The organism is Pseudomonas sp. PDM24, assembly GCF_019218905.1.
GTDB lineage: Bacteria > Pseudomonadota > Gammaproteobacteria > Pseudomonadales > Pseudomonadaceae > Aquipseudomonas.
Window position 1 is genome coordinate 115,343 of record NZ_JAHUWR010000002.1, and the last position, 57,671, is coordinate 173,013.

General features: G+C 60.3%; 46 protein-coding genes (2 of these 46 running past the window's edge). 22 read left to right on the forward strand and 24 right to left on the reverse strand.

Features of this window, described 5'->3' with window-relative positions:
• The 9 genes from KW837_RS08395 to KW837_RS08435 all read right to left on the reverse strand — a co-directional run.
• Positions 1–155, reverse strand: partial view of a DUF2780 domain-containing protein gene (locus KW837_RS08395; RefSeq protein ID WP_192344839.1) — the beginning only. 472 nt of this gene lie to the left of the window's left edge; 155 of the gene's 627 nt are visible here — the first part of the coding sequence; its start codon is at positions 153–155; its stop codon lies beyond the left edge, outside the window.
• Between the two features lie 241 nt (positions 156–396).
• Positions 397–1,596, reverse strand: a complete 1,200-nt coding sequence (gene fdhA / locus KW837_RS08400) for a formaldehyde dehydrogenase, glutathione-independent (RefSeq protein WP_007907573.1) — start codon at positions 1,594–1,596, stop codon at positions 397–399.
• Between the two features lie 205 nt (positions 1,597–1,801).
• On the reverse strand, positions 1,802–2,659 hold the full coding sequence (gene purU, locus KW837_RS08405) for a formyltetrahydrofolate deformylase (protein WP_007907570.1): 858 nt from the start codon (positions 2,657–2,659) through the stop codon (positions 1,802–1,804).
• A 142-nt stretch (positions 2,660–2,801) separates the two neighbouring features.
• Positions 2,802–3,434, reverse strand: a complete 633-nt coding sequence (locus KW837_RS08410) for a sarcosine oxidase subunit gamma (protein WP_218395228.1) — start codon at positions 3,432–3,434, stop codon at positions 2,802–2,804.
• A 133-nt stretch (positions 3,435–3,567) separates the two neighbouring features.
• On the reverse strand, positions 3,568–6,585 hold the full coding sequence (locus KW837_RS08415; RefSeq protein WP_218395229.1) for a sarcosine oxidase subunit alpha: 3,018 nt from the start codon (positions 6,583–6,585) through the stop codon (positions 3,568–3,570).
• The gene (locus KW837_RS08420; RefSeq protein ID WP_008008142.1) at positions 6,582–6,911 is read right to left on the reverse strand and encodes a sarcosine oxidase subunit delta; all 330 of its coding nucleotides are present in this window, start codon (positions 6,909–6,911) and stop codon (positions 6,582–6,584) included. The genes KW837_RS08415 and KW837_RS08420 overlap by 4 nt, the downstream gene beginning before the upstream one ends.
• Positions 6,912–6,925: 14 nt before the next feature.
• Positions 6,926–8,176: a sarcosine oxidase subunit beta gene (locus KW837_RS08425; RefSeq protein ID WP_007907561.1), complete on the reverse strand. Its 1,251-nt coding sequence runs from the start codon at positions 8,174–8,176 to the stop codon at positions 6,926–6,928.
• A gap of 23 nt (positions 8,177–8,199) precedes the next feature.
• Positions 8,200–9,453 (reverse strand): serine hydroxymethyltransferase, encoded by a 1,254-nt coding sequence (gene glyA / locus KW837_RS08430; protein ID WP_008076466.1) that lies wholly within the window; start codon positions 9,451–9,453, stop codon positions 8,200–8,202.
• Between the two features lie 284 nt (positions 9,454–9,737).
• On the reverse strand, positions 9,738–10,454 hold the full coding sequence (locus tag KW837_RS08435; RefSeq protein ID WP_218395230.1) for a TraX family protein: 717 nt from the start codon (positions 10,452–10,454) through the stop codon (positions 9,738–9,740).
• A gap of 131 nt (positions 10,455–10,585) precedes the next feature.
• Between KW837_RS08435 and KW837_RS08440 the strand changes: the two genes are divergently transcribed.
• Together KW837_RS08440 and KW837_RS08445 are read left to right on the forward strand one after the other, a co-directional pair.
• Positions 10,586–11,626: a low specificity L-threonine aldolase gene (locus tag KW837_RS08440; protein ID WP_218395231.1), complete on the forward strand. Its 1,041-nt coding sequence runs from the start codon at positions 10,586–10,588 to the stop codon at positions 11,624–11,626.
• Between the two features lie 204 nt (positions 11,627–11,830).
• Positions 11,831–12,655: an NAD(P)-dependent oxidoreductase gene (locus KW837_RS08445; protein WP_218395232.1), complete on the forward strand. Its 825-nt coding sequence runs from the start codon at positions 11,831–11,833 to the stop codon at positions 12,653–12,655.
• A gap of 105 nt (positions 12,656–12,760) precedes the next feature.
• Here KW837_RS08445 and gbcB read toward each other — a convergent pair whose 3' ends face one another.
• Positions 12,761–13,861: a glycine-betaine demethylase subunit GbcB gene (gene gbcB / locus KW837_RS08450; protein ID WP_123497283.1), complete on the reverse strand. Its 1,101-nt coding sequence runs from the start codon at positions 13,859–13,861 to the stop codon at positions 12,761–12,763.
• Positions 13,862–14,145: 284 nt separating this feature from the next.
• Here gbcB and gbcA point away from each other — a divergent pair, with 284 nt between their 5' ends.
• A complete protein-coding gene (gene gbcA / locus KW837_RS08455) occupies positions 14,146–15,441 on the forward strand; it encodes a glycine-betaine demethylase subunit GbcA (RefSeq protein WP_218395233.1) in 1,296 nt (431 codons plus the stop codon).
• Between the two features lie 123 nt (positions 15,442–15,564).
• Here gbcA and KW837_RS08460 read toward each other — a convergent pair whose 3' ends face one another.
• From KW837_RS08460 to KW837_RS08505, 10 genes are all read right to left on the reverse strand, one after another.
• The gene (locus KW837_RS08460; RefSeq protein WP_218395234.1) at positions 15,565–16,809 is read right to left on the reverse strand and encodes a metallophosphoesterase; all 1,245 of its coding nucleotides are present in this window, start codon (positions 16,807–16,809) and stop codon (positions 15,565–15,567) included.
• A 26-nt stretch (positions 16,810–16,835) separates the two neighbouring features.
• Entirely contained in the window at positions 16,836–18,704 is a 1,869-nt protein-coding gene (locus tag KW837_RS08465) for a hypothetical protein (RefSeq protein WP_218395235.1), read from the reverse strand.
• Positions 18,705–18,843: 139 nt separating this feature from the next.
• The gene (locus tag KW837_RS08470) at positions 18,844–22,302 is read right to left on the reverse strand and encodes a GMC oxidoreductase (protein ID WP_218395236.1); all 3,459 of its coding nucleotides are present in this window, start codon (positions 22,300–22,302) and stop codon (positions 18,844–18,846) included.
• A 1,135-nt stretch (positions 22,303–23,437) separates the two neighbouring features.
• On the reverse strand, positions 23,438–24,004 hold the full coding sequence (locus KW837_RS08475) for a GNAT family N-acetyltransferase (protein ID WP_218395237.1): 567 nt from the start codon (positions 24,002–24,004) through the stop codon (positions 23,438–23,440).
• A gap of 188 nt (positions 24,005–24,192) precedes the next feature.
• On the reverse strand, positions 24,193–24,963 hold the full coding sequence (locus KW837_RS08480) for an electron transfer flavoprotein subunit beta (protein WP_030128552.1): 771 nt from the start codon (positions 24,961–24,963) through the stop codon (positions 24,193–24,195).
• Between the two features lie 15 nt (positions 24,964–24,978).
• On the reverse strand, positions 24,979–26,199 hold the full coding sequence (locus KW837_RS08485; RefSeq protein WP_218395238.1) for an electron transfer flavoprotein subunit alpha/FixB family protein: 1,221 nt from the start codon (positions 26,197–26,199) through the stop codon (positions 24,979–24,981).
• Complete coding sequence (gene dgcB / locus KW837_RS08490; RefSeq protein ID WP_218395239.1) at positions 26,199–28,148, reverse strand: dimethylglycine demethylation protein DgcB; 1,950 nt, start codon at positions 28,146–28,148, stop codon at positions 26,199–26,201. Before dgcB ends, KW837_RS08485 begins: the two co-directional genes overlap by 1 nt.
• A 173-nt stretch (positions 28,149–28,321) precedes the next feature.
• Positions 28,322–30,382, reverse strand: coding sequence for a dimethylglycine demethylation protein DgcA (gene dgcA / locus KW837_RS08495; protein ID WP_008008115.1), 2,061 nt, complete (start codon positions 30,380–30,382; stop codon positions 28,322–28,324).
• 15 nt (positions 30,383–30,397) lie between these two features.
• Entirely contained in the window at positions 30,398–30,928 is a 531-nt protein-coding gene (locus KW837_RS08500; RefSeq protein WP_007926354.1) for a DUF5943 domain-containing protein, read from the reverse strand.
• Positions 30,929–31,090: 162 nt separating this feature from the next.
• Positions 31,091–32,068: a dipeptidase gene (locus KW837_RS08505; RefSeq protein WP_007907542.1), complete on the reverse strand. Its 978-nt coding sequence runs from the start codon at positions 32,066–32,068 to the stop codon at positions 31,091–31,093.
• A 236-nt stretch (positions 32,069–32,304) separates the two neighbouring features.
• Between KW837_RS08505 and KW837_RS08510 the strand changes: the two genes are divergently transcribed.
• The 4 genes from KW837_RS08510 (at position 32,305) to KW837_RS08525 (ending at position 33,930) form a co-directional block, all read left to right on the forward strand.
• Entirely contained in the window at positions 32,305–32,706 is a 402-nt protein-coding gene (locus tag KW837_RS08510) for a lysozyme inhibitor LprI family protein (protein ID WP_218395240.1), read from the forward strand.
• 213 nt (positions 32,707–32,919) lie between these two features.
• Positions 32,920–33,174 (forward strand): type II toxin-antitoxin system RelE/ParE family toxin, encoded by a 255-nt coding sequence (locus KW837_RS08515; RefSeq protein WP_123497261.1) that lies wholly within the window; start codon positions 32,920–32,922, stop codon positions 33,172–33,174.
• Complete coding sequence (locus KW837_RS08520; protein ID WP_123719627.1) at positions 33,158–33,481, forward strand: helix-turn-helix domain-containing protein; 324 nt, start codon at positions 33,158–33,160, stop codon at positions 33,479–33,481. The genes KW837_RS08515 and KW837_RS08520 overlap by 17 nt, the downstream gene beginning before the upstream one ends.
• A 32-nt stretch (positions 33,482–33,513) precedes the next feature.
• Positions 33,514–33,930, forward strand: coding sequence for a DUF3010 family protein (locus KW837_RS08525; protein WP_218395241.1), 417 nt, complete (start codon positions 33,514–33,516; stop codon positions 33,928–33,930).
• Positions 33,931–34,046: 116 nt separating this feature from the next.
• Here the strand turns inward: KW837_RS08525 and KW837_RS08530 are convergent, their stop codons facing one another.
• Positions 34,047–34,994 carry a GlxA family transcriptional regulator gene (locus KW837_RS08530; RefSeq protein ID WP_218395242.1) on the reverse strand — a complete coding sequence of 316 codons (948 nt, stop codon included), beginning with the start codon at positions 34,992–34,994 and terminating at the stop codon, positions 34,047–34,049.
• Positions 34,995–35,217: 223 nt separating this feature from the next.
• On the opposite strand from KW837_RS08530, the gene KW837_RS08535 reads away from it, so the two are divergent.
• The 6 genes from KW837_RS08535 (at position 35,218) to KW837_RS08560 (ending at position 40,674) form a co-directional block, all read left to right on the forward strand.
• Positions 35,218–36,162 (forward strand): choline ABC transporter substrate-binding protein, encoded by a 945-nt coding sequence (locus KW837_RS08535; RefSeq protein WP_218395243.1) that lies wholly within the window; start codon positions 35,218–35,220, stop codon positions 36,160–36,162.
• A gap of 97 nt (positions 36,163–36,259) precedes the next feature.
• Entirely contained in the window at positions 36,260–37,147 is an 888-nt protein-coding gene (locus tag KW837_RS08540; protein WP_008008106.1) for a 3-keto-5-aminohexanoate cleavage protein, read from the forward strand.
• A gap of 141 nt (positions 37,148–37,288) precedes the next feature.
• The gene (locus KW837_RS08545; protein WP_218395244.1) at positions 37,289–38,254 is read left to right on the forward strand and encodes an L-carnitine dehydrogenase; all 966 of its coding nucleotides are present in this window, start codon (positions 37,289–37,291) and stop codon (positions 38,252–38,254) included.
• Between the two features lie 129 nt (positions 38,255–38,383).
• Positions 38,384–38,860 (forward strand): thioesterase family protein, encoded by a 477-nt coding sequence (locus KW837_RS08550; protein ID WP_218395245.1) that lies wholly within the window; start codon positions 38,384–38,386, stop codon positions 38,858–38,860.
• A gap of 13 nt (positions 38,861–38,873) precedes the next feature.
• On the forward strand, positions 38,874–40,037 hold the full coding sequence (locus KW837_RS08555) for a gamma-butyrobetaine dioxygenase (RefSeq protein WP_218395246.1): 1,164 nt from the start codon (positions 38,874–38,876) through the stop codon (positions 40,035–40,037).
• Positions 40,038–40,410: 373 nt separating this feature from the next.
• Positions 40,411–40,674 carry a hypothetical protein gene (locus tag KW837_RS08560; protein WP_095633693.1) on the forward strand — a complete coding sequence of 88 codons (264 nt, stop codon included), beginning with the start codon at positions 40,411–40,413 and terminating at the stop codon, positions 40,672–40,674.
• 115 nt (positions 40,675–40,789) lie between these two features.
• Here KW837_RS08560 and KW837_RS08565 read toward each other — a convergent pair whose 3' ends face one another.
• Together KW837_RS08565 and KW837_RS08570 are read right to left on the reverse strand one after the other, a co-directional pair.
• Positions 40,790–41,893 carry a GlxA family transcriptional regulator gene (locus KW837_RS08565; protein WP_008072536.1) on the reverse strand — a complete coding sequence of 368 codons (1,104 nt, stop codon included), beginning with the start codon at positions 41,891–41,893 and terminating at the stop codon, positions 40,790–40,792.
• 532 nt (positions 41,894–42,425) lie between these two features.
• Positions 42,426–43,802: an L-serine ammonia-lyase gene (locus KW837_RS08570; RefSeq protein WP_123497247.1), complete on the reverse strand. Its 1,377-nt coding sequence runs from the start codon at positions 43,800–43,802 to the stop codon at positions 42,426–42,428.
• 437 nt (positions 43,803–44,239) lie between these two features.
• Between KW837_RS08570 and KW837_RS08575 the strand changes: the two genes are divergently transcribed.
• The 3 genes from KW837_RS08575 to choV all read left to right on the forward strand — a co-directional run bounded on the left by KW837_RS08575 (position 44,240) and on the right by choV (position 47,273).
• Positions 44,240–45,187: a choline ABC transporter substrate-binding protein gene (locus KW837_RS08575; RefSeq protein WP_008072543.1), complete on the forward strand. Its 948-nt coding sequence runs from the start codon at positions 44,240–44,242 to the stop codon at positions 45,185–45,187.
• A 65-nt stretch (positions 45,188–45,252) separates the two neighbouring features.
• Positions 45,253–46,098: a choline ABC transporter permease subunit gene (choW, locus tag KW837_RS08580; RefSeq protein WP_218395247.1), complete on the forward strand. Its 846-nt coding sequence runs from the start codon at positions 45,253–45,255 to the stop codon at positions 46,096–46,098.
• Positions 46,095–47,273 (forward strand): choline ABC transporter ATP-binding protein, encoded by a 1,179-nt coding sequence (gene choV / locus KW837_RS08585; protein ID WP_218395248.1) that lies wholly within the window; start codon positions 46,095–46,097, stop codon positions 47,271–47,273. Before choW ends, choV begins: the two co-directional genes overlap by 4 nt.
• Positions 47,274–47,491: 218 nt before the next feature.
• On the opposite strand, the gene KW837_RS08590 is transcribed toward choV, so the two are convergent.
• Positions 47,492–49,441 (reverse strand): BCCT family transporter, encoded by a 1,950-nt coding sequence (locus KW837_RS08590; RefSeq protein WP_238541979.1) that lies wholly within the window; start codon positions 49,439–49,441, stop codon positions 47,492–47,494.
• A gap of 379 nt (positions 49,442–49,820) precedes the next feature.
• Here KW837_RS08590 and betI point away from each other — a divergent pair, with 379 nt between their 5' ends.
• From betI to mdtD, 6 genes are all read left to right on the forward strand, one after another.
• Positions 49,821–50,414, forward strand: coding sequence for a transcriptional regulator BetI (gene betI, locus KW837_RS08595; RefSeq protein ID WP_192344858.1), 594 nt, complete (start codon positions 49,821–49,823; stop codon positions 50,412–50,414).
• Between the two features lie 106 nt (positions 50,415–50,520).
• Positions 50,521–51,993, forward strand: coding sequence for a betaine-aldehyde dehydrogenase (gene betB, locus KW837_RS08600; RefSeq protein ID WP_218395249.1), 1,473 nt, complete (start codon positions 50,521–50,523; stop codon positions 51,991–51,993).
• Positions 51,994–52,174: 181 nt separating this feature from the next.
• Positions 52,175–53,878 (forward strand): choline dehydrogenase, encoded by a 1,704-nt coding sequence (betA, locus tag KW837_RS08605; protein ID WP_218395250.1) that lies wholly within the window; start codon positions 52,175–52,177, stop codon positions 53,876–53,878.
• A 283-nt stretch (positions 53,879–54,161) separates the two neighbouring features.
• Positions 54,162–55,604 (forward strand): TldD/PmbA family protein, encoded by a 1,443-nt coding sequence (locus KW837_RS08610; protein ID WP_218395251.1) that lies wholly within the window; start codon positions 54,162–54,164, stop codon positions 55,602–55,604.
• The gene (locus KW837_RS08615) at positions 55,604–56,953 is read left to right on the forward strand and encodes a TldD/PmbA family protein (protein ID WP_218395252.1); all 1,350 of its coding nucleotides are present in this window, start codon (positions 55,604–55,606) and stop codon (positions 56,951–56,953) included. Before KW837_RS08610 ends, KW837_RS08615 begins: the two co-directional genes overlap by 1 nt.
• Before the next feature lie 163 nt (positions 56,954–57,116).
• A protein-coding gene (gene mdtD, locus KW837_RS08620; RefSeq protein WP_218395253.1) for a multidrug transporter subunit MdtD crosses the window boundary here: on the forward strand, positions 57,117–57,671 show its 5' end (the start). It continues 873 nt past the right edge of the window; only the first 555 of its 1,428 coding nucleotides appear in the window; it begins with the start codon at positions 57,117–57,119; the stop codon falls past the right edge of the window.

Here is a 57,671-nt window from a genome sequence, read left to right on the forward strand (position 1 = left end):
TCGCCGCTCTCATCGTCCTCGTTACCCTGCATCGCCGTAACCGCATTGGCCGCATCGCTGAGGCTGAACTGTGCAAAGGCCGGGCTGGCGGCCAGCGTCGTCAACGAAGCAACAGCCATGAGCGATGCCAGCGCAAAACCGCGTGAAACGTTCATCCAGACATCCTCTTGTGCCATGAGAACCACCCGGCAGGGCAGCAAAACTGCCGATTTGACCGGGCATCTGCTGGCATGTTCCCCCCCAGTCGTGGAACCCCGAATCCATACGATGAATGGCACGCCTGCTCCCGCCAAACTGGCCTGTGAACAACCCGGCAGAACCTGAAAGCGCAGGCTGCGGTGCTCCATAAAAAAGGGCGACATCACTGTCGCCCTTCTTCCCGTCTTGCTCCCAGCCTTACGCCGCGCTGAACATCTTGTGCGGATCGATCACAAACTTCTTCGGCACGCCCGCATCGAACTCGCCATAACCACGCGGGGCGTCGTCGAGGCTGATGACTTCGACACCCACGATGTCGGCAATCTTGATGCGGTCCCACATAATGGCTTGCATCAGTTGGCGGTTGTACTTCATCACCGGGGTCTGGCCGGTGTGGAAGCTGTGGGATTTGGCCCAGCCCAGACCGAAGCGAATGCTCAGGCTGCCCATTTTCGCGGCGGCATCCACCGCACCCGGGTCTTCAGTGACGTAGAGGCCGGGGATACCGATTTTGCCCGCCACGCGAACCACGCCCATCAGCGAGTTGAGCACGGTGGCCGGAGCCTCGTGCTTCACGCCGGCATGGCCGTGACCGCGAGCTTCGAAGCCTACGGCATCGACGGCGCAGTCCACTTCCGGTTCGCCCAACAGTGCAGCGATTTGTTCGTGCAGTGGGGTGTCTGTCGACAGGTCGGCGATTTCGAAACCCTGAGCCTTGGCATGGGCCAGGCGGATCGGGTTGACGTCACCGATGATCACCACCGCAGCACCCAGCAGACGAGCGGAAGCGGCAGCTGCCAGGCCAACCGGGCCGGCGCCGGCGATGTACACGGTGCTGCCAGGGCCAACGCCGGCAGTCACTGCGCCGTGGTAACCAGTGGGCAGGATGTCGGAGAGACAGGTCAGGTCACGGATTTTTTCCATGGCCCGGTCGCGATCTGGAAGTTTCAGCAGGTTGAAGTCGGCATACGGCACAAACGCGTATTCGGCTTGGCCACCGGTCCAGTCACCCATGTCGACGTAACCATAGGCACCGCCCGGACGCGCCGGGTTAACGCTCAGGCAGACGCCAGTATGTTGCTCTTTGCACGAACGGCAACGGCCACAGGCAACGTTGAAAGGAACCGACACCAAGTCGCCGATCTGCAGGTTCTCGACACCGCTGCCCTTCTCGATCACTTCACCCGTGATCTCGTGGCCCAGCACCAGACCGGTCTGAGCGGTGGTACGCCCGCGCACCATGTGCTGATCGGAACCACAGATGTTGGTGGACACTACGCGCAGGATGACGCCGTGCTCGATCTTCCTGCCGCGCGGGTCCTGCATTTTGGGATAGTCGATTTTCTGTACTTCGACCTTGCCAGCGCCGAGATACACCACACCACGATTACCAGACATGCTTTCACCTCGCTGTTGTTTTTATGTAGCGGTCGCGTCGCCATGGATCGGCGGCGCGTTGATTGCTCGGGTTATTGCCTGTGTCTTTTTGCGTTGTCTGTAAGGGCCTCTTCGCGAGCAAGCCCGCTCCCACATTGGATCGGGTAGGCATAAGGTCTGTGAACAACACAAAACCTGTGGGAGCGGGCTTGCTCGCGAAGGCGATCTAAAGAACGACGGTGCGATTGGCGTTCAAAAACACCCGTCGTTCAATGTGATAACCAACGGCCCGCGCCAGGGTCAGCCCTTCGATATCCCGCCCTTTGGCGATCAAATCTTCGGGGTAATGACTATGATCCACAGCCTCCACGCCCTGGGCGATGATCGGGCCTTCGTCCAGGTCGTTGTTGATGTAATGCGCCGTGGCGCCGACCAGTTTCACGCCCTTGTTGTAGGCCTGGTGATAGGGCTTGGCACCCTTGAAACCCGGCAGCAGGGAGTGATGAATGTTGATCGCCTTGCCGTCGAGTTTGCGGCACAACTCTGGGGACAGAACCTGCATGTAGCGCGCAAGAATCACCAGTTCGGCGCCGGACTCTTCGACCACCTGCCAGACCTGACGCTCCTGGGAGGGCTTGTCGTTCGGGTCCAGCGGAAAGTGGTAGTACGGAATCTGATGCCAGTCGGCCAATGGCTTGAGGTCCGGGTGGTTGGAAACCACGGCGACCACGTCCATCGACAACTGGCCGATGCGCTGACGGTAGAGCAAGTCGTTGAGGCAGTGATCAGCCTTGGACACCATGATCACCACTTTTGGCCGGTGGTGCGGCGGGGTCAGCTCGAAAACCATCCCGAAGGCGTCACCACGCTCTGCCAAACCTGCGCGGAAAGCTTGCTCATCGAAGCCATCAGGCTGACGAAATTCCACGCGAATAAAAAAACGACCCGAGAGCCGGTCATCAAAGGAATGGTGCTCGGTGACGTAGCAGCCCTGCTCGAACAGAAAGCGGGTCACCGCATCCACGGTGCCGAGGACGCTGGGGCAATCGGCGGTCAGAATCCATGTGTCTGGGGCGCGGCTCATAGTGCGGTGACTCCTGTTGTTATGGGCAACCGCTTCGCGGTTGATCGCGGGCAAGCCTCGCTCCTACAGGGTTGATGTCGGCCATGAAATAACGGGGCGACACGGTCAATTGTAGGAGCGAGGCTTGCCCGCGAAGGCAATCTCAAGCCTGGACGCTAAGCCCGTACTCAGCCGCCGCATCCTGCAACCACAACCACCAGTAATCCGAGAAGCTGCGACGAATCAGCAGTTCCCAGGTGTCTTCGGCGGTGTGGCGGATCATCAATTGCGACTTGGCGAACACCGTGCCGACAGCCTTGCCCACCGGGAAGTTGTTGGGGTGCACGTCATAGCTGGTGGATTTCATCAGCACCTGACGCACGTTCGGGCCGCTGAGTTCGAGGATCTGCTGGCCGCCGCTGACGTTGACGATCTGGATGTGCAGGTCGCCCAGCGCTTCACGCAGTTTCTGCTCGGCGGCGAATTCTTCACCGGTCGGGACGATCAGCAGCCATTCATCTGGCCCCATCCATTGCAGGCTGGTTTCGCCTTTGATCACCACGGTCAGCGCGGCCGGCAGTTCCAGGCCGAGGGCCTTGTGCACGCCAGCGGCGAACGCGGCATCGTGGCCATCGCCACGGATGGTCAGGTGACCGAGGAGTTTTTTCTCGCGCACGATCACGCCGGCGTTCTTGCGGCCCTTGCCCACCAGGCTGGCGAGGTCGGCGTGATGCAGCGACGACTCGGCCTTGGCCCCGGTGGTTGGGCGTTGTTGGTAAACATTGGCTGCGGTCATAAAGCACCTGTCTTGAATTCGTACGACACACCGTAGGAGCGAGGCTTGCCCGCGAAGGCAGCGACGCGGTTTATCTGAGGGACCGCGTTATCGTTCTTCGCGGGCAAGCCTCGCTCCTACGGGAGCTGTGGTGTTACACGTTCTGGCGATCGCCTTTCGGATCGAAGAACACCGAAGAAACGATTTCCGCCTCGATCACGCTGCCGTCGGCCAGCGGTGCGAACACCCGCTCACCCATGCGCTTCAAGCCGCCCTTGACCACACCCATGGCAAACGAATAGCCCAGGGAGTTGTGCAGGTAACTGGAAGTCACGTGACCGACCATGGTCATCGGGATGGTTTGCTTGGTGTTGAACACCAGTTGCGCCCCTTCCGGCAGCCATTTGGTTGGATCGATCGGCTTCAGACCGACCAGCTGTTTGCGTTGATCACGCACGCAGTCTTCGCGGTTCATGCCACGCCAGCCGATCCACGAGAACGGTTTGGTGCGACCAACACACCAGCCCATGTTCAGGTCGTCCGGGGTCATCGAGCTGTCAGTGTCCTGACCGACGATGATGAAGCCCTTCTCTGCCCGCAGAACGTGCATGGTTTCGGTGCCGTACGGGGTCAGGTTGTACTGCTTGCCGGCCTCGACGATTTTTTCCAGCACGCCCATGGCGTAGTCGGCCTGCACGTTGACTTCGTACGACAGCTCACCGGTAAACGAAATCCGGAACACCCGCGCTGGCACACCACCGACCAGACCTTCTTTCCAGGTCATGAACGGGAAGGCTTCGTTGCTCAAGTCGATGTCGGTGACTTCGCTGAGCAGCTTGCGGCTGTTCGGCCCCGACAGGGTCATGGTCGCCCAGTGGTCAGTGACCGAAGTGAAATACACCTTCAGGTCTGGCCATTCGGTCTGATGGTAGATTTCCAGCCATTGCAGCACGCGTGCAGCGCCGCCGGTGGTGGTGGTCATCACGAAATGGTTGTCGGCCAGGCATGCAGTCACGCCGTCGTCGAACACCATGCCGTCTTCTTTACACATCAGGCCGTAACGGGCCTTGCCCACATCGAGCTTGGTCCAGGCGTTGGTGTAGATGCGGTTGAGGAACTCGCGCGAATCCGGGCCCTGGATGTCGATCTTGCCCAGGGTCGAAGCGTCCAGCAGGCCGACGCTGTCGCGCACGGCTTTGCATTCGCGTTTTACCGCAGCGTGCAGGTCTTCACCGTTTTTCGGGAAGTACCAAGGACGTTTCCACTGACCGACGTCTTCGAATTCAGCACCGTTTTTCACATGCCAGTGATGCAGCGCGGTGAAACGAACCGGCTCGAAGATGTGCCCACAGTGACGACCGGCCACGGCGCCGAAAGTCACCGGCGTATAGTTCGGACGGAACATGGTGGTGCCCATCTGCGGGATGGTCACGTTAAGCGAACGGGCGGCAATGGCCAGACCGTTGACGTTGCCGAGCTTGCCCTGATCGGTGCCGAAGCCCAGTGCGGTGTAGCGCTTGACGTGCTCGACCGACTCGAAGCCTTCGCGGGTCGCCAGTTCGATGGCGGCAGCGGTGACGTCGTTCTGCAGGTCGACGAATTGCTTCGGCGCACGGGCAGTGGCTTTTTCGTGCGGCACCTGGAACAGCGCCAGCGTCGGCTCTTCGAGTCGGCTCAGGGCTTTGGGCAGTACGCCTTCGACCTTGCCGAAACCGGCTTCGCTCGCAGCGCGAGCACCGCCTTCAAAACCATCGGCCAGCGAATCGCCGAGGCCGTAGACGCCGTTGATGCCACCGACGCACACGCGTTTCTGCGGTGCTTCGCCCGGCACGAAACCGAGGATGTCTTCACGCCAGATCGGTTTGCCACCCAGGTGCGACGCCAAGTGAACCACCGGGCTGTAACCGCCGGAACTGGCAACCAGGTCGCACTCAAGCCACTCGCCCGGGCTGGTCACGGTGTGTGCTTTTACATCGATCGCGGCAACGCGAGCGGCAGTGACGTGCTTGCTGCCACGGGCCTCGATCACGGCGCTGCCGGTCAGGATGCGGATGCCTTTGGCGCGCGCTTCTTCCACCAGCGCACCACGAGGGTTGCTGCGGGCATCGGCGATCGCGACCACTTGCAGGCTGGCGTCGAGCCAATCCAGCGCTACGCGGTAAGCGTGATCGTTGTTGGTCGACAGCACGAGCTTCTTGCCCGGTGCCACGCCGTAACGACGAACATAAGTCGACACAGCGCCGGCGAGCATGTTGCCCGGCACGTCGTTGTTGCCGTAGACCAGTGGACGCTCGTGAGTACCGGTCGCCAGCACTACACGCTTGGCGCGAACCCGGTGGATGCGCTGACGCACCTGGCCAATCGGGGCACGGTCACCGAGGTGATCGGTGAGGCGCTCGTGAATGGTCAGGAAGTTATGGTCGTGGTAACCGTTGACCGTGGCGCGCGGCAACAGCAGCACGTCCGGGGTGTTTTTCAGCTCGGCGATGACGCTGGCGACCCACTCGGTGGCAGGCTTGCCGTCGAGGCTTTCGCGGGAATCGAGCAGGCTGCCGCCGAACTCTTCCTGCTCATCGGCCAGAATCACACGCGCACCGCTACGGGCAGCCGCCAGCGCAGCCGCCAGACCCGCAGGGCCAGCGCCGACGATCAGCACGTCGCAGTGCTGGTTCATGTAGTCGTAGGTGTCCGGATCGTTCTCGGTCGGCGAGCGGCCAAGGCCGGCAGCCTTACGAATGTACTTCTCGTAGGTCATCCAGAACGATTGCGGGTACATGAAGGTTTTGTAGTAGAAGCCCGGCGGCATCAGCTTGCCGCCGACCTTGCCGAGAATCCCCATCATGTCGTTGTTCACGCTCGGCCAGCCGTTGGTGCTGGTGGCGACCAGGCCTTGATACAGCGCTTGTTGCGTGGCGCGTACGTTGGGGATCTGCGTGGCTTCGGTCGCACCGATCTGCAGCACAGCGTTCGGCTCTTCGGCACCGGCGGCGAAGATGCCGCGTGGGCGCGAGTACTTGAAGCTACGGCCGATGATGTCGACACCGTTGGCCAGCAAGGCTGCAGCCAGGGAGTCGCCTTCAAAGCCTTTGTAGACCTGGCCGTTGAAGGTGAAGCTCAGCACTTTGTTGCGGTCGATGCGTCCGCCGTTGGACAGGCGATTGATCTGGCTCATACCTTCTCTCCCAGAGCCGTGGCGGCCGCTTTCGGGCTGTCGGTCTTGTCGGTGAACTGCGGCTTGGCGCCGATCTTGTAGGTTTCGAGAATCTCGTAGGTCACGGTGTCACGGGTGACGTTGAAGTACTGACGGCAACCGGCGACGTGATCCCACAGTTCGTGGTGCAGACCGCGAGGGTTATCGCGGAAGAACATGTAGTCGCCCCACTCCTCGTCGGTGCAGCTGTTCGGGTCCAGTGGACGCGGGATGTGCGCCTGGCCGGATGCATGGAATTCCTCTTCGGAGCGCAGTTCGCCACAGTGAGGACAGAAGATATGCAACATAGGGATTTCTCCTGTTAGTGGGCGACTGCTGCAGCGCCGTGTTCGTCGATCAACGCACCGCTATGGAAACGGTCGATGGAGAAAGGTGCAGCCAATGGGTGCATTTCACCCTTGGCCAGACTCGCGGCAAACACGTTGCCCGAGCCAGGTGTTGCCTTGAAGCCACCGGTGCCCCAACCGCAGTTGAAGAACATGTTCGGTACCGGGGTTTTCGAAATGATCGGGCACGCATCCGGCGTGGTGTCGACGATGCCGCCCCACTGACGGTTCATGCGCACACGGGACAACACCGGGAACATCTCGACGATGGCCTGGATGGTGTGCTCGATCACCGGGTACGAACCACGCTGGCCGTAGCCGTTGTAGCCGTCGATACCGGCGCCGATCACCAGGTCGCCCTTGTCGGACTGGCTGATGTAACCGTGTACGGCGTTGGACATGATCACGCTGTCGATAATCGGCTTGATCGGCTCGGACACCAGCGCTTGCAGCGGGTGCGACTCGATCGGCAGACGGAAACCGGCGAGTTTGGCCATGTGCCCGGAGTTACCGGCGGTGACCACACCGACGCGCTTGGCGCCGATGAAGCCCTTGTTGGTTTCAACACCGATGCACACGCCGTTTTCCTTGCGGAAACCGATCACTTCGGTCTGCTGGATCAGGTCCACGCCAAGTGCGTCGGCGGCACGGGCAAAGCCCCAGGCCACGGCATCGTGACGGGCCACGCCGCCGCGACGCTGGACGGTTGCGCCCATCACCGGGTAGCGAGTGTTCTTGGAGCAGTCGAGGTACGGAATCTCGTCGGCTACCTGTTTGGCATCGAGCAGTTCGCCGTCCACGCCGTTGAGGCGGTTGGCGCTGACCCGACGCTCGGAATCACGAATGTCTTGAAGCGTGTGGCACAAGTTGTAAACGCCACGCTGGGAGAACATCACGTTGTAGTTCAGGTCCTGGGACAGGCCTTCCCACAATTTCATCGCGTGTTCGTACAGGTGCGCCGACTCGTCCCACAGGTAGTTGGAGCGAACGATGGTGGTGTTGCGCGCGGTGTTACCGCCGCCCAGCCAGCCTTTCTCGACCACGGCCACGTTGGTGATGCCGTGCTCCTTGGCCAGGTAGTAGGCGGTCGCCAGACCATGCCCGCCACCGCCGACGATGACCACGTCATAGACCTTTTTCGGGGTCGGCGTGCGCCACATCTTCTGCCAGTTTTCGTGATGGCTGAGGGAGTGTTTGAAGAGGCCGAAGCCCGAATAGCGTTGCATAGTCATTTACTCCAAAACCGCGCTCAGCGATAAACCGGGAAGTCCGCGCACAGGGCTGCCACTTGCTGCGCGACATTGGCCTCGACATCGGCGTCGCCGAGGTTGTCGAGGATGTCGCAGATCCAGCCGGCCAGTTCAACGCACTGGGTAACCTTGAAGCCGCGAGTGGTCACCGCCGGGGTGCCGATACGCAGGCCGGAGGTCACGAACGGCGACTGTGGATCGTTCGGGACAGCGTTCTTGTTCACGGTGATGTGGGCGCGACCGAGTGCTGCATCCGCCTCTTTGCCGGTAAGGCCCTGACGGATCAGGCTGACCAGGAACAGGTGGTTATCGGTACCGCCGGACACTACATCGTAGCCGCGTTTGATAAATACGCCGGCCATGGCTTGGGCGTTGTCGATCACTTGTTGCTGGTAAGCCTTGAAGCCAGGCTCCAGCGCTTCCTTGAAGCACACAGCTTTACCGGCGATGACGTGCATCAGCGGGCCGCCCTGAGCGCCGGGGAACACGGCAGCGTTGAGCTTCTTCTCGATTTCTTCGTTGGCCTTGGCCAGGATCAGGCCACCACGCGGACCGCGCAGGGTCTTGTGGGTGGTGGTGGTGACCACGTCGGCGTAAGGCAGCGGGTTCGGGTACAGGCCGGCAGCGACCAGACCGGCAACGTGGGCCATGTCGACGAACAGCAGCGCACCGACCTTGTCGGCGATCTGACGGAAGCGTGGGAAGTCGAGGGTCTTGGAGTAGGCAGAGAAGCCGGCAACGATCATCTTCGGCTTGCACTCGACGGCCAGGCGCTCGACTTCGTCGTAATCGATCAGGCCGGTCTTGGTGTCGATGCCGTACTGCACGGCGTTGTACAGCTTGCCCGAGGACGACACCTTGGCGCCGTGGGTCAGGTGGCCACCGTGGGCCAGGCTCATGCCGAGAATGGTGTCGCCGGCTTGCAGCAGGGCCAGGTACACAGCGCTGTTGGCCGAAGAGCCAGAGTGCGGCTGAACGTTGGCATAGTCGGCACCGAACAATTGCTTGGCGCGTTCGATGGCCAGGGCTTCGACCTTGTCGACGTGCTCGCAGCCACCGTAGTAGCGCTTGCCCGGATAACCTTCGGCGTATTTGTTGGTCAGGCCGCTGCCTTGCGCTTCCATCACGCGCTTGCTGGTGTAGTTCTCGGACGCGATCAGCTCGATGTGATCTTCCTGGCGTTGCTCCTCGGCATTCATCGCCGCCAGCAGTGCATCGTCGTAACCTTTGATCTGGTCTTGCTTGCTGAACATCGCGTCTCTCCCAGCGGCATCTATGCGCCATTCGTCTCGGTAAGGCACTGGCGTTACGGCAGTGCCCTTTGGAAGCGATGGTATGACCGGCGCAGACAGGTCAAATGCCTATGGACGCCACGCAAAGGTGCGTTTACGACATGGCGAGAAATGGCATGCCGAACACAACCCTTGAAGCAGCCAGGATCCCCTGTGGGAGCGGGCTTGCTCGCGAATGCGGTTTGTCATCCGACACTGATGTTGACTGGCCCGGCGCATTCGCGAGCAAGCCCGCTCCCACAGGGTTATGCGAGGGCGTGGCGCAGGACTAGCAAGATAAGGAAATGCGCAGGATAGAGCGCATACGCCCAACGGCGCATCGGTGGTGGTTGAACGCCTTGGGCATGTCGCAATAGCAGCAGGCCCAGCAGTGGCGCAATCAGACAAGCGGCAATGCCGAGGATGGCTGCACTGCTGTGAAGTCGCGCGGCGTAATACAGCACTTGCCATTGATTGGCCGCCAGGCAGACCAGCCCCGGCAGCAGACTGAGATACCAGGGGCGGTTAATCACCAGCAACATCGCCAGCGGCAACAGCACGCCGAAGAATCCGAACATCAGTCGTTCCGGGAACAGCGCCGCCAGCAACAAGGCACCCGCCGCCAATAGCCGCGGCTGAAGCAGCCTGTGCTGCCAGCCACGGGCGACCAACAAACCCAGAACCAACGTGGGCAACACGTTTAAGGTGTTGTGATCAGGAATGTACATCCGGTAGGGAATTTCGCTTACCGCGCTAAACAGCAACAACCAACCGAAGTAGCGCCACTGCCCGTCGGTGGCTATTGCGCGAGGCCGCGACAGGTTCGCCGCCATCGCCAGACAAAACCACGGGAACGCCAATCTACCCGGCACATACAGAATATCGACGGAATAACCGACATATCGCAGGTGATCGAGCACCATGCTCAGCAGCGCCAGCCACTTGAGCAGATCCAGCGCCCCATCCCGTTGAGTCATGTGCATAATTGCCCGTCAACCGTGTATTTTTCTGACAGCAACATCCCGTGTGCTCCCCGGACGATCTTCGGTAAAGTGCGCACCATCATTGACCACGATGCTCTTCACCATAAGAGCCTCGACCACGGAAGCCGGCCATGACCGATAAGAGCCAACAATTCGCCAGCGACAACTATTCCGGTATCTGCCCTGAAGCCTGGGCTGCCATGGAACAGGCCAACCACGGCCACCAGCGCGCTTACGGCGACGATGAGTGGACCGCACGCGCATCTGATCAATTCCGCAAACTGTTTGAAACCGATTGCGAAGTGTTCTTCGCCTTCAACGGCACCGCCGCCAACTCATTGGCCCTGTCGTCACTGTGCCAGAGTTACCACAGCGTGATCTGCTCGGAAACCGCCCACGTCGAAACCGACGAATGCGGCGCGCCGGAGTTTTTCTCCAACGGCTCCAAGCTGCTCATCGCCCGCACCGAAAACGGCAAGCTGACGCCGGAGTCGATCCGCGAAATCGCCCTCAAGCGCCAGGACATCCACTACCCCAAACCCCGCGTAGTGACCCTGACCCAGGCCACCGAAGTCGGCAGCGTGTACACCCCGCAAGAAATCCGCGCCATCAGTGCCACCTGTAAAGAACTGGGCCTGAACCTGCACATGGACGGCGCACGCTTCTCCAATGCGTGCGCATTTCTTGGCTGCTCGCCAGCCGACCTGACCTGGAAGGCCGGCGTTGACGTGCTGTGCTTCGGCGGCACGAAAAACGGCATGGCGGTGGGCGAAGCGATTCTGTTCTTCAACCACAAACTGGCCGAAGACTTCGATTACCGCTGCAAGCAGGCCGGGCAACTGGCGTCGAAGATGCGCTTCCTCTCGGCGCCGTGGGTCGGGATTCTGGAAAACGACGCCTGGCTCAAATACGCCCGCCACGCCAACCACTGCGCGCAGTTGCTGGCTGAACTGGTGAGCGATATTCCTGGCGTGGAACTGATGTTCCCGGTGCAGGCCAACGGCGTGTTCCTGCAACTGTCGGAACCGGCAATCGCCGCACTGACCGCCAAGGGCTGGCGCTTCTACACCTTCATCGGCAACGGCGGCGCACGCTTCATGTGCTCGTGGGACACCGAAGAAGAACGCGTGCGGGAATTGGCGGCGGATATTCGACAGGTCATGGCGGGCTGACACCCACCAGCTTTTGTGGGAGCGGGCTTGCTCGCGAAGAGGGAGTGTCAGTCGACATCAATGCCGCCTGGTACACCGCCTTCGCGAGCAAGCCCGCTCCCACAGGTTCCGCGCCTTAACTGACTGCCCTCCAACAAGACTTCGTCTACATTGACTGGCGAGCCGTTTCGATCCGCTCAGATAACAACAATCAGGAGCGTATGCATGTCACTACAAGGCAAAACCCTGTTCATCACCGGCGCCAGCCGTGGCATCGGCCGTGAGATTGCGCTGCGGGCAGCAAAGGACGGGGCCAACATCGTGATTGCCGCCAAAAGCGCCACCCCTCACCCCAAACTGCCAGGCACCATCTTCAGCGTGGCGGCGGAAGTTGAAGCCGCGGGAGGCAAGGCGTTGGCCTTGCAGGTGGATGTGCGTGATGAAGTTGCCGTGCGCCAGGCCATGGCCGACGCCAGCGCACATTTCGGCGGCATCGATGCACTGATCAACAATGCCGGGGCGATCAAGCTGACCGGCGTGCAACACATCGAACTCAAACGCTTCGACCTGATGCATCAGATCAACACCCGCGCCGTGCTGCTGTGCAGTCAGGCTGCCCTGCCCTATCTGAAGAAATCCGCCGGACACATTCTCAATCTGTCGCCGCCGCTGAATCTGGCCCCCAAGTGGTTCTCCCAGTACAGCCCGTACACGGTGACCAAATACGGCATGAGCATGCTGACCCTGGGCATGAACGAGGAATTCGCTTCCTACGGCATCAGCGTCAATTCCCTGTGGCCACAGACCATGATCGCCACGGCTGCCATCGAGTTTCAGCTGGGGTCACGCGAGTCGTTCAAACATGCGCGCACGCCGGCGATCATGGCGGATGCTGCTTACGCGATTCTGAGCAGCAGTGGTCGCAGCATCACCGGGCGGTTGCTGATTGATGAGGAGATTCTGCGGGAGCATGGCGTGACCGAATTCGATCATTACCGCTTTGAGCCCGACACCAAAGACAAGCTGATGCCAGACCTGTTTGTGGACTGAAATACCAACCATTGTGGGAGCGGGCTTGCTCGCGAAAGCGGTGTGTCAGGCAACATCAATGTTGACTGTGCCGCCGCCTTCGCGAGCAAGCCCGCTCCCACAGGTTCAAAACTCGATCCGCACGTCGCCCTTCGGCACGCTGCAGCACGACAGGATGAACCCTTCGGCCTCGTCTTCCTCGGTAATCCCGCCGTTGTGGTCCATTTCAACCTCGCCGCCCAGTTTCATCACCTTGCACGTCCCGCAAATCCCCATCCCGCAGGCTTTCGGGATCAGCAGGCCAAGCTTGGCCGCCGCCGCATGCACGGTTTCGCCCGGCGCCACGCGAATGCTTTTGCCGGACGCGGTGAATTCCACCTGATGCAGATCCGCCGCGTCGATTTCTGGAGCATCCGCCGCTTGCTCGGCTTGCTCCACCGCATCGGCACGGGCTTCCGCTGGCGTCGCGCCGAAGGATTCCTCGTGATAACGCTTCATGTCGAAACCCGCCGCCTCAAGCATGCGCTTGACCGCGTTCATGTACGGGGTCGGGCCGCAGCAGAAGACTTCACGGTCAAGGAAGTCTGGCGCCATCAGCTCGAGCATCTTGTGGTTCAGGTAACCGCGATAACCGGCCCACGGCTCGCCCAGACCATGCTTCTCGCAGATCAGGTGCAGGCTGAAGTTATCGATCCGCGACGCCATGTGTTCCAGCTCGCGGTGGTAAATGATGTCTTTCGGTGAACGGGCGCTGTGGATAAACACCATGTCGACATTGCCGTTGGTGTCGTAGAACCAACGGGCCATGGACATGCACGGCGTAATACCGACGCCGCCGCTGAGGTAGAGCACTTTCGGCGCGGGGAAGTCCATGGCGTTGAACAGCCCGACCGGCCCGTGCACCGCCAGCTCCTGGCCTTCATGCAGGGTGTCGTGCAGCCAGTTGGACACCTTGCCCCCCGGCACGCGCTTGATGGTCACCGAAAAGCTGTACGGCACCGATGGCGAGCTGGAAATGGTGTAGGAGCGCATGATCGGCACGCCGTCGATTTCCAGCTCCAGGGTGACGAACTGCCCCGGCTTGAAAAAGAACAGGATCGGCTGGTCGGCCATAAAGCAGAAGGTGCGCACATCCCAGGTTTCCTGGATGACTTTGACGCAACGGACAATGTGTCGACCATTGGCCCAGGTCTGGGTGGTTACCGGGTTCAGGAAGCTGTTGGACATGCTGTTCTCCACGGCCGACTACCGGCCTTTATGTTGGCGATTCTGCGTATAGCGCAGCTCCTCCATTTACCTATCTGCGACATTCACATACTTATCGCGACCAGCCCCCAATTACCGGGGGTTGCGCGTCGGGAACAGATTGGGCCATGTCGCCCATGGATAAGGTTCTGGCGAGCGCCGGCCCCACACTCGCCCCATACCAAGACATAATCTTTACACCTTGCGTAGCAAACCTGATTAGCCACTTTCGCCGGCCACACAGAATGGCCATGAGGATCAAATCGATGGACGTCACCGCAAAAATCAGCCTGGGCGATCCGCTGGAACCCGCACGCAAGGCCACCGCGCAGATGCTGCAAGAACGCGAGCGCACTTTCTCGCTGCCGCAGCCGTTTTACTCTGACGAGCGGCTGTTTGATATCGACATGCAGGAAATCTTTCAGAAAGAGTGGTTGATCGCCGGCATGACCTGCGAAATCCCGACCAAGGGCAACTACCTGACCCTGCAAGTCGGCAAGAACCCGATCATCGTGATTCGTGGCGCCGAAGGCGTGGTCCATGCGTTCCACAACGTCTGCCGTCACCGCGGTTCACGGCTGTGCACCAGTGAAAAAGGCAAAGTCGCCAAACTGGTCTGCCACTACCACCAGTGGACGTATGAGCTGGACGGTCGCCTGCTGTTCGCCGGTACCGAAATGGGCGCCGACTTCGACATGAAGCAGTACGGCCTCAAACCGGTGAACGTGAAAACCGCTGGCGGCTACATCTTCATCAGCCTGTCGGAAAACCCGCCGGCCATTGATGACTTCCTGTCGACGCTGAACCATTACATGGAACCGTACGACATGGAGAACACCAAGGTGGCGGTGCAAACCACCTTGATGGAGAAAGCCAACTGGAAACTGGTGCTGGAAAACAACCGCGAGTGCTACCACTGCAACGCATCGCACCCGGAACTGCTGAAAACCCTGCTGGAATGGGACGACGTCACCGACCCGCGTGCCGACCAGGCCTTCAAGGACCACGTTGCTGCTTCGGCCGCTGCCTGGGAAGCCGAGAAGATCCCTTACGCCCACGCCAGTTTCGGCCTGCGTAACCGCATCGTGCGCATGCCGCTGCTCAAGGGCACCGTGTCGATGACCATGGACGGCAAACAGGGCTGCGCCAAACTCATGGGCCGCATCAAGAACCCGGACCTGGGCTCGATGCGCATCCTGCACCTGCCGCACTCATGGAACCACTGCATGGGCGACCACATCATCGTGTTCACCGTGTGGCCGATCAGCGCTCAGGAAACCATGGTCACCACCAAGTGGATCGTGCACAAGGACGCGGTCGAAGGCGTGGACTACGACGTGGAGCGTATGCGCCAGGTCTGGGATGCGACCAACGACCAGGACCGTCGCCTGGCCGAAGAAAACCAGCGCGGGATCAACTCCACGGCTTACCAGCCAGGGCCTTACTCCAAGACCTATGAGTTTGGCGTGGTGAATTTTGTGGACTGGTACAGCGAGCGGTTGCTGAACAACCTTGGGGCCGAGCCTGCGCCGTACCTCAAAGGCGTTCCGGTTCAGGGATAAGATCAAGAGCTTCGCGAGCAAGCCCGCTCCCACAGTTGACCGAGTCGTTCACAGATTTTGTGTACGCCACCGATCTAATGTGGGAGCGGGTTTGCTCGCGAAAGCGGTCGCACATTCACCCAATCAACTTAAAGACCACCGCACCGACCCATCTTCCCCAATAAACGTCTCTTCGATGTTTTCCCCCACCAGCCGCACCTTCACATAACCGTTCAACACCCGATCCGGGTACGCCTCATCCCGCGCATTTTGCGTTTCCGACCACAGCACCCGCGAATGCCCGTTCAGCTCGCTGGCATTGCCGTAGGGAATCGCCCCATGGCCGGCGCAGCGCGCATGCAACCCGCCTTGAGCGGCGTAGCAGATGCCGTTGTGCAAATGCCCCCAATACCAGTAATCCGGCTCGCGGCCCAAGGCATCGCACACCGGTTGATACAGCGCCGTCTTGTTGTGCCCGGTAATGTCGAAACCCTGGTGATGACTGAGCACCATGATCTTCTTGCGCTGAGGCAGCCCTTTCATCCAGTCGATCTGCTCCTTGTTCAGCGCACCGTCCATGTACAGGTTAATCGGATCCGAGGCATACGCCGTGTCGAGGCCGATCACCAGCCAGTCATCGTTGTACAACGCAAAATAACTGGTGCCCTGCTGCGCCGGGAAACGCTTGGCCAATTCCTTGAAATAGCCATGGGCGCCGCTGTACATCTCGTGGTTGGAGTTGAGAGTGAACGAGCCCTGCTTGCCCATGGGCCAGCCGACCATGTCGACGTCTTCCTGAGAGCGGGTGCCGGCGTAGTACACGTCCCCCAGGTGAATGGTGAAATCAGCCTGGGCCAGTTGCATCTGGTTGGCGACTGAGACCGCCGGGGCGTGGCTATCGAACGGCCCGGTGCCCCAGTCGCCGGCGATGGCCAGGGTCACGTCACTGTCCATGCGCATCAGCGCCGGGTTGGTAGCGAACGGCGCGTGATGCCGCAGGTTCTCGATCCACTTGAGCAATGCCTCGCTCCACAACAGATCCAGCAGCTCCCATTTGCGACAACCGAGCAGGCTGCCGTCCTTGAGCACTCGGGTTTGCAGTTCGTCGACCGATTGCGGCAAGGGCCTGGCGTTGCCGATGTGCAGGATCGACAAGCCGTGGGCCAACTCCCACGGCACACTCGGCTGATCGTCTGGCACATCGCCGTGCTCGAGCACGTATTGCGCCTGATCGTGGCCCCGCTGCAGCAGCGCGACAATGGCCTGGTACTCCTCCGGCTCAAGCTCGCTGACGAGCTTTTTCCAGGCCATATCCAAACGGGTGAACAAGCCATGTACGCGTAGCTTGACCTTGTCGTACTCGTGTTCCCAATGACTGACCAATGACATGTCGCTTTCCTCCATCCGTAGTGGAATTACAGGGTTTTCATGAACTCGATGAGCGCCCGCTTATCGAGTTCCGACAGTTGCGTGCCGTACAGGTGGCCGCCGTTGTGGTTGCCCTCCAGACGGGTGTCGTACTTGAAGTCCGCCGAGGCCTTCATCTGCTGGCCACTGGTGACGAAGCCGACTTTGTCCTGGTCGTACACATCGGAGCCGGTGAAGAACACCAGCGGTCTTTTTTCCGGTGGTTGGAGCAAGTCCCACAGGGTCGGTACCGAGCCGTTGTGCAAGTACGGCGCGCGCAACCAGACGCCGTCGGTGGGCGTGTTGCTGTAGCTCTGGGTCTTGCGATAGGCGCCAAAGTCGAACGGCGATTTCTTGAAGCCATGGAAAGCCGTCACTAAGCCATTGGTGAACGAGTTCAGCCGATGGGGATCGGTGCCCAGTTCATCAATGCTGGTGGTGACCTGACCGGTGTCGGTGCGGCCGAAATCATGGCAACCGGCGCAGTTGTTTTCCCAGACCGGTTTGCCCCGCGCGACTTTGGCCTGATCCAGCGCGAACGGCCATGCCGGCGCCTTGTGGCCCAGCAACCAGTTGGTCACCCGGTTGAAACTGTCCGGCAACACTGACTCCGGCGTCGCGCCCACGGCCATGGCCGCCGCGTAATTACGCTCATGGATGTCGTTGTTGTTGCCGTCCCAGTGCAGGTACAGCGACTCCCGAGGCTTCTGGTTCCAGACTTGCGGCAAGTCGACGGTGCCGATGGTCGAGTCATCCGGGAAGCCGAATACCACCATTTTCGTCGGGTTGAAGGTGTCGGTGCGCCCCGGCCCTTGCGGTGCGCGCAGGCGTTGCCAGGCATAGGCCTGTTTCTGCTTGACCAGCGCGCTCGTGGCCATCGGAATGATCACGTAGCGGTTGTACAAGCGTTCGAAAAACCCGAGCTGGAACTTGCTGTTGATTGCTGTCATCACCGCGTCAGGGGTGAATGTCGGGTCGCTGGCGCAATTGTAGGCGAACCACTGGAAGGCCTGCAGTTGCAGGGTATTGGCCGGCGCGGTGGCCACCGGGATGGCGACCTCGCTGGTATTGGCCCGGTAGGAACCGGTGTGGCACAGGGCGCAGTTGGGCTCCACGGTCGGGTAGCCGATCTGCCGCTTGGCCATACCGATCGGCAGGTCCTTGCCGTTCTCGTAGAGGAAACCGAAAACTTCGTAGCCGCCGGGTTTCGGCAGTTTATCCGGGCACATCTGCGGCAATACGGCGAACAGGTAATAGGGAATCCGCGCCTCGATGCCCAGGCCGATGGCGCCGTACTTGTAGTGGTCCTCATCGGAGGCGTACTGCTCTGCCGGCACCACCCGCAGCATCTGGTACCAGGTTTCGTAGCCGATAAACCCCAGCGCCAGCACCACGACCAGCGTGGCGACTTTGAAGCTGTGCCGCTGCCAGCGTCGCGCCCAGGCTGCGCGCCACGCATGCCAGCCGTCGCGAAGTAACGCCAGGGGCCGATTGGCCGGCGCGCTGCCCAGGTACAGCAGAACCCCGAGGATCAGGAACATGCTCAGGTCACCCAGCAGCATCGGCACGAATACTTGAGCCTGGTTGCTGGTGTTGATCAGGTAGATCCAGAACGCCACGGCCACCAGTCGCGACAACACGCACAGCCACGAATGCACGACGTATCGTGGCGCGTTGAAGCCTGACGGCATGTAGAACAGGCTGATCCCCACCAGCAGCATGCCGGCGTTTTCCAGCCACGGATCGGAGAGTTGCGGCGGCATCCCGAGCATCGAAGTCAGCAACGCCGGCGCGAACAGCGCCGGAATCGCGAAGACCATGTTCATCACGATGCCTAGCCAGATGAAGCGTTGAAACCAGCGGATGTAACTGTCCATGGCATCCATTTCCTTGTGCATGACCCGCAAGATGTAGCGCCTGATAGATTGCCTTCGCGGGCAAGCCTCGCTCCTACAGGTTTCGCACCGCTTTGTAGGAGCGAGGCTTGCCCGCGAAGAATCCAACTCGGTCTAACGACTAGCCGAGGGCGGTTTTCTCCAGGTGTTGCAGGATGATCGGGTACACATCGAGCACCGCATTCTTGCCGAACATGCAGTCGATATGCCCGTAACCCGGCACTACATGTCGGCTGTAGCGCTCCGGTCCATGGGCTTTGCACACGCGCTCATAGGTCTTGAGCGTGCTTTCCGGCAGGTAGCACTGGTTGTCTTCGCCGCTGATGAAACAGATCGGCATGGTCAGCCGGTCGAAGTGCGGCATGTAGGCGTCCTGGCCCTTGAAGTCCACCAGATGGCCTTTGCGCAGGATCAGCGCCAAGTGCTCGAAGGTCTGCATGTTCGATTCGCCGAACAGCTCATGCAGGTTGTCATGCAGGGTGTCGTTGAGCGTGTCGTGGCGGTACAGCGACGCGTACATGAAGGTGATGCGATGGCATACCGGGTTGGTGCAGTAGCCCTGAGCCTCGATGCGGGCGTAGCCGTTGAGGGCCTTGTCGTAGAGTTTGTTGAACCAGCTCTCCTTGTTGTCGGCATACGCGGTGAGGGATTTGATGCCGATGGCGTCGAGCATCCCCGGAAGGTGCAGGCCGGCCTTGAGCCCGGTTGCCGTGGCGACCACCGTATCCGCGGCGATCTGCGAACACACCACCGAACGCACGCCCTGCAACCCGGCCAGCAACGACATGAAGAAAGTCGTCGCGCCGTAGCAATGCACCACACATTGCACGTCCGCCGCCTTGGTCGCCTGCTGAATCTGCGCGATGGCAGCCTTGAAGTCGTACTGTGCAATCTGGTCGCCGTTCCATTCCTTCTTGCTTGCAGGCAACAGAATGCTCACCCGCAAATCCAGCAGCCAGACGTCGTACTCGTGCTTGCACAAGAACTCCAGCAGGTTGGTCTGGATGGTGTCGGTGGAGAAAATATTCGAGCCCACGCCCAAGCCATGCACCAGCATCACCGGCCCTTTGCTGCCACCCTGATAGCGGGTCAGGCGTAGCTGTACGTTGTCTTCGGTCTGGAAGAACTGCACGCTCGGGATCGGTGCATCCAATGGGCGTTTCTGCCGCGCAGGTGCATCGGGGTTGAAGTAGATGTCGCCGGCGAACACCCCACCGTAGCTCTCCCACAAGATGCCGGCGAAGAACTTGCCGAACCGCGCCAGACCGTCGATGCGCTCGCGTTCGTTGCGCGCGTTGAGCACCTTCATGGTGGTCATCTGCTTGGCGAAATCGGCTGGATGGATGCGCATCACCCCCGAACCCAGCACTTCACCGGTCTTGTCCGACCCACGATACAGCGTCACGTAGAGGGTGCTGGTGTCGTGCCAGACGTTCAGCACGCCATTGTCTTCGGGCACGGTCTTGAACGCGCTGAAGTAATAATCGCTGCCGTCCTCGGCGGTCAGTTTCATGTCGTAATTCATGTGCCGCACGCCGACCTGTTCCTGATATTCCTCGAACAGGTTGAACACGCCATTGCTGGCGGTCAGCGGTTCCGGCGACAGACCCGGCGCATTGAGCGTACCAACCAGCGTCGCAGCGTGTTCCGGCTCCTTGATCATGCGGTTGAGGTCGTTGGCGGTGATGGTCAGGGTGAACTCGATCGGCGAGTTCTCCGACTCGCCACGTTTGGCCGCCGCTTCGTAGAGTTTGAGATCAGTGCCTTGAGGCTGAGTGAAGTCCTTGGAGAAATAGCCCTTCATGGTTTCGGTGAACTGCACGCCGAGGGTCGGCGGCGCCACCTGTTTGCGCGGTGCCGAGGGCAGCGTGTAGTCGATGTGCCAACCGCGATCGGCCGCCAGCAGGCCCATGTTGCGCTCGCTCACGGCGGAGATGGTCAGCAGCGGATTGACCGCCAGGGAGGTCGGAATCACCGCGCCGTCGGTCACGTACAACCCGGCATAGACATTGGTGCCACTGGCGCTGCTGAATACCTGGCCCTTGTGGTTGACCACGCCCTGCTCCGCGTCCTCGCCCATCACGCAACCGCCCAGCGGGTGGACGGAAACGATGCTGTGTTTGAGCAACTCGGTCCAGATCGGGTTCTCCACCCAGATCCCGCCCAACGCCTTGGTGCTCTGGTGCAGCCGATCGTTGCCAATCTTCACGTTTTCCTGATCGCCGACGCCCGGCCAGTCGATGCGCAGCTGATCCTTGCTGTCGAGCACCATGCGACCCTTGCCGTCGTCGTGGCTCATGATCAGGTAGGTCTGCATGTTGTGCAGGGCGCCGTGATACGGGCCGCGCAGGAAGCTTTCGGTTTCGCGCTCCGCGTACTTGAGCTTGCCGGTGAAACTGTCGTCGGTGGGCTTGCCGATCAACCCGGCGAAAGCGGCCATGCTCGGCACCATCGGCCGGCCTAGCGCGCCGGGGATCGAGCCTTCTTCGATGACCATGCGGCTGCGCCAGTCGCCTTCGGTGCGCAGGTCGATGATCGAGGTGATGCACGGGCCGACCGGTTTCATTTCACTGGCCGGATGCGCACCGAAACCGATGCCGTTGATCGCTTGGTCGCAGTTGTGGCCGAAACCGAGAATGTCACCGTTGCCGCTCATGTTCTCGCCAAGCTGATTGGACGTCGACAAGCCTTTGTCCCGAGAGCGCAGGAGGATTTCGGTGGAGCCCAGGGTGCCCGCCGACACCACAACAATGTCAGCTTTGACGAACAGCGTCGGTGCCGAGAACTTCTCGCGGCCACTGTCCAGGTATTGGAAGTGCACGATCCAGCCATCGCCATCGGCGTCGCGCTCCAGGTGCCGCACCTCGGCCTGGCAGAAAATTTCCGCGCCGTGGTTCCAGGCGTCCGGCAGGTAATTCATCAGCGTGGTGTTCTTGGCCTTGTTGTTACAGCCCGACACGCAGTCGCCGCAGTGGTTGCACGGCAGCTGCTCGACGCCGACGTGGTTGAGATTGTTCGGCAGTTTGTCGAAGGTCACGTTGATCGGCGGCTTGTAGAAATGCGCCCCCTGCTTGAGGTAGTCCGCAGATTTTTTGTTGGCTTCCAGTTTCGGCAGCACCGGCGAGGTGCTTGGGTAGGGATTGGGCTTGAGCATCTCCCGAGCCCGGGCGTACCCATCCTTGAGCAGCGTGTCGCGGTGTTCACGTACCGCCAGCGGCCAGCGTGGATCGTCGAACACACCAGGTTCCGGTTCCAGCGCAACGTTGGCGTTGATCAGCGACGTGCCGCCCAGGCCGCAACCGACCACCACGTTCTGCTGGGCGTTGACGTGCAGGTCGAACAACCCGGTGCGCGAACCGATGTGCCCATCCGGGTCGTGGACTTGCAGCTCTTCGGTGGCCGCCAGCATCGTATTGGGGTATTCGCCGGGCTGGATTTCCCGGCCCCGCTCCAGCAGGCACACCCGCTTGCCGGCCCGGGACAGGCGCGACGCCGCGATCCCGCCGCCGTAGCCGGAGCCGATGACGATCACGTCGTAGTGTTCCTTGATGTCGCTGATGGGCGTGGCGATCCGTGTCATGGGTCATTTCCTCTCAGGCAGATGGGCAACTCTGTGGTTGCCTGCAATCGATAGACGAACAAACGCCTGGTCACCGGGCACGGTCGGGCCTCAATGGCAGCGACGTCAGGGTATGGGGAAAGGCTTCAGGCGCTATAGGCGAGCGCGCTGATTGGTGGCGCGACGGTGAATCCGTTTACGCAGCAAGGTGGCGGGTGTCGGTACACAGGTCACGCAAGGGTTTGGGTGCGAGCGATGTGGCTGGTTATCCATCACGCGTTCTCCCTGAACCAGATGTGGATAAGTGACGGCTGTCCTTGTGCCTGAGAGTGAAGACAGGCGACAGATCGAAGTCAAGGAAGTGTCTTAGAACTGTATGAAATCTGATCTATCGCGTTCGGGCCTATACAGACCGTGGCTTGCAGGGTTCAGCGAACAAGTTATCCACATCTCCACCCACAGCTATTGGGGACAACTGTGGACGAGAGCCCAAATTCATTCACAAAAAATGAAGAAAAACCGTGACTTATCCAGAAGCAGGGTTTTATGCAGCCACTGATCATTTTTTGATCAAAAGTCTGCAAGGCACGGTTCATATGACGTGTAGAGGATGGCGAACACCTTATCCACAGAAGCACCAACAGACTTTGGGGGCAACTTTGCAGGCTCTGTGGAAAACCGCTGAAAGCCGTGAGAATTCGGGGTTTGCGGGAGGATTAACGAGGGAAAACGACGAATTGAACATTATTTGATCAACTCACTGAAAGCCACGGTTTATATAGCCTGTGGCGGACAGCGAACATCTTATCCACAGAAGCGCCAACAGAGATTGGGGGCAAGTATCGACGTGTGAGCAACGTTACTCTGTGGAAAAAGCTCGAAAAAACCGTGGGTTAGGCTGGTTGTTTTTTGTACGGAGGGCTGGAGGGCTTGCTGGGTATGGGGTGTAGCGAGGCGCGAACATGTTATCCACAGAAGCGCTAACAGGGATTGTGGGTAACCACAGTGACTTGTTGGTGTGCACACAATCGATGATCGACATAGAACCCGTGTGGGAACGGGCTTGCTCGCGAAGGCTGACTGACATTCAACATCGATGTCGACTGACCCGCCGCATTCGCGAGCAAGCCCGCTCCCACACGAACAGGGCTCAGCCTTAAGGCCGATACATCAAATAAGCCTCACCCGTAACCCGAATCATTGGGTGGGGCGTGATCTGGCAGGTATCGACGATCCGGAAGCCATGACGCTCATAAAACCGCCGGGCGCCAGTGTTCGCCGAGTAGTCGATCAAGCTCAAGCCGTTGAGCCCCAACCGGTTGGCACGGTCGTAGGCGTAGGCGAGGAATTGTTTGCCCAAGCCCTGATTGCGCCAGCCCTCATGCAGGGCCAGGCTCGAAATATAAAGGGTGTCGGGGATTTCCATCGTGGCATACGGCGCCAGGACCGGGTCGGTCACGGGAGCGGCTTGAGGATCGTGGCGCATCGCGTAGCTGTGCAGCATGCCGATGACCTTTCCTTCGGCCTGCGCGATCAGGCAGTTCTGATAGGAGAAATCCACGTCTTCACGGGCGTAACGACTGGCACCGACTTCCAGCAGGTCCTGGCCAGGCTGCGCCAGTTGGCTCCAGATGTAATCCGCCGCACCTTCTGATGAAATCTGGAACAAGCGAGCAATCTCCCGCGCATCCGTGCGCAATGCCGGACGAAATTCAACAGCCATTATTTCCCCATAAACTTCGGTGAGATGATTTTCAGGTTCTGCGTTTCCGGTATTTCACCCGTTCGGGCACGAGCACTCTGTGGGAGCGGGCTTGCTCGCGAAAACGGTGTGTCAGTCAACGATGATGTTGAAGCTGATGACCCCTTCGCGAGCAAGCCCGCTCCCACAGGTTTTGTGTTTGTCCAGGTTTAGCGAACCACGCCTTCTTCAATCAACAACTTGAGAATGGCTTCAGCGCCCGCCTGCGCGGTCACGCCCTTGAGTACTTGCCCGCCTCCGCCACTGGCCTTGGCTGTCGCGGCTTTCATGCGGTCAGCACCGCTCTTGGCCTTGATCACTTTCAAGCGTTTTGGCCGCGGCTTGGCCGGTTGCAGCGTGGCCACCGCCAGCAGTTCATCGTCGATCACTTCGACTTCATCTGCCTGCAACACCCCGCGCCGCGCCGGACCGTAGGCGCTCTGCCGAGGCTTGGGCGCTGCGTTATCCACAGTCGCGAGAAACGGCAAGCGCACTTTCAAGCGCCGACGCTGCCCGCGCGGCAAGGCCTGCAGCACCAGCGCCGAACCGCCGTCGATGGATTCGACCTGCGCCAACCCCACCACCAGCGGCCAACCGAGGCTTTCGGCCAACAGGAACGGCAACATGCCCGAGCCTTCGCCGGTTTCCGCCTGGCTGCCGGTCAGCACCACTTGCGCCCCGGCATCACGCAAATACGCAGTCAATGCTGGCAGCGCGTCAGCACCTTCCGGTTGCTCCAGCACATGCAACTGTTCCAGGCCCATGCCCAGATAAGCGCGCAGCGCAGGCTCCGCGACGTCGCCGGCATGCAGCACTTGCAGGTTATCCCCAGCCAGTTGCAGGCCCAGTTCAACCGCTCGTGCATCCTGCTCGGCGCGGCGTGGCCGGCCGGAGGTCGGGTGGGCGCCGATGGACACCAGGCTGATGATTTTCGTGCTCATAACCCTTTCCTTTCCTTAAGCCGCATCGCGCTTGGCTTCATTGCGGTAAGCCTCTACCGCATCGATCAAGGCTTGAAGAATCTCGGCGCTCTCACCGATCACCGACAGGTCGGCCCGTTTGATCATGTCGCAGCCAGGATCGAGGTTGATCGCCACCACCTTGTCGCAGGCACCGATGCCTTGCAGGTGCTGGATCGCGCCGGAAATGCCCACCGCCACGTAAACCCGTGCCGTCACCCAAGTGCCGGACGCACCGACCTGACGGTCGCGAGCCATGAAACCGTCGTCCACCGCCACTCGCGATGCACCTTCGGTCGCGCCCAACGCCTCGGCCGTCCTGTGGAAAAGTCCCCAGTCCTTGACCCCGTTGCCGCCCGAGAAGATGAACTCCGCTTCGGCCATCGGAATCGCCGCCGGGTCCACCGCCACCGCGCCCAGATCTTCGATCCGCGACAGGCTGCGGGCGACTGCTGTGGATAACTCCACTGGCAAGGCTTCGTGTCGGGTTTCGCTGACCGGTTCGGCGCATTCGGCAGCAGCCAGAATCAAGCGGGCGACCGGACGCGCAAGGTCTTGCAAACCAGCACCGGCGCGGCCGATGCACTCCTGATCCTTGACCTGCCAAACCCGCGTGGCCGGGCGTTCGCCCAGTGCGGCGGCAAAGCGTCGACCCAGTTCGCCACCACCGCTGCGGCTGTCCGGCAGCAACCAGTGACGGGGGCCGAACTGGTTATCCACAGCCCGCAAGCCCTGGACGCGTTGTTCCGGTGCATAACCGCTGAATTCGTCGCCCTCAAGCACCAGCAAGCGATCCACGCCAGCCGTAGCGAAGGCGTTTTCCTTGTGCTCACCGAAGACCACGGCCAGTACCGCGCCGTCCTTGCCGGCCAACTGATGAGCCAGGCCGAGCAAGTCGCGGTCGTGGCTGCTCAAGCGGCCGCCAACCATGTCCGGCACCACGCTGATGTAGAACGCAGGTGCAGCCACTTGATGCAGCGGCAATTGCACTTCAACCGCGGCCGAGCGTTTGGTCGCCCCGCCCTGCTGAGCGCCGCTGCGGTCGATCCGCTTGATGCCGTTGGGGCCGATAAAACCGATCCCGTGAGGGTTCTTGCGGATGACACCGTTAGGTCCCATCCAGCTGTGTTGCGCCGGTTGCATGGCCGCGTGCAGCGGGTGCAGACGGTTGCGGGCGATCCATTCGGCGCGTGGGTCGCGGCGGATAATGTCGCTCATCAATGCACCTCCGCAGGTTCACGTTTGGCCGGTGCCGAAGGCTTTCCCGGCGCGGCGTCTTCGAGCAGCGCATCGGCTACCAGTTCGGCGATGTCCTTGATTAGTGGACGCGGTTCGACCACGCCTTCGAGCATCGCGGTGCACTGTGGGCAACCCACGGCCACCAGTTCGGCGCCGGTTTCGCGGATGTCTTCCATGCGCATGTCGGGGATCCGCTGCTTGCCCGGAATGTCGGTGATCGGTGCACCTCCACCGCCGCCGCAGCAGCGCGAACGGAAACCGGAGCGTTGCATTTCCTTGATCTCGATGCCCAGGGCGCGCAGTACTTCACGCGGTGCCTCGTATTCGCCGTTGTAGCGACCGAGGTAGCACGGGTCGTGATAGGTCACGCTGCTGCCTTTGTGCTGGCCGAGGTTCAGGGCGCCTTCGCCAATGATCTCCGCCATGTAAGTGCTGTGGTGCTGCACGAGGTAGTTGCCGTCGAAGGCGCCGTACTCGTTTTTCAGCACGTGGAAACTGTGCGGGTCGCAGGTGACGATGCGGTTGAAGCTGTACTTGGACAGGGTCTGAATGTTGCGTTTGGCCAACAGTTGGAAGGTCGCTTCGTCGCCCAGACGCCGGGCCACGTCACCGCTGTCGCGCTCTTCAAGCCCCAGCACCGCGAAGTCGACCTTGGCCGCTTTCAGCACTTTGACGAAGGCACGCAAGGTGCGCTGGTTGCGCATGTCGAAGGCACCGTCGCCGACCCAGAACAACACGTCGGTGGATTTCTTCTCGCTGAGCAGGTTCAGGTTCAAATCCGCCGCCCAGTTCATCCTCCCGCCCGGCGCGAAGCCGCCAGGGTTGTCGGTGGCGATCAGGTTTTCCAGGACTTCGGCGCCCTTGTTCGGGGTCGCGCCTTTTTCCAGGGTCAGATGGCGGCGCATGTCGACGATGGCGTCGACGTGCTCGATCATCATCGGGCATTCCTCGACGCAGGCACGGCAAGTGGTGCAGGACCACAGGGTTTCAGCGTCCACCAGACCGTTGACGATTGGTTGATGCGGATTGCCACCGTGTTCGCCAATGGCTTTGCCCGGATAAGGGCTACCAGCAAATTTGGCATCGGTGCCACCGGCCAGGCCAACGACCATGTCCTGAATCAGTTTTTTCGGGTTCAGTGGCTGGCCGGCGGCGAACGCCGGGCACGCGGCTTCGCATTTACCGCACTGCACGCAGGCGTCGAAGCCGAGCAGTTGGTTCCAGGTGAAATCCTTGGGTTTTTCCACGCCCAGTGGCGCGTTCGGGTCATTCAGATCCAGCGGCTTCAAACCGGTGGAACGACCGCCGCCAAAGCGTTCGGCGCGACGGTGCCAGGCCAGGTGCAAGGCACCGGCGAAGGCGTGCTTCATCGGCCCGCCCCAGGTCATGCCGAAGAACAGTTCGCTAACGCCCCACAGCACACCGACGCCGAGGATCGCAGCGACCACCCAGCCACCGAAGTTTTCCGGAAGGATGCCGGCGACCGGCAGGGTCAGCAGGAAGAACGATGCCGAGAACGCCATCAGGCTTTTCGGCAGGCGCATCCACGGGCCTTTGGACAAGCGGGCCGGTGGGTTGCGACGGCGCAGGAACATAAAGATCGCGCCAACAAACATCACCGCCGACATCAGCAGCAGTGCATAACCGAGGATGCGGTTATGCAGGCCAAAACCATGTACCAGAATCGCCAGCACAATGGACGCCACCGCACCACCGGCCGTGGCGACGTGGGTGTTGGCAATGTATTTGTCCCGCGCGACGACGTGGTGCAAATCGACCATGTAGCGTTTGGGCATGGCGAACAGGCCGCCGATCAGGTCGACTTTCGAAGCCCGGCCCTGACGCCACATAGCCACCCGCCGCAACGCGCCCAGGACAGCCAGGCCCAAGGCAGCGAACAACAGGATTGGAAGAAGGGTGTTCAACATGTGGAGCTCCCAAAGACCTCGGGGGTCTTGCAGGCCTAACTACCTGGATGCCTTGCTCGAATCCCTGTAGGAGCGAGGCTTGCCCGCGAAGGCGATGGATCAGCCAACATCAATGTTGAATGTCAGTCGGCCTTCGCGGGCAAGCCTCGCTCCTACAGGTTATCCACAAGCTCTTAGAAATCCTTGCACAACCGCAACGCGTCATAGATCGCCGCGTGGGTGTTGCGCTGGGCCACGCAGTCGCCGATGCGGAACAGCAAGTAACCGTCGCCTGCCTGACTCAATGAAGGTTGCGGCTTGATCGCGAACAGGGCTTCGATGTCCATCTGGCCTTTGTTGCGCGAGCCTTCCTTCAGCGCGTAGTAGATTTCTTCGTCCGGACGCACGCCGTTTTCGACGACGACCTGGTCCACCACCCGCTCCTCTTTGGCGCCGGTGTATTCGTTTTCCAGCACCGCCACCAGCTTGTCGCCTTCGCGGTAGACCTTCTCCAGCATCATGTCGCCGGTCATGATCACTTCTTTCGGGTACATGCTGCGGTAGTAAGTCGGGAACGACGTACCGCCAATCGCCACGCCCGGTTTGATGTCGTCGGTGACGATCTCGACCTGGCTGCCCTTGTCGGCGAGGAAGTCAGCCGTCGACATCCCGGTGAACTCGCAAATGGTGTCATAGACCAGCACGTTCTTGCCCGGCGCAACCTTGCCATCGAGGATGTCCCAGCTGCTGACCACCAGGCCTTCAGCCGCGCCCCAGTGTTCGTTCTGTTCCAGGAACGGATGACCGCCAACGGCGAGCACCACCACGTCTGGACGCAGGTCGAGAATGGTCGCCGCATCCGCCGCCACGCCCAGGCGCAGATCGACTTTCAACCTCGCTAGCTCAAGCTGGAACCAGCGGGTGATACCGGCGATCTGGTCCCGTTGTGGAGCTTTCGACGCGGTAGTGATCTGCCCGCCGATGAATTCTTTCTTCTCGAACAGGGTCACGTCGTGGCCACGTTCGGCCGACACGCGAGCCGCTTCCATCCCGGCAGGACCGGCACCGACCACCACGACTTTGCGCTTCACGCCGGTCGATTTCTCGATGATGTGCGGCACGCCCATGTATTCACGGGAGGTTGCGGCGTTCTGGATGCACAGGACGTCCAGGCCCTGGTACTGACGGTCGATGCAGTAGTTGGCGCCCACGCATTGTTTGATCTGGTCGACCTGGCCCATCTTGATCTTGGCGATCAAATGCGGGTCGGCGATGTGGGCGCGGGTCATGCCGACCATGTCGACGTAGCCGCCTTCCAGAATACGGGTCGCCTGGTTCGGATCCTTGATGTTCTGCGCGTGCAAAACCGGAGCCTTCACCACTTCTTTGATACCGGCGGCCAAATGCAGGAATGGCTCCGGTGGATAACTCATGTTCGGGATAACGTTGGCCAGGGTGTTGTGGGTGTCGCAACCCGAGCCCACGACGCCGATGAAGTCGATCATGCCGGTGTCGTCGTAGTACTTGGCGATCTGCTTCATGTCTTCGTGAGACAAGCCGTCCGGGTGGAATTCGTCACCGCACAGGCGGATGCCGACGCAGAAGTCCGGACCGACTTCCTTGCGCACAGCCTTGATCACTTCCAGGCCGAAACGCATGCGGTTTTCGAAACTGCCGCCCCATTCATCGGTACGCTTGTTGACCCGCGGGCTCCAGAACTGGTCGATCATGTGCTGGTGCACGGCAGACAGCTCGACGCCGTCCAGGCCACCGGCCTTGGCCCGCGCGGCTGCGCTTGCGTAGTTGCCGATTACCCGCCAGATTTCTTCCGGTTCGATGGTTTTGCAGGTCGCGCGGTGCACCGGTTCACGGATGCCCGACGGCGACAACAGGGTTGGCCAATGCTCGCCGTCCCAGCGCGAGCGTCGGCCCATGTGGGTAATCTGGATCATGATCTTGGCGCCATGCTTGTGCATGGCATCGGCCAGGTTCTGGAAGTGCGGAATGATCCGGTCGTCGGCCAGGTTGACCGACTTCCACCAGCCTTGCGGGCTGTCGATGGCCACGCTGGAGGAACCGCCGCAAATCGCCAGGCCGATCCCGCCCTTGGCTTTCTCTTCGTAATACTTGACGTACCGGTCGGTGGTCATGCCGCCGTCGGTGGCGTAGACCTCGGCGTGCGCGGTGCTGAGCACGCGGTTGCGGATGGTCAGTTTGCCGATCTGGATCGGCTGGAACATTGCTTCGAAAGCCATGGCGGGGTCCTCGACTTACAACGGCTTGACGGTGAACAAACCGTCGTCGTGGCCTTCTTCGGAGCCACCGTAGACTTGTTCGGCGACAGTGCGGATCTTGCTGCCGCGAGCGGCCAGGATCTGGTCCATGGCACCGGCGAACCAGCCAGTGAACATGTAGTCGACCTTGCGCCCGACCTTGCCGTACACGTAGACAAATGCGGAGTGTTCGAGCTTGACGCTGGCGGTGCCTTTGTCGAGGTCGATGTCCTGAATCTTGAACAGGCCCCAGCCGCGTTGCGACAGACGCTTCATGTAGTGCTCGAACACTGCAACGCCTTCCAGGCCGTGGCATTCAGCTTCTTTTTCACACCAGTGCCAGGCGGACTTGTAGCCGGCCTTGTAGAGGATTTCAGCGTAGGCGTCGGCGCCCAGCACTTCCTCGATGCCCATGTGGTTGTTGACGAAGAAGTGACGCGGTACGTACAGCATCGGCAGGGCGTCGGAAGTCCAGACACCGGTTTCGCTGTCGACTTCGATTGGTAATTGCGGGGCGATCTTGGCCATGGAAACTTAACTCCAGAAAATTCGTTGTGTGTTTTGCGTAGCAGCTGCCGAGGTACGAGGCTGCGTTGCGTGTCCGTAGGACCGCCCTCGGGGGCCGCTTCGCAGCCCGACGCAGCCTCGTACCTCGGCAGCTGCTACAAGGGATCGTTGTTCAAAGTGGGCTTATTCGCCCCAAACGTCTTTGAGGACATTCACCCAGTTCTCGCCCATGATCTTGCGCACCACCCGCTCGGAATGGCCGCGCTTGAGCAGGGTCTCGGTCAGGTTCGGGAACTCGCCCACGGTGCGGATGCCCAGCGGGTTGATGATCTTGCCGAAGCTGGTCAGACGGCGGGCGTAGCCCTTGTCATGGGTCAGGTATTCAAAGAAGTCCTGGCCATGGCCCTGGGTGAAGTCGGTGCCGATGCCGATGGCGTCTTCGCCGACGATGTTCATGGTGTATTCGATGGCTTCGGCGTAGTCGTCGATAGTCGAATCGATGCCCTTGGCCAGGAATGGCGCAAACATGGTCACGCCGACGAAACCGCCGTGATCGGCGATGAACTTCAGTTCTTCATCGGACTTGTTGCGCGGGTGAACTTTCAGACCCGACGGCAGGCAATGGGAGTAGCAAACCGGCTTCTTGGATTCGAGGATGACTTCTTCGGACGTTTTCGAGCCGACGTGGGACAGGTCGCACATGACGCCGACGCGGTTCATTTCAGCGACGATTTCACGACCGAAACCCGACAGGCCGCCGTCGCGCTCGTAGCAACCGGTACCGACCAGGTTTTGGGTGTTGTAGCACATCTGCACGATACCGACGCCCAGCTGCTTGAACACCTCAACGTAGCCGATCTGGTCTTCAAACGCGTGAGCATTCTGGAAGCCAAAGAGGATACCGGTCTTGCCCTGCTCCTTGGCCTTGCGGATATCGGCGGTGGTGCGCACCGGAATCACCAGGTCGCTGTTCTCACGGATCAGCTTCTGGCTGGCGGCGATGTTGTTGACAGTGGCCTGGAAGCCCTCCCACACCGACACGGTGCAGTTGGCCGCGGTCAGACCGCCCTTGCGCATGTCTTCAAACAGCTCGCGGTTCCACTTGGCAATAATCAGCCCGTCGATAACGATGCTGTCGGCGTGCAATTCGGCTGGGCTCATCAGGCTGTCCCCTATTAGCGATTCATGCGCCGAATCGTGTGCCGGCGCTTTGGGGCCAGCATATGCCTCGGTGCAGGGGTAGCCGGGTGCAAAAACGACAGGGGGTTTGCCGAAAGCGTCAATCTGCGACAAAGGGTCGTCGCCGGACGTCATGGGGCACCTGTTCAAGGGCCTGCGCATGGGCCAGAATTCGCGCCATTACTGGATGCTTTACTGGAAAAAGGGGCGGCGGCGCAATGAAATCGATCTTCCTGGCTTTGGCACTGATAGCGACCGGCGTACACGCGGCTGAAGAGGCCGACGATAATCCCTGCGACAAAGTCGAAAACGAGGTCCAGACCCTGGAATGCTCGGTCTACAGCAGAACCACCGCCGAAGACCTCCTGAGCGAAAACTACAAAAGCCTGAACGAGCGCATGCAGACGCTCTACGACAAGAACCCGGCGCAACTGACCGACATCACCGCAAAGCTCAAGGCCGCTCAACAGCAGTGGCTGAAGACCCGGGATGCGGATTGCGCGGTTGAGGCGTTTCCGGCGACGACCGGTAGCAAGGCATTCACGATTGCGCAGAATGACTGTGTGGCGCGGATGAGTGATGAGCGGTCGGAGTTTTTAGAGTCGATTGGGCAGGAGTGATCCTGAATTGGCCGTCGAAAGCTGGTAGCCCTACCAGCTTTCACCCTCAATAAAGACCTTTCCCACAGGTGTCACCGAGCAAGCCTACAACTCCCGCTGGGTAAGGGGTTAAAGCAGTTTTTCCGAGCAACATCCCGACAAATTTCGTTTGTTGGCCACCTGAAGAATATAAGTAAATATTCGCAAAATCTTATAAAAGACTTATATTCTTCCATGAACAGCATTCACTGGACTCGAAAGGCCGTTAAGCAGCTCTTGAAATTGCATTCCGTTCATCAGATCCAGGTTCGTGATGCCATCACGGCGCTAGCTGGCATGCCTGATGTAGGCAACGTCAAAGCACTGGTTGGTCATGACTACGCCTATCGACTGCGAGTCGGTAGTTATCGGGTCATGTTCGACTGGGATGGCGCGATCAAAGTGGTCAGTATTCAAGAGGTCAAAAAACGCGATGAACGCACCTACTGAGATTCAAATCATCAACGACGCGGAGGGAAAACCGGCGTTCGTGGTCATTCCGTACGCGCAGTATGTGGCGCAGAAGATCGAGCCCGATCTGATCCCCCACGAAGTGGTCAGTCGCATCGTCGATGGCGCGACGCCCATTCGCGCCTGGCGCGAACACCTGAACCTTACGCAGGATGAAGTTGCCAAGCGCATGGGCATTTCCCAACCGGCTTTCGCCCAGCAAGAGACGGTCGCCAAGCCCCGCAAGGCAACCCGTGAAAAAATTGCCGCAGCTTTTGGCATCACCGCCAACCAACTAGAGTTGTAAGCTGAACGCCAGCATCAGGAAAAGGGATTGAAATGAAAATCTGCGGCATCGAAATCAAAGGCAGCGAAGCGATCATCGCCGTGGCCTCCCTCGACGGTCAGGCGCTCAGTCACGTCGCCCTCGCCACCAGGAAAATCGCCCTCGATGAGGACGACGAAGCCGCCAACGTCAAAGTCTTTGCTGCTCAGGTGGCGTCGTTCGTTCGTGAGAACTCCATCGACCGGATCGCGATCAAGAAACGCAGCAAAAAAGGTGAGTTCGCCGGTGGGCCGACTACGTTCAAGATTGAGGGGATTTTCCAGCTGCTGGAAAATTGCGAGGTGATGCTGCTGTCGCCGCAGACCATCAATGCGCAGAACAAGAAGTTCGATTTTGCACTGCCGGAGACGCTGAACAAGTATCAGCATGAGGCGTACAAGGCGGCGTGCTCGGCCTTGATGAAGAAGTAAAAACAACACATACCTGTAGGAGCGAGGCTTGCCCGCGAAGAGGCCGGTACATTCGAAATCACTGTTGCCTGACACGACGCTTTCGCGGGCAAGCCTCGCTCCTACAGGGGGCGGTTTCAGGCCTTCTGGCTTTGCCGTCGGTCTTCACGCGGGCACCGCTCAAACCTCGCCCGATAACTGCGGGTGAAATACGACGGCGATTCAAACCCGCACGCAATACTCACCTCCAACACACTCATGTTCGTCTGACGCAGCAACTGCCGCGCCTTCTCCAGCCTTAACCGCAGATAGAAATTGCTCGGTGTGTCGTTCAGATGCAGGCGAAACAGGCGTTCCAGCTGACGCCGGGTCACTTTGATCGATTCCGCCAGCGCCAGCGTACTCAGTGGCGGTTCGCTGTGCTGCTCCATCTCCCCGATCACCTGCACCAGTTTCTTGTTGCTGATGCCATACCGCGTAGCGACTTCCATGCGCTGGTGGTCTTTGCGCGGGCGAATGCGCCCGAGTACGAATTGTTCGCTGACCTGGATCGCCAGTTCCGGGCCGTGGGCCTGGCCGATGAGGTCGAGCATCAGGTCGATGGAAGCCGTGCCGCCGGCAGAGGTGATGCGCCGACGGTCGATCTCGAACAGCTCCTGAGTGACGCTGAGCTGTGGGTAGGACTCTTTGAAGGCGTCGATGGCTTCCCAGTGCAAGGTCAGGCGATGGCCATCGAGCAGACCGGCTTCAGCGAGGATGAAGCTGCCGGTGTCGATAGCGCCGAGGGTCACGCCTTCGATGTCCAAACGACGCAACCAATGCTCCAGTGCCGCAGTGGCGAACTTCAGCGGCTCGAAACCGGCGACCACCAGCAAGGTCGCGCCTTTCTTCAGGGGTTCCAGCGCCGCATCGGCGTTGACCGACATGCCATTACTGGCCAAAACCGCCCCGCCATCAGCGCTCAACACATGCCAGCGGTACAGCTCGCCACGAAAGCGATTGGCGACCCGCAGCGGCTCGATGGCCGAGATAAAACCGATCGCCGAAAAACCCGGCATCAACAAGAAGTAGAAATCCTGGGACATGGAGCGCACTCGCTTAGCAGGTAAAAAGAGGCCAGGTAACGAGAGGGCGGGTAGCGTGTGGACGTTGATACGCCACTTGCAACGAGCATTCAAGGGCTCAGGTCGCTGCAGTGCAAGAGCTGGTCGCCGCAGTGCGCTTTCACGGGGGCTTTGCTGCGTAACTTGGCATCACCGGCGCATCAGACACCGGAACCCACAATAACGACCTGCCGAGGAACCCGACATGAAACGACTGATCAGCAGCTGTGTTCTTGCACTCAGCGGTACCGCTTTCTTGAGCGCCAGCGTCATGGCGGCCGAACCCGCATCGTGCCAGAACGTGCGTATGGGCGTGGTGAACTGGACCGACGTGATTGCCACCAGTGCCATGACCCAGGTCTTGCTCGATGGCCTCGGCTACAACACCAAGCAGACCAGCGCCTCCCAGCAAATCATCTTCGCCGGCATTCGCGACCAGCGTCTGGACTTGTTCCTGGGCTACTGGAACCCGCTGATGACCCAGACCATCACCCCGTTTGTCGATGCCAAGCAGGTCAAAGTGCTGGAAGCACCAAGCCTCAAGGATGCCCGCGCCACCCTCGCCGTTCCGACTTACCTCGCCGACAAAGGCCTGAAAACCTTCGCCGACATCGCCAGGTTCGAAAAAGAACTGGGCGGCAAGATCTACGGCATCGAGCCTGGCTCGGGCGCCAACACTCAGATCAAGGCGATGATCGCCAAGAACCAGTTTGGCCTGGGCAAGTTCCAGCTGGTCGAGTCCAGCGAAGCCGGCATGCTCGCGGCGGTGGATCGCGCCGTGCGGCGCAAGGAAGCCGTGGTGTTCTTCGGCTGGGCGCCGCACCCGATGAACGTCAACGTGCAAATGACCTACCTCACCGGCAGCGAAGACGCCCTCGGCCCGAACGAAGGCATGGCCACCGTCTGGACGGTCACCGCGCCGAAATACGCCGAGCAATGCCCGAACATCGGTCGTTTGCTGAGCAACCTGACCTACACCGCCGAAGACGAGAGCCGGATGATGCAGCCATTGCTGGATCACAAGGACGCTTTCGAATCGGCCAAGCAATGGCTGAAAGATCACCCGCAAGACAAGCAACGCTGGCTCGAAGGCGTGACCACCTTCGACGGCAAACCGGCGGCTGAAAACCTGAAACTGACCAGTAAATAAACCTGAAATGAACCACCGATTCGCAGCCCGGCCGGGCTGCGAACGGAATCGTCACGCCCCGAGCCACCCAAAAATCACGCCTGTAAGGAACCGCCTCATGAACCACGACGTCATCATCACCTGCGCACTCACCGGTGCTGGCGACACGACCGCCAGAAGCCCACACGTGCCGGTCACCCCGAAACAAATCGCCGCGGCCGCCGTGGAAGCCGCCAAGGCTGGCGCCACCGTGGTCCACTGCCACGTTCGCGACCCGCAAACCGGCAAGTTCAGCCGTGACGTGGCGCTGTACCGCGAAGTGATGGAGCGTATCCGCGAGGCCGACGTCGACATCATCGTCAACCTCACCGCCGGCATGGGCGGTGACCTGGAAATCGGCGCGGGCGAGAACCCTATGGAATTCGGCCCGAATACCGACCTGGTCGGCCCGCTGACCCGTTTGGCCCACGTCGAAGAACTGCTGCCGGAAATCTGCACGCTCGATTGCGGCACCCTGAACTTCGGCGATGGCGACACCATTTACGTCTCCACCCCGGCGCAGCTGCGTGCTGGCGCCAAACGCATTCAAGAACTGGGCGTGAAGGCCGAGCTGGAAATCTTCGACACCGGCCACCTGTGGTTCGCCAAGCAGATGATCAAGGAAGGCCTGCTGGATAACCCGTTGTTCCAACTGTGCCTGGGCATCCCGTGGGGCGCGCCGGCCGACACCACCACCATGAAAGCCATGGTCGACAACCTGCCGGCCGATGCGGTCTGGGCCGGGTTTGGCATCGGTCGCATGCAAATGCCGATGGCGGCGCAAGCGGTGCTGCTGGGTGGCAACGTGCGGGTCGGTCTGGAAGACAACCTGTGGCTGGACAAGGGCGTATTGGCGACCAACGGCCAACTGGTCGAACGCGCTTCGGAAATCCTCAGCCGCCTCGGCGCCCGTGTTCTGACGCCGGCTGAAGGCCGGGCAAAAATGGGCCTGACCAAGCGCGGTTAACCCCCCAACACACACCCTGTAGGAGCGAGGCTTGCCCGCGAAGGCGGTTTTCCTGCCGCGAGAGATGCGTTGGATGTACCGGCCTCTTCGCGGGCAAGCCTCGCTCCTACAGGGCTTACCGAAATTCTTTAGGACGTCGCCATGAGCTTTATCACTGATATCAAAACCTTCGCCGCCCTGGGCAGCGGTGTCATCGGCAGCGGCTGGGTGTCCCGTGCCCTCGCCCACGGCCTCGATGTAATAGCTTGGGATCCGGCGCCCGGTGCCGAAGCGGCCCTGCGCAAGCGCGTCGCCAATGCCTGGGGCGCGCTGGAGAAGCAAGGCCTGGCACCCGGCGCGTCGCAGGATCGGCTGCGCTTTGTCGCGACCATCGAAGAATGCGTTCGCGACGCAGATTTCATTCAGGAAAGTGCTCCAGAACGACTGGACCTGAAACTGGAACTGCACAGCAAAATCAGCGCGGCGGCCAAGCCCAATGCCTTGATCGGTTCCAGTACGTCGGGGCTGTTGCCGAGCGAGTTCTACGAGAGCTCGACGCACCCGGAACGCTGCGTGGTCGGGCACCCGTTCAACCCGGTTTACCTGCTGCCATTGGTGGAAGTGGTCGGTGGCAAAAATACCGCGCCGCAAGCGGTTCAAGCGGCAATGAAAGTCTATGAATCCTTGGGCATGCGCCCGCTGCATGTGCGCAAGGAGGTACCCGGCTTTATCGCCGACCGTTTGCTCGAAGCGCTGTGGCGTGAGGCGCTGCATCTGGTTAACGACGGTGTGGCGACCACCGGTGAAATCGACGATGCGATTCGTTTTGGCGCGGGCCTGCGCTGGTCGTTCATGGGTACTTTCCTGACTTACACCCTGGCGGGCGGCGACGCAGGCATGCGGCACTTCATGGCGCAATTCGGGCCGGCGCTGCAGTTGCCCTGGACCTATCTGCCGGCACCGGAGCTGACCGACAAATTGATCGATGACGTGGTGGATGGCACCAGTGATCAACTGGGTAAGCACAGCATCTCGGCGCTGGAGCGCTATCGTGATGATTGTTTGCTGGCAGTGCTGGAGGCGGTGAAAACCACCAAAGAGAAGCATGGGATGGCGTTCGCAGACTAAACGCCCCCTCCTGTAGGAGCGAGGCTTGCCCGCGAAGAACGATAACTCGGTCTACCTGATGCACCGTGTAATCGTTCTTCGCGGGCAAGCCTCGCTCCTACAGACCTCAACCCTTTCGGATGTGACGTCATGCCCACCCTCACCACCTACCAAACCAAAATCATCCCCGATTGGGTCGACTACAACGGCCATCTGCGCGATGCCTTCTATCTGCTGATTTTCAGCTACGCCACCGACGCGCTGATGGATCGACTGGGCATGGACAGCAACAACCGCGAAGCCAGCGGCAATTCGCTGTTCACCCTCGAGCTGCACCTCAACTACCTGCACGAAGTGAAGCTCGATGCCGACGTCGAAGTGCACACCCAGATCATCGGCCATGACCGCAAGCGCCTGCACCTCTACCACAGCCTGCATCTGGTGGGCGGTGACAAGGAGCTGGCGGGCAATGAACAAATGCTGCTGCACGTCGACCTCGCCGGGCCGCGATCCGCACCGTTCAGCGAGGAAACCTTGAGCAAGCTGCAAGCCATTGTCGCCGAGCAAGCCGACCTGCCCGCCCCCGCCTTCATCGGCCGAGTGATTGCTTTGCCGCCCGAAAAATAACAAGGAGCTCGTCATGAACACCGCCGCCGCTGTTGCCGATTTCCGCACCTACCCGTTGATCAGCGCGTTGACCGCCGTGCACATCCTGGCGGACCGCATTCAAGTTCAGTGGGCGGACGGTCGGGTCAGCCCTTTTCATCATCAATGGCTACGGGATAACTGCCCGTGCCCGCAGTGCGTCTACACGGTGACTCGCGAGCAAGTGCTGGAAGTCGTCGATGTCGCGGAAAATCTGATCCCCGACAGCACTCAAATCGATGCCGAAGGTTGTCTGTGCATCGATTGGCAGGATGGCCATCTCAGCCGCTTCGACCCGGGCTGGCTGCGCGCCCACGCCTATGACGACGAGTCCCGCGCCGAACGCAGGGCCGCCAAACCGAAAAGCATGCTGTGGGACAGCCAGCTGAAGTTGCCGGTGTTCGACTATCAGGCGTTGATGGACGACAACGATGCCTTGCTGCAATGGCTGCTGGCCGTACGCGACATCGGCCTGACCCAGGTTCGCGGCGTACCGACTGAGCCGGGCTCGCTGAAGCTGATCGCCCAACGGATTTCGTTCATCCGTGAGAGCAATTTCGGTGTGCTGTTCAACGTGCAATCCAAGGCCGACGCCGACAGCAATGCCTACACCGCCTTCAACCTGCCGCTGCACAGCGACCTGCCGACCCGGGAGTTGCAACCGGGGCTGCAATTTCTGCATTGCCTGGTCAATGACGCCGACGGTGGCGAGAGCATTTTCGTCGACGGTTTTGCCATCGCCCAAGCCTTGCGCCAGGAAGATCCCGAGGCGTTTCAAGCCTTGTGTGAAATTCCCGTGGAGTTCCGCAACAAGGACCGCCATAGCGACTACCGCTGTCTGGCGCCGATCATCGCCCTGGATGCTTTCGGGCAGGTGTCGGAGATCCGTATGGCGAACTTTCTGCGTGGGCCGTTCGATGCTTCAGTCGAGCAGATGCCCAAGCTGTATCGCGCTTACCGGCGCTTCATTGCGATGACCCGCGAGGCGCGCTTCCGGGTGATGACGCGGCTCAAACCCGGTGAGCTGTGGTGCTTCGACAACCGCCGTACCCTGCACGCCCGCAACGCTTTCGACCCCGCTACCGGCGCCCGGCATTTCCAGGGGTGTTATGTCGACAGGGATGAGTTGCTGTCGCGGATTTTGGTGTTGCAAAGATAAACCGCGTCATCGTTCTTCGCGGGCAAGCCTCGCTCCTACAAGAATCACGCAAAACTCTGTAGGAGCGAGGCTTGCCCGCGAAAGCGTCAGCCCAATCAACACTTTCATCACTGATTCACAGGCAAAAAAAACCCCGATCAAGCCGTGACAGGATCGGAGCTGAGGAGGGTACTGTTGAGGAGCTGTTGCGCGAGGGTGACCAAACCTTCGTGAAGCCAGCTGAATCCAGTGTGCCCATTCCCATGCATGGCAAGTTAGCCGAAAGCGACCTGTTCATAGGTATTGCGGCCATTGCGACAAATCGTCCTTGCCGCCATCCCCAGCCCCTACCAGAATCGAGCCACGACACCGTTCCCTGAAGAAGGATTGCGTCATGATGCACGCCGATTTGATTGACCAGGAAGACCTGTTGGGCCAGCTGAAATCGTTGGGTTTTCAAGTGCCGAATGGCTCTACAGCCGAGCAGGCTTGCGAGTGTGCGGTGCGAGGCTTGAACGATGAGCGGGCGATGACGCTGCGGACCATGGTGAAGCAGATGTACACCAGCAGCGCGACCATCCTGCCGGCCGTGCGCCAGGCGATCGACAAGCAATTGCTGCCGGCGTTGGCGGCGTATCAGCAGAGCCGTAGCGCCTGATAGATCGCCTTCGCGGGCAAGCCTCGCTCCTACAGGTTTGGCGTCGTATCGAACAATCGCGATCGACATCAATCCTGTAGGAGCGAGGCTTGCCCGCGAATGAAGCCACCGTGGTCTACAGCCTTACGCTCGCAAACGTCGATTCATTGCGCGCCTGACTCAACGCCGACAGCGGCCCGGACAATGGCGACAGCACCAGCGCTTGCGGCAGCGGCATCATCGCCACTTGTTGCGTGGTGTTGGAACCCACACGCTCGTCGCGCGGCGGAATGCCGAAATATTCGCGGTAGCACTTGGAGAAGTGCGGCGTAGACACGAAACCACATACCGACGCCACTTCGATGATCGACATCGGCGTTTGCTTGAGCAGCTGCCGGGCGCGAATCAGGCGCAGTTTCAGGTAGTAACGCGACGGCGAGCAGTGCAGGTATTTCTGGAACAAACGCTCCAGCTGACGACGCGAAACAGCGACGTACACCGCCAGTTCGTCGAGGTCGATCGGCTCTTCGAGGTTGGCTTCCATCAACGCCACGATTTCCTGCAACTTCGGCTGGTTGGTGCCGAGCATGTGCTTGAGCGGCACGCGCTGGTGATCCTGCTCGTTGCGGATGCGCTCGTAGACGAACATTTCCGAGATCGCGGCCGACAGTTCACGACCGTGATCGCGGCTGATCAGGTGCAGCATCATGTCCAGCGGCGCGGTGCCGCCGGAGCTGGTGAAACGGTTGCGATCGAGGGTGAACAGACGGGTGCTCATGGCCACCCGCGGGAAAGCTTCCTGCATCGACGCCAGGCATTCCCAGTGCACGCTGCAATCGAAACCGTCCAGCAGGCCTGCGCAAGCCAGGGCCCAGCTGCCGGTGCAGACCGCGCCGAGACGACGGTGCTGACGCGCCTGGCTTTGCAGCCACGACACGTGTTCACGGGTAACAGTACGCTGAATACCGATGCCGCCGCAGACAATGACAGTGTCCAGGGGAGGCGCTTTGTGCATGGAGGCGTCGGGGGTGATTTGCAGTCCGTCACTGGCCCAGACCTGACCGCCATCGACGGTGAGTGTGGTCCAGCGATACAGCTCGCGGCCGGACAATTGGTTGGCCATGCGCAGAGGTTCTACTGCAGAGGCCAGAGAAATAAGCGTGAAATTGTCCAGCAGCAAAAAGCCGATGGATTGAGGCGCACGGTTCTGGGGTTGAGCCCCGGAGTTGAACGTCGTCATCGCGGTATCTCCTCACACAAAGCGGGTGATGGCCTCAGGCGGAGGCTCTTTTTATTGCCATCGTTCTCGCGTGGGAGACGGGCTTTGTAATGACAGAGCAATTGCCATGCCTAAACTTGAATGCGTGTTCAATAACTCCTGAAAACGACGTCGCGATGCGTCTAGATATGGCGCGCAGAGATAAGAGGTCATAAGTGCCATTAGAGGCCGCAAACCCGCTACCCTGTTGCCTGTGAGCAAATCGGTAGCACTTGTGGGAACAGGGCTGCGACGCTCCTGGGGAGAGTGTCACCGCAAGCACAGGTGACGGACGGTCAGGCTTGAATTGGATCCCTGACTGGGGGAGACAGGCTTACCTGTTTGCGACGCGCTAAAAGGTGGCGCGTTTTGGTGCAGGTGTTCACTTAGTGCGCAGTTTTGACTGGTCTGGCCCCTTCGCGAGCAAGCCCGCTCCCACATTTAATCAGCGTCATGCACAAATCCAATGTGGGAGCGGGCTTGCTCGCGAAGCAGGCGACTCGGTATTACTGATTCAACACTCAACCGCGCTAACCGCCAACCCACCGCGCGATGTCTCTTTATATTTGTCGTGCATGTCGGCACCGGTATCACGCATGGTGCGGATCACCCGATCCAGCGAGATAAAGTGCTGACCGTCACCCCGCAGCGCCATCTGCGCCGCGTTGATCGCTTTCACCGCGGCAATCGCATTGCGCTCGATGCACGGCACTTGCACCAGGCCACCCACTGGGTCGCAGGTCAGGCCGAGGTTGTGTTCCAGGCCGATTTCCGCCGCGTTGCACAATTGCTCCGGTGTAGCCCCCAGAATCTCCGCCAACCCGGCCGCCGCCATGGCGCAGGCCGAACCGACTTCACCCTGGCAACCGACCTCGGCACCGGAAATCGAGGCGTTCTTCTTGCACAGAATCCCCACCGCTGCGGCACTGAGGAAGTAATCGACCACGTTGGCGTCGGTCACTGCCTCGCTGAACTTCATGAAGTAGTGCAACACCGCCGGAATGATCCCCGCCGCGCCGTTGGTCGGCGCCGTAACCATGCGCCCGCCAGCAGCGTTTTCTTCGTTGACCGCCAGGGCGAACAGGTTGACCCACTCCATGGCGCTCAAGGTCGAGCCGATCACGTTGGGCTTGTTCAGTTCTTGCAGGCTGCGGTGCAGTTTGGCCGCGCGACGACGCACATTCAGGCCACCGGGCAGGATGCCTTCGTGCTTGAGGCCTTGCTCCACGCAATCTTGCATCGCGCGCCAGAGTTTCATCAGGCCGGCGCGAATTTCCTCTTCGCTGCGCCAGACTTTCTCGTTGGCCATCATCAGCTCTGCAACGCGCAGGTTGTGCTGCTTGCAGAGACTGAGCAGCTCGACGGCACTGGAGAAGTCGTAAGGCAGCACGGTGCTATCCAGATCCACCACGCCGCTGGAAGCCTGTGCCTCATCGACGACAAAACCGCCGCCGATGGAATAGTAGGTGTCGCGATGCAGCTCACCGTGATCACCTTCTGCAACCAGGGTCATGGCGTTGGGATGGAACGGCAGGTTCTCGTCGATCAGGCGCATGTCCCGAGCCCAGATGAACGGAACCGACAAGCGACCGTCGAGCAGTAGCGTGTCGGTTTCACGCAGGGTCTCGATGCGGATGCCGATTTGCGACGGATCGATCGCGTCCGGCCACTCGCCCATCAGCCCCATGATCACCGCGTTGTCGCTGCCATGACCGATGCCGGTGGCAGATAACGAACCATAAAGCTGAACTTCGACACGCCTTACTTGTTCCAAAAGACCCTGCTCACGCAAACCTTGCACGAACAGCGCCGCGGCGCGCATAGGCCCCACGGTGTGTGAACTGGAAGGGCCAATGCCGATTTTGAACAGGTCGAAAACGCTGATAGCCATTACTGCTGAACTCCTGGATGTGCCTGCTCCAGGCGCAAAAGCGCCCAGTGACGGAGCTGCTACGCTCAAGCTGCAATCCGCCGAGATGGCCGCATCATCAGGCTTTTGTCATGTCGTTCAACGTCTCACACCGACGCACTCATGCCCGCTAGCGCCGCAGGCCGCTTACGCTGTGTTTTCGCCGTTTTTTTGCGGATCAGAGGGGCAAAACGGGCTGAAAAAAGCTGTAAACGACGTTACCGACACTGGATGCGACCATCCCTGTACTGGTTACGACGCACCCTGTAGGCGTCAGATTTTCACTGGTACATGATCGTATCGACTCGATTGCAAGGCGCCGTGGTAGAGCTGTCTCCAAAACGCCATCCAACCGCAACAGATAAGTGCGGTGGTCCAGTCGGAACACTGCCAAAAAAAACACCAAGGAGTCGCCCCTTATGAAAGGTTCCCCGTCGTTGTTGTTGGCCGCCATGCTGAGTCTGCCGTTTCTGGCTCAAGCCGCAGAACCGGCCCAATGCAGCACCGTAAACTTCTCCGATGTCGGCTGGACGGACATTACCGTCACTACCGCCACCACCAGCGTCGTTCTCGATGCCCTGGGCTACAAGACCAAGACCACGATGATTTCCGTGCCGGTGACCTACAAGTCCCTGGCCGACGGCAAGAACATGGACGTGTTCCTCGGCAACTGGATGCCGACCATGGAAAACGACATCAAGGCCTACCGCGATGCCGGCACCGTGGACACGCTGCGCGCTAATCTGGAAAACGCAAAATACACACTCGCCGTCCCCGAAGAGTTGTATAACAAAGGTCTGAAAGATTTCGCCGACATCGCCAAGTTCAAGAAAGAACTCGACGGCAAGATCTATGGCATCGAACCGGGTAACGACGGCAACCGCCTGATCCAGAGCATGATCGACAAGAACGCCTTCGGCCTGAAAGACGCCGGCTTCAAGGTGGTCGAGTCCAGCGAGGCAGGCATGCTCTCGCAAGTCGATCGCGCCCAGCGCCGCAACACCGCCGTGGTGTTCCTGGGTTGGGAACCGCACCCGATGAACACGCGATTCAAGATGAAGTACCTGACCGGCGGCGACGAATACTTCGGCCCGAACTTCGGCCAGGCGACCATCTACACCAACACCCGCAAGGGTTACGCACAGGAATGCAGCAACGTCGGTCAGTTGCTGAAAAACCTGGTGTTTACCCTCGACATGGAAAGCACGCTGATGGGCAACGTCCTGGACGACAAAATGAAGCCTGACGCGGCCGCCAAGGCCTGGCTGAAAAAGAATCCACAGGTACTCGATACCTGGCTCGCTGGCGTGACCACCATTGACGGTAAACCTGGCCTGGAGGCCGTGAAAGCCAAGCTTGCGCAGTAATGCTTACGCCGGGCGAGTTCGCTCGCCCGGGCTGTTTATTCCCTTGCATGCGGACGTTCACTACCATGCTGATTGATCAGAAAATACCTTTAGGCCAGTACATCGCGGGCTTCGTTGAATGGTTGACGCAACACGGCGCCAGCACCTTCGACGCAATCGCCGTGTCACTGGAAACGATGATCCACGGTGTGACTTTTGCGCTGACCTGGTTCAACCCGCTGGCATTGATCGGCCTCATCGCGCTACTGGCACACTTCATTCAACGCAAATGGGGCCTGACCGTTTTCGTCGTCGCCTCCTTTCTGCTGATCCTCAATCTGGGGTACTGGCAGGAAACCATGGAAACCCTCGCCCAGGTGTTGTTCGCCACCCTGGTGTGCGTGCTGATCGGCGTGCCGTTGGGCATCGTCGCCGCGCACAAACCGATGTTCTACACAGTGATGCGGCCGGTGCTCGATCTGATGCAGACCGTGCCGACCTTTGTGTACCTCATTCCTACCCTGACCCTCTTCGGTCTGGGTGTGGTCCCAGGTCTGATCTCGACGGTGGTGTTCGCGATTGCCGCGCCCATCCGCCTGACCTACCTGGGTATCCGCGATGTTCCGGACGAACTGATGGACGCCGGCAAGGCCTTTGGCTGCTCGCGCCGTCAGCTGCTCTCGCGAATTGAACTGCCCCACGCCATGCCAAGCATCGCGGCCGGTATCACCCAGTGCATCATGCTGTCGTTGTCGATGGTGGTGATTGCGGCACTGGTGGGCGCCGATGGCCTGGGCAAACCCGTGGTCAACGCACTGAACACTGCTGATATCGCTCTGGGCTTCGAAGCAGGCCTGGCGATCGTACTGCTGGCGATCATGCTCGACCGTATCTGCAAACAACCCGACGCTAAAGTAGGGGGTGACGCATGAGCATTATTCGCTTCGAAGACGTGGACGTGATCTTCTCCAAAGACCCGCGCGAGGCGCTCAAACTCCTCGACCAGGGCATGACCCGCAACGAGATTCTGAAAAAGACCGGGCAAATCGTCGGTGTCGAAAAGGCCAGCCTGGACATCGAAAAAGGCGAAATCTGCGTACTGATGGGCCTGTCCGGCTCCGGCAAATCCAGCCTGTTGCGCTGCATCAACGGCCTTAACACCGTCAGCCGTGGCAAGTTGTTCGTCGAGCACGAAGGCAAGCAGATCGACATCGCCTCTTGCACCCCGGCGGAACTGAAAATGATGCGCACCAAGCGCATCGCGATGGTGTTCCAGAAGTTCGCCCTGATGCCTTGGCTGACGGTGCGCGAGAACATCAGCTTCGGCCTGGAAATGCAAGGACGCCCCGAGAAAGAACGCCGCAAACTGGTGGACGAGAAGCTTGAGCTGGTAGGCCTGACCCAGTGGCGCAACAAGAAACCCAATGAGCTCTCCGGTGGTATGCAACAGCGTGTCGGCCTGGCCCGAGCGCTGGCGATGGACGCCGACATTCTGCTGATGGACGAACCGTTCTCGGCCCTCGACCCGCTGATCCGCCAAGGCCTGCAAGACGAACTGCTGGAACTGCAACGCAAACTGAGCAAGACCATCGTTTTCGTAAGCCACGACCTCGATGAAGCCCTGAAGCTCGGCAGCCGTATCGCCATCATGAAAGACGGCCGGATCATCCAGTACAGCAAACCGGAAGAAATCGTGCTGAACCCTGCGGACGATTACGTGCGCACCTTCGTCGCCCACACCAATCCGCTGAACGTATTGTGTGGTCGCAGCCTGATGCGCACCCTGGACAACTGCAAACGCATCAACGGTTCGGTGTGCCTGGATCCGGGCGGCGATTCGTGGCTGGACCTGGCCGAAGGCAACACCATCAAAGGCGCACGCCAGAACGGTTCGAGCCTGGACCTGCAGAACTGGATACCGGGGCAAGCGGTTGAAGGTTTGGGGCGTCGGCCAACATTGGTGGACTCCAACATCGGCATGCGCGATGCGTTGCAGATTCGTTACCAGACCGGCAATAAGCTGGTGTTGCATGACAACAACAAGGTTGTCGGGATTCTTGGCGACAGCGAGCTGTACCACGCGCTGCTCGGCAAGAACCTGGGGTAAGAAGCAGACACAAAAACGCCGCGAGAGATCGCGGCGTTTTTGTTTGCGGGATATCGGGTCATGCAGTTTTGCGGCTGATGCCCCCTTCGCGGGCAAGCCTCGCTCCTACAGGTTAGGGGTTGAATCATAAATAGGTGATCAACCGAATACCTGTAGGAGCGAGGCTTGCCCGCGAAGAATACGACACGGTGTCACTGGAACACCGCGCCACTCACCTCTTAGCTATAAACCCGGCCAAGCAATTGCCGATGGCTTTCAAACTGATCGAGCACGTCACGGGTGATCTGATCCTGAGTGAAGCCCATCAAGTCGTAATCCTGGCTGCCGTTATGCAGGTACACCTCGGCACGGTAGTAACGTGCGCGCGGTTCATCAGCGCTTTCAGCAGACACCGTGTCGCTCGCCGCCGCCAGATAACCGTCCAGGCTCACTTCGTAGACAAAAGGGTTGCCCTCTTCCATCTCGATCCGCACGCCCATGCAGCGTTTCGACTTGCCCAGCAACGTCTGCACATCCAGGCCCTGAGCACGCAATTGCACAGCGGCATCTTCCAGCGCCGGGCTGACTTGCTTGTCCATGAAACGCTGAACGATCGACTGGTTCGGTTGCAGGTCCAGCTGGGTCAAACGCTCGCTGAAACCACGACGACCACGCGCTGCCAGTTCCGCTTGCTCCTGTTCGATTTGCACGTCCTGGCGCATGGCCTTGTGCAAGCCAAACATGAAGAACACCAGCACTACGGAGAACGGCAGACCGGCCAGCACCACCATGGTTTGCATGGCTTCGAAGTTACCGGCGAACAACAGACCAATGGTCACCAGAGTGATCACTGCTGACCAGAAAATCCGCAGCCAGTGCGGCGCATCTTCGTCAACATTACCGCCCTTGCAGGAAAGGTTGGCCATCATCACCGCGCCGGAATCCGCCGGGGTCAGGAACAGCACGAAGCCGACAAAAATCGACACGCCGATCACGATCTTCGACGCAGGGTAATGCTCAAGCAACTGGTAGATCGCCATCGACGGCTGTTCCAGTGCCGTCTTCCCGAGTTCCACCGCCCCATGGTTCATCACCAGGTCCAGGGCCGAGTTACCGAAAATCGACAGCCATGCCAGGGTGAAGCCCAGCGGAATCAGCAACACGCCGGCCACCAACTCACGCACCGTGCGACCACGGGAAATACGCGCGATGAACATGCCGACGAATGGGGCCCAGGAAATCCACCAGGCCCAGTAGAACAGAGTCCACAGGCCCAGCCAGCGGTCGGACTTCTCACTGTCGCCTTCATACACATAGAGGTCGAACGTCTTCAGCACCACGCCGTTCAGGTAGTCGCCGATGTTCTGCACAAAGCCGTTGAGCAGGTGCAGGGTCGGGCCGAACAGCAGCACGAAAATCAGCAGACCGCTGAACAACACGATGTTCAGGTTGGACAGACGGCGAATGCCGTTTTCCACGCCAGACACAGCGGCGATGGTCGCCACGGTGCTCATCACGATGATCACGATCAGCAGGTTGGTGTTGCTGTGCTCCATGCCGAACAGGTTTTCCAGCCCCGACGATACTTGCAGCGAACCAATCCCCAGGTTCGTCACCAGCCCCAGCAAGGTCACGAACATGCCGAAGCCGTCCACCGCATGACCGGCCGCGCCTTTGACCCAACGCTCGCCGACCAGCGGATACAGCGCTGACCGCAACGCCAGCGGCTGGTTATGACGGTAAGCAAAGTACGCCACGGCCAGGCCGACCAGTGCGTAGATCGCCCAGCCATGCAGGCCCCAATGCAGGAACGTCAGTTGCACCGCCTGACGAGCCGCGAGATTGCTGCCGGCCACGCCTTCCGGCGGATTGAAGTAATGATCCAGCGGTTCGGAAGCACCGAAGTACAGCAACGAGATGCCGATACCCGACGAGAACAGCATCCCCGCCCAGGCGCCGTAGCTGAAGTCCGGGGTGTCGTCCTTGCTGCCCAGCTTGAGCTTGCCGTAGGACGAAAACGCCAGGCCAACCACAAAAACCAGGTAGGCGGCGATCACCACCATGTAGTACCAGCCGAAGCTGCGGGACAACCAGGCCTGGGCAATGCCGAGCATTCTGCCGGCCTCTTGCGGGGCAATGATCAGAATGGCGGTCAACAGCAGGATCAGCGCGGTAGAGGTGTAAAACACCCAACCGTTGACCGTCACCTTCTCGGGTGGGGTCTTTATTAGAGAGGCAGAACTCATGGCACAGATGCTCCAGGCAGTGCGAGAGAAGAACACAAGGCAACGCGTTACCCGACCATTCGGTTAGTTGGCAGCCGACCGGCGGGTGATATAAAGACAGCCCGAAAAAAGCCCGAAACCCCTGAACGCCTGAGCGTGTGGGTTTCGAGCATTTTCAGATGTCGTTTTTCCGCCAACTACGTGTAGGAAAAACCTGTAGGCAGCGACGAATTGTCGCAGATCTTATTCTTTGTTGATTGAACGTTCAATCAAAACAAAATAGACTGGCCTTTAACCCGGTAGCCGTTTTTCGTCCACCGGAAGGCCTAAGGAGATGTGCAAGATGCCCAAGGTCGGTATGCAACCCATCCGCCGCCAGCAATTGATCGAAGCCACGCTACAGGCTGTCGACAAGGTCGGCATGGGGGACGCCAGCATTGCGCTGATCGCCCGTTTGGCCGGTGTCTCGAATGGCATCATCAGTCACTACTTTCAGGACAAGAACGGCCTGATCGCCGCCACGGCGCAGTATCTGATGAGTGTCCTCAGCGAGAACGTCACCGCGCGCCGTCAGGCGCTGGAGGACACCAGCCCACGGGCTCACCTTCAGGTGATTATCGAAGGCAACTTCGACGCCAGCCAGGTCAATGGCCCGGCAATGAAAACCTGGCTGGCCTTCTGGGCCACCAGCATGCACCACCCGTCTTTGCACCGGTTGCAGCGGATCAACGATCACCGTCTGTATTCCAACCTGTGCTGCCAGTTCCGCCGTGTGTTGCCGCTTGATCAAGCGCGCAGCGCCGCCCGCGGCCTGGCAGCCCTCATTGACGGTTTGTGGTTGCGCGGCGCGCTGTCGGGAGATGCTTTCGACACCGGGCAGGCGCACCAGATCGCTTACGAATACATGGATTTCCAACTGGCCAAGCAGGTGAGTTAGAGCACACAGAACCGCTCAGCACCTGAACCGCTACCGACCGCGACGCCACTGCTACACGGCTCGCCCGGTGGTCAACGCCAACCACTTATGCACTTGCGAGGACCTTATGGCCCGTTTCGAACTGCAAAAACTCTACATCGATGGCGGCTACAGTGACGCCAGCAGCGACGCCACCTTCGAAGCCATCAACCCGGCTAACGGTGAAGTCCTCGCAACCGTACAACGTGCGACCCAGTCAGACGTTGAGCGCGCTGTGGTCAGCGCCGAAAAGGGTCAGAAAATCTGGGCTGCAATGACCGCCATGGAGCGTTCGCGCATCCTGCGTCGCGCCGTCGACATCCTGCGCGAGCGCAACGATGAACTGGCCGCCCTGGAAACCCTGGACACCGGCAAGGCGTACTCCGAAACCCGTTACGTCGACATCGTCACCGGCGCTGACGTGCTGGAGTACTACGCAGGCCTGGTGCCGGCCATCGAAGGCGAGCAGATTCCGCTGCGCACCACGTCTTTCGTCTACACCCGTCGCGAGCCGCTGGGCGTCGTGGCCGGTATCGGCGCATGGAACTACCCGATCCAGATCGCCTTGTGGAAATCCGCACCGGCCCTGGCGGCCGGTAACGCGATGATCTTCAAGCCAAGCGAAGTCACCTCCCTGACTACCCTGAAACTGGCCGAGATCTACACCGAAGCTGGCGTTCCGGCTGGCGTGTTCAACGTTCTGACCGGCAGTGGCCGTGAAGTCGGCACCTGGCTGACCGAACACCCACGCATCGAAAAAATCTCCTTCACCGGCGGCACCGACACCGGCAAGAAGGTGATGGCCAGCGCTTCCGCTTCGTCGCTCAAAGACGTGACCATGGAACTGGGCGGCAAATCCCCGCTGATCATCTTCGACGACGCCGACCTGGATCGCGCCGCCGACACCGCGATGATGGCCAACTTCTACAGCTCCGGTCAGGTCTGCACCAACGGCACTCGCGTGTTCGTACCGAGCCACCTGAAAGCTGCGTTCGAAGCCAAGATCGTTGAGCGCGTTGCCCGGATCCGCGTCGGCAACCCGGAAGACGAGAACACCAACTTCGGCCCGCTGGTCAGCTTCGCCCACATGGAAAGCGTGCTGGGTTACATCGCCAAAGGTAAGGAAGAAGGCGCGCGCGTTCTGTGCGGCGGCAGCCGTCTGACCGAAGGCGAATTCGCCAAAGGCGCATTCGTGGCACCGACCGTGTTCACCGACTGCACCGACGAGATGACCATCGTTCGCGAAGAAATCTTCGGCCCGGTGATGAGCATCCTGACCTACGAAACCGAAGAAGAAGTGATCCGTCGCGCCAACGACACCGAGTTCGGTTTGGCGGCTGGTGTCGTCACCAAAGACCTGAACCGCGCTCACCGTGTGATCCATCAACTGGAAGCCGGTATCTGCTGGATCAACGCCTGGGGCGAGTCCGACGCCAAGATGCCGGTCGGCGGCTACAAGCAGTCGGGCGTGGGTCGTGAGAACGGCATCAGCTCGCTGAACAACTTCACACGCATCAAATCGGTACAGGTCGAACTGGGCGATTACGCCTCGGTGTTCTAAGCCCCGAGTCTTGTGTTGCCCGCGAGGCCGCCTTCGCGGGCAAGCCTCGCTCCTACGGGATCGAGGTTTGCCGCAGGTTTGTGCACGACGCCGAACCTGTAGGAGCGAGGCTTGCCCGCGAATCGAGTGCGCAGCACTCGCCACGGCCATGACCTGACCACTTTCAAAGAGGGTGCATTCAATGTCCCAAGAATTCGATTACATCATCATCGGTGCCGGCTCGGCCGGTAACACCCTGGCGACCCGTCTGACTGAAGACGAAGGCGTCACTGTCCTGCTGCTCGAAGCGGGCGGCCCGGATTACCGTCTCGACTTCCGCACGCAAATGCCGGCCGCCCTGGCATTCCCGCTGCAAGGTCGTCGCTACAACTGGGCCTATGAAACCGATCCAGAGCCACACATGGACGGTCGCCGGATGGAATGCGGTCGCGGCAAGGGCCTGGGTGGTTCTTCGCTGATCAACGGCATGTGCTACATCCGTGGTAACGCCATGGACTACGACAACTGGTCGAAGCTGCCCGGTCTGGAAGACTGGACCTACCTCGACTGCCTGCCGTATTTCCGCAAGGCGGAAACCCGTGACATCGGCCCGAACGACTACCACGGTGGCGACGGTCCGGTCAGCGTGACCACGCCGAAAGCCGGCAACAACCCGTTGTTCCACGCGATGGTTGAAGCCGGCGTGCAAGCCGGTTACCCGCGCACCGAAGACCTCAATGGCTACCAGCAGGAAGGTTTCGGCCCGATGGACCGCACCGTGACGCCGAACGGCCGTCGCGCCAGCACCGCGCGTGGTTACCTGGACGTCGCCAAGAAGCGTTCGACCCTGACCATCGTCACCCATGCCCTGACCGACAAGATCCTGTTCGAAGGCAAGCGTGCGGTCGGCGTGCGTTACCTGATCGGCGCCGCTGAAGAGCGCGTTGAAGCCCGCGCCCGCAAAGAAGTGCTGCTGTGCTCCGGCGCCATCGCTTCGCCGCAGATTCTGCAACGCTCCGGCGTCGGCCCGGCCGAACTGCTGAAGAAACTCGACATCCCGGTGGTCCACGACCTGCCGGGCGTTGGTGAAAACCTGCAGGATCACCTTGAGCTGTACCTGCAATACGCCTGCACCCAACCGGTCTCGCTGTACCCGTCGTTGTTGCTGCACAACCAGCCGGCCATCGGTGCCGAGTGGCTGTTCAACGGCACCGGCATCGGCGCCAGCAATCAGTTCGAAGCCGGCGGCTTCATCCGCACCCGTCCGGAATTCGATTGGCCGAACATTCAGTACCACTTCTTGCCGGTGGCGATTAACTACAACGGCAGCAACGGTGTGAAAGAACACGGTTTCCAGGCGCACATGGGCTCCATGCGTTCGCCAAGCCGTGGTCGCATCCAGGCCAAGTCCAAGGATCCGCGCGAGTACCCGAGCATCCTGTTCAACTACATGGCCACCGAGCAGGACTGGCAGGAATTTCGCGATGGCATCCGCCTGACCCGTGAAATCATGCAGCAGCCTGCACTGGACGCCTTCCGTGGCCGCGAAATCAGCCCGGGCATCGACGTGCAAACCGATGAGCAGCTGGACAAGTTCATCCGCGAACACGCCGAAACCGCGTTCCACCCGTCCTGCTCGTGCAAGATGGGCACCGACGAGATGGCCGTGGTCGATGGCGAAGGTCGTGTGCATGGCATGCAAGCCCTGCGCGTGGTCGATGCCTCGATCATGCCAATCATCACCACCGGCAACCTGAACGCACCAACGATCATGATGGCCGAGAAAATCGCCGACAAGATCCGCGGTCGCAAGCCATTGCCGCGTAGCAAGGCTGCTTACTACGTGGCCGGTGATGCACCGGTGCGTGGCAAGCCGTTGCGGGATGTGAGCCTGACTGCTCAGTAAGGCGTAATACCGAGGCGCGGCCTTCGCGAGCAAGCCCGCTCCCACATTAGATCGGTAGTGAACACAAATTTTGTGAACGCCAGAGATCAAATGTGGGAGCGGGCTTGCTCGCGAAGGGGCCCCAACAAACAATACATAATTTCCTGCTCCATACCGGGCAATCCTCTCTTACTCCGCTACGCCCTTGATCCTCCCCTTGCGCAGGCCTAATCTAGCGCCACGCAAACGTTTCTCCCCCTCGCAATACCGATACATCGCAACTCCATGCCAAGGAGGTTCCCGAATGTTCGATTTCCACCCCCAGCTCAAGCAGCGTTTTGCTGCCTTGCGCACGGGCGCTGAATTCTTTTCGCTGCGTTATGTACGCGAATCCGGCCAGTACCTGTCGGTGCGCAAGAACGTCGCCGAACCGCCGAACCTGAGCCGTGACGAAGGCGCGATGCTGACCGTTCGGGTCAACGGCGTCGAAGCCTATGCCGCGACCAATGACCTGTCCCAATCCGGTCTGCAAGCCGCGCTGGAGAAAGCCGAGCAACAAGCCCGTCGACTCAAACCTCACGCCCTGCTCGACCTGCGCGAGCAAGCCGTCTCCAGCGACCGCGCCGACTACTTATCACCCAATCTTGACCAGCCCTTCCCGTCCCTGAGCGATTGCTACCAGTTGCTCGGCGCCGAATCTGCCGCCGTGCCCAAGGACGAGCGATTGGTGAACTGGCAGGCGAGCATCGGCATCACCAACGTCGAGCAAATCTACCTCAACAGCGCCGGTGCCGAGTTGCGTCAGGCCCAGCGCTTCGTCTACCCGAGCATGGACGTCACCGCCTTCGACGGCAGCGACAGCCAGACCCGTAGCCTGGGCCGCGAGAACTTCGGCCAGCAGGGCGGCTTTGATGTGATCAGCCGTTGCGGCCTGATCGGTGCCGGCCCGAAAGTCGCCGATCAGGCGCTGCAATTGCTGCTGGCGCCGAACACCCCGCAAGGCCCCCGCGATCTGTTGCTGATGCCCGATCAAATGATGCTGCAGATCCACGAGTCCATCGGTCACCCGCTGGAACTGGACCGTATCCTGGGCGATGAGCGCAATTACGCCGGCACCAGTTTCGTCAAGGCAGAAGACTTCGGCAGCCTGCAATACGGCTCCGAACTGCTCAACGTGACGTTCGACCCGGACATCCCCGAGCAACTCGCCAGCTACGGCCATGACGATGATGGCAGCGCCGCCAGCAAGCAATTTCTGATTAAGGAAGGTTTGCTGCTGCGGCCATTGGGCGGTGCGCTGTCGCAATTTCGCGCCGGCATGGATGGCGTTGCCAACAGCCGCGCCTGCGGCTGGAACCGGCCGCCGATCGACCGCATGGCCAACCTCAACATCGAGCCCGGCGATCAGCCGCTGGAACAGCTGATCGGCAACATCGAGCACGGCATTTTGATGAGCACCAACCGTTCGTGGTCCATCGACGATGCGCGCAACAAATTCCAGTTCGGTTGCGAATGGGGCCAGTTGATCGAAAACGGCGAACTCAAGGGTGTGGTGAAGAACCCGAACTACCGGGCAATTTCCGCACAATTCTGGAAAAGCCTCAGCGCTGTCGGCGATGCCAACACCGTCAAAGTGCTAGGCACGCCGAACTGCGGCAAGGGCGAACCGAACCAGGTGATCCGCGTCGGTCACGCGTCGCCGGCCTGTGTGTTCAGCAATGTGGATGTGTTTGGGGGAGATGCCTGATGAGTACTGCCACGAGCACTTCAAATAGCCAGGCCGAGTCGTTCAAGGACCTGGTCAATTGGCTGCGCGATGCACTGCGCACGCCGGAGCAATTCACCCTCAGCTACGCCGCCGAGTCATCGGCTTTCGTGCGTTTCAACCACGCCAAGGTCCGTCAGGCCGGGCAGGTGCAGCAAGCGAGTGTCGGGTTCAAACTGATTAACGATGGTCGTCATGCCGATCTGAATATCACGCTGTCGGGCGACCACGAAGTTGATCTTCAGCGTCTGGCCGAAGGCCTGCAACAGTTGCGCGAAACCTTGCCACTGTTGCCTCAGGATCCATACCTGCTGCTTAACCAGAACGACTGGCAGAGCAACAACGTGCAGGAGCATCCGCTGCCGGACACCGAGCAAGTGGTCGCTGAAATCACCCAGGCTGCCGAAGGGCTGGATCTGGTCGGCTTCTATGCCGCCGGGCCGATCAGTCGCGGTTTCGCCAGCTCCTCGGGCGCGTTCGGCTGGCATCAGGCCAACAGCTTCAACTTCGATTTCAGCCTGTTTCATGAAAACGGTCAGGCGGTGAAAGCCAGCTATGCCGGGCACGACTGGAGCAGCGAAGGCTTTGCCAGGCGCTTCCAGCAGGCCCGCGAGCAGTTGGCGTTTCTGGGTCGGCCGTTGCGCACGCTGGCGCCCGGCGAATACCGCGCCTACCTGGCGCCGGCTGCGCTGGAAGAAATCATGGGCATGCTGAGCTGGGGCGGTTTTTCGGCCCAGGCGATTGCCAGCAAACAGAGCCCGTTGCAGAAGTTCTACGCCAGCGAAGCCTGCTTCAGCCCCAGCGTATGGTTGAGTGAGCAGGTCAGCGGTTCCTTGAGCCCGGCGTTTTCCGACGAAGGTTATCCCCGCGATGATCTGGGGTTGATCGCCAAAGGCATGGCCAATGCCCGACTGATCAATTCCCGCAGCGCCGCCGAATACGGCCTCGCTGCCAACGGCGCCAGCAGCCATGAGTACCCGACGGCGCTGGTTATGAACGGCGGCGATCTGGAGCAGAAGGACATCCTCAAGCGCCTCGGCACCGGGCTTTACATCAGTAACCTCTGGTACCTGAACTACTCGGACCAACCGGCAGCGCGCCTGACCGGTATGACCCGATTTGCGACCTTCTGGGTCGAGAACGGCGAGATTCAGGCGCCGGTGAGCACTATGCGGTTTGATGACAGCGTCTACAGCCTGCTCGGTTCGCAGCTGGAAGCGTTGACCGAGGAGCGTGAATTGCTGCTGTCGGCCAGCACCTACAGTCAGCGGGCGACTGCTTCGGCACTGTTGCCGGGCGCGCTCGTCAGCCGACTGACGTTGACGCTGTAAAAAAGCTTCGCGGGCAAGCCTCGCTCCTACAGGATCGGGGGTTGCCGCGGATTTGCGGCAAACGTTGTCGTGGATTTTGCGGCCGGCTCCAAACCTGTAGGAGCGAGGCTTGCCCGCGAAGAAGTCACCACGGTTTACCTGACTTACACCCACAAGAGGTCCCATGCCCGACCGCCCACCTCTCGACGCCATCACCGCCCGCTGGGTACCGTGGGTTGTGGCCATTGCCTTCTTCATGCAGTCCCTCGACGGGACGATCCTCAACACCGCCCTCCCCGCCATGGCCCGGGACCTGGCCGAAGACCCGCTGCGCATGCAGGGCGTCATCATCGCCTACATGCTCACCGTCGCCTTACTGATCCCCGCCTCCGGCTGGATCGCCGACCGTTTCGGCACCAAAAAGATCTTTTTCGGCGCCATCCTCCTGTTCAGCCTCGGCTCATTGCTCTGCGCCTTGTCCAGCACCCTGAGCATGCTCATCGGCGCCCGGGTGATCCAGGGCCTCGGTGGCGCGTTGATGTTGCCGGTCGGGCGTTTGGTGGTGCTGCGCGCCTATCCGCGCTCGGAACTGGTGCGGATCATGGGTTTTATCACCATTCCCGGCCTGCTCGGCCCGCTGATCGGCCCGACCATGGGCGGCTGGATGGTGCAATACCTGACCTGGCATTGGATCTTTCTGATCAACCTGCCGGTAGGTGTCCTCGGTTGCTACGCGGTG

Coding starts and splice junctions, on each gene's coding strand:
- fdhA (WP_007907573.1), bottom strand. CDS start 1,596: ATGTCTGGTAATCGTGGTGTGGTGTATCTCGGCGCTGGCAAGGTCGAA.
- purU (WP_007907570.1), bottom strand. CDS start 2,659: ATGAGCCGCGCCCCAGACACATGGATTCTGACCGCCGATTGCCCCAGC.
- KW837_RS08410 (WP_218395228.1), bottom strand. CDS start 3,434: ATGACCGCAGCCAATGTTTACCAACAACGCCCAACCACCGGGGCCAAG.
- KW837_RS08415 (WP_218395229.1), bottom strand. CDS start 6,585: ATGAGCCAGATCAATCGCCTGTCCAACGGCGGACGCATCGACCGCAAC.
- KW837_RS08420 (WP_008008142.1), bottom strand. CDS start 6,911: ATGTTGCATATCTTCTGTCCTCACTGTGGCGAACTGCGCTCCGAAGAG.
- KW837_RS08425 (WP_007907561.1), bottom strand. CDS start 8,176: ATGCAACGCTATTCGGGCTTCGGCCTCTTCAAACACTCCCTCAGCCAT.
- glyA (WP_008076466.1), bottom strand. CDS start 9,453: ATGTTCAGCAAGCAAGACCAGATCAAAGGTTACGACGATGCACTGCTG.
- KW837_RS08435 (WP_218395230.1), bottom strand. CDS start 10,454: ATGCACATGACTCAACGGGATGGGGCGCTGGATCTGCTCAAGTGGCTG.
- KW837_RS08440 (WP_218395231.1), top strand. CDS start 10,586: ATGACCGATAAGAGCCAACAATTCGCCAGCGACAACTATTCCGGTATC.
- KW837_RS08445 (WP_218395232.1), top strand. CDS start 11,831: ATGTCACTACAAGGCAAAACCCTGTTCATCACCGGCGCCAGCCGTGGC.
- gbcB (WP_123497283.1), bottom strand. CDS start 13,861: ATGTCCAACAGCTTCCTGAACCCGGTAACCACCCAGACCTGGGCCAAT.
- gbcA (WP_218395233.1), top strand. CDS start 14,146: ATGGACGTCACCGCAAAAATCAGCCTGGGCGATCCGCTGGAACCCGCA.
- KW837_RS08460 (WP_218395234.1), bottom strand. CDS start 16,809: ATGTCATTGGTCAGTCATTGGGAACACGAGTACGACAAGGTCAAGCTA.
- KW837_RS08465 (WP_218395235.1), bottom strand. CDS start 18,704: ATGGACAGTTACATCCGCTGGTTTCAACGCTTCATCTGGCTAGGCATC.
- KW837_RS08470 (WP_218395236.1), bottom strand. CDS start 22,302: ATGACACGGATCGCCACGCCCATCAGCGACATCAAGGAACACTACGAC.
- KW837_RS08475 (WP_218395237.1), bottom strand. CDS start 24,004: ATGGCTGTTGAATTTCGTCCGGCATTGCGCACGGATGCGCGGGAGATT.
- KW837_RS08480 (WP_030128552.1), bottom strand. CDS start 24,963: ATGAGCACGAAAATCATCAGCCTGGTGTCCATCGGCGCCCACCCGACC.
- KW837_RS08485 (WP_218395238.1), bottom strand. CDS start 26,199: ATGAGCGACATTATCCGCCGCGACCCACGCGCCGAATGGATCGCCCGC.
- dgcB (WP_218395239.1), bottom strand. CDS start 28,148: ATGTTGAACACCCTTCTTCCAATCCTGTTGTTCGCTGCCTTGGGCCTG.
- dgcA (WP_008008115.1), bottom strand. CDS start 30,382: ATGGCTTTCGAAGCAATGTTCCAGCCGATCCAGATCGGCAAACTGACC.
- KW837_RS08500 (WP_007926354.1), bottom strand. CDS start 30,928: ATGGCCAAGATCGCCCCGCAATTACCAATCGAAGTCGACAGCGAAACC.
- KW837_RS08505 (WP_007907542.1), bottom strand. CDS start 32,068: ATGAGCCCAGCCGAATTGCACGCCGACAGCATCGTTATCGACGGGCTG.
- KW837_RS08510 (WP_218395240.1), top strand. CDS start 32,305: ATGAAATCGATCTTCCTGGCTTTGGCACTGATAGCGACCGGCGTACAC.
- KW837_RS08515 (WP_123497261.1), top strand. CDS start 32,920: ATGAACAGCATTCACTGGACTCGAAAGGCCGTTAAGCAGCTCTTGAAA.
- KW837_RS08520 (WP_123719627.1), top strand. CDS start 33,158: ATGAACGCACCTACTGAGATTCAAATCATCAACGACGCGGAGGGAAAA.
- KW837_RS08525 (WP_218395241.1), top strand. CDS start 33,514: ATGAAAATCTGCGGCATCGAAATCAAAGGCAGCGAAGCGATCATCGCC.
- KW837_RS08530 (WP_218395242.1), bottom strand. CDS start 34,994: ATGTCCCAGGATTTCTACTTCTTGTTGATGCCGGGTTTTTCGGCGATC.
- KW837_RS08535 (WP_218395243.1), top strand. CDS start 35,218: ATGAAACGACTGATCAGCAGCTGTGTTCTTGCACTCAGCGGTACCGCT.
- KW837_RS08540 (WP_008008106.1), top strand. CDS start 36,260: ATGAACCACGACGTCATCATCACCTGCGCACTCACCGGTGCTGGCGAC.
- KW837_RS08545 (WP_218395244.1), top strand. CDS start 37,289: ATGAGCTTTATCACTGATATCAAAACCTTCGCCGCCCTGGGCAGCGGT.
- KW837_RS08550 (WP_218395245.1), top strand. CDS start 38,384: ATGCCCACCCTCACCACCTACCAAACCAAAATCATCCCCGATTGGGTC.
- KW837_RS08555 (WP_218395246.1), top strand. CDS start 38,874: ATGAACACCGCCGCCGCTGTTGCCGATTTCCGCACCTACCCGTTGATC.
- KW837_RS08560 (WP_095633693.1), top strand. CDS start 40,411: ATGATGCACGCCGATTTGATTGACCAGGAAGACCTGTTGGGCCAGCTG.
- KW837_RS08565 (WP_008072536.1), bottom strand. CDS start 41,893: ATGACGACGTTCAACTCCGGGGCTCAACCCCAGAACCGTGCGCCTCAA.
- KW837_RS08570 (WP_123497247.1), bottom strand. CDS start 43,802: ATGGCTATCAGCGTTTTCGACCTGTTCAAAATCGGCATTGGCCCTTCC.
- KW837_RS08575 (WP_008072543.1), top strand. CDS start 44,240: ATGAAAGGTTCCCCGTCGTTGTTGTTGGCCGCCATGCTGAGTCTGCCG.
- choW (WP_218395247.1), top strand. CDS start 45,253: ATGCTGATTGATCAGAAAATACCTTTAGGCCAGTACATCGCGGGCTTC.
- choV (WP_218395248.1), top strand. CDS start 46,095: ATGAGCATTATTCGCTTCGAAGACGTGGACGTGATCTTCTCCAAAGAC.
- betI (WP_192344858.1), top strand. CDS start 49,821: ATGCCCAAGGTCGGTATGCAACCCATCCGCCGCCAGCAATTGATCGAA.
- betB (WP_218395249.1), top strand. CDS start 50,521: ATGGCCCGTTTCGAACTGCAAAAACTCTACATCGATGGCGGCTACAGT.
- betA (WP_218395250.1), top strand. CDS start 52,175: ATGTCCCAAGAATTCGATTACATCATCATCGGTGCCGGCTCGGCCGGT.
- KW837_RS08610 (WP_218395251.1), top strand. CDS start 54,162: ATGTTCGATTTCCACCCCCAGCTCAAGCAGCGTTTTGCTGCCTTGCGC.
- KW837_RS08615 (WP_218395252.1), top strand. CDS start 55,604: ATGAGTACTGCCACGAGCACTTCAAATAGCCAGGCCGAGTCGTTCAAG.